Genomic DNA, 41970 nt, shown 5'->3' on the forward strand with positions numbered 1-41970 from the left:
GAGCGGCTTTAGCCGCGAACACCGGCGCAGCCGGTGCCATGCACCGCGTCGGATTCTTCGCGGCTAAAGCCGCTCCCACAGGTACAGCGTCATCCGCGCGCAAACGCCGCCAGCTTCTCCCCATCCAACCGGTATCGCACCCACTCATCCTGCGCCTCGGCCCCAAGCTTCTGATAAAAGCCGATCGCCGGCTCGTTCCAGTCCAGCACGCTCCATTCCAACCGCCCGCAATTGTTCGCCACCGCCTCGCGGGCAATGTGCTGCAGCAACTGCCGGCCAGCGCCGTCACCGCGCTGCTCGGGGGTGACGTACAGGTCTTCCAGGTAAATGCCGTTGCGCCCCAGCCAGGTCGAGTAGCTGTAGAAGTACACGGCAAAGCCGATCGCCCGGCCATCGCGCTCGCAGATCAGGCTGTGCACCGTGCTGCCTGGGTCGAACAGGCTGTGCTCGATGTCGGCAAGGCTGGCAACCACTTCATGGCGGGCGCGTTCGTACTCGGCCAGCTCGGTGATGAAGGCCAGAATCTGCTCGGCATCGTTGCGAACGGCGGGGCGAATGGTGAGGCTCATGGGACGGCTTCCTTGATCCAGGGTAACGGTACAGTAATGTGTATCTACATAATTTAATAGAACTGTACCGGTCGCAGAAGAGAGCGACTCCGTTAGTGTGACAGCACCTATAAAGAAAGTGGAATGCCCGCCATGCTTGCCTCTGCCGACCTGCTGACCGCCTTCGTGCTGTTTGCCTTCGTGTCTTCGATCACCCCCGGCCCCAATAACACCATGTTGCTGGCCTCGGGGGTGAACTTCGGCGTGCGCCGCTCTATTCCCCATGCCTTGGGTATCAGCTGCGGTTTCATGGTAATGGTGCTGGCAGTCGGCCTGGGCCTGGGCGAGGTGTTCAAGGCCTGGCCGCCGTTGTATACGGTGCTGCGCTACACCGGTGCGGCTTACCTGCTGTACCTGGCCTGGAAGATTGCCACCTCCGGGCCGGTCGGCACGGCTTCTTCCAGTGCGCGCAAGCCGCTGGGCTTCTGGGGCGCGGCGGCGTTCCAGTGGGTCAACCCCAAGGCCTGGGTGATGGCGGTGGGGGCGATTACCACCTACACACCGGCACAAGGCTACGTCACCAACGTGATCGTCATTGCGGCCTTGTTCGCCTTGGTCAACCTGCCCAGCGTAGGGGTGTGGGTGATGTTCGGCAGCGCCTTGCGCAACCTGTTGCAGAACCCGCGCTGGCTGATGCTGTTCAATGTCCTTATGGCCCTGCTGCTGGTGATTTCACTGTACCCGCTGCTGTTTGTAGAATCGGCGTTTTCCTAGCTCTGCGAGTACAGCACGCCCATGCAGTTGATTCCCTGGTCCCACGAATGCGCCGAAGGTTTCACTTTGCGTGGCTGGCGAACCCCGGCCAGTGGCAAGCCGCTGCTGCATTTTCTGCATGGCAACGGCTTCTGCTGCCTGGCCTACCAGCCGTTGCTGATGCGCTTGGGCGAGCATTTCGACCTGTGGCTTTGTGATGTGCAAGGGCACGGTGACAGTGACCATGGCGGCGAGTTTCGTGGTTGGAACCGTACGGCGGCGCTGGCTGCGGAAGCCTTTGAAACAGGGCGGGGCGAGTATGCCGACGTTCCGCGGTTTGCTGTAGGGCATAGTTTTGGTGGCGTGCTCACCGGGCTGATATTGGCCAGCAACCCGCAGTTGTTCGCGCGTGCGGTGCTGCTCGACCCGGTATTGTTCAGCCGGCGCATGCTCGGCGTAATGGGCGCGGCCGCACTGGTCGGCCTGCACCAGCGCCATGCCCTGGCGCGCAAGGCTGCCAGCCGCCGCAGCCATTGGCCTGACCGCGAGGCGGCGCTGGCTTCGCTGCAAGGCCGAGGCATTTTCAAAGGCTGGACGGATGCGGCGCTGCAGGCCTATGTCGAGCATGCCATCGGTGATTGCGGCGAGGCGGTGGTCCTCAAGTGCCGGCCCAGCCGGGAAGTGGAAATCTTCAGCTCGTTCCCCAAGCGTATGTGGGCCAGCCTGGGCGCAATCAGTACACCGACCCGGGTGCTTTATGGCGAACACACTTACCCCTTCGTGCCACACTCGGTGAACCGCCTGGTGTCGCTCAACCGCCATGTCAGCGCGCAGCAGGTCGCCGGTGGGCACTGCTTCATGCAGGAAGACCCCGAGCAGTGTGCGCAAGAGGTGATTGCCTTCCTGCTGTGAGCTGCTGAGGGGTAGTTTTCCAAGCAGTGCACGTGTGCGGGTCGTCAGTACGCTTGGTTTTTTCCCGAGCAGACGCCAATGACCAACCACACCGCCCTGGAACCTCCTTATTTACGCAAGCGTTTTGAGTATTCATGCAAGGTCATTGATTCGCTACGCCACGCCATGAAAGAGACTGTTACACCCTTGGTAGGCCAGTCACCTTTGACTGTCGTTGCTGTCGGGTCTTATGGCCGGCGTGAAGCTTCGTGCGCATCGGACATCGATTTTTTTATTGTCCATGACGGTTGCCTGCCAGATGAACGGTTGGAGGCGATTCTGAATCAGGTCAACGCTCATATCCGCCCCCTCAGCCAGCGGGGTGAGAGCGACCATGCGAAATTCGGCAGGGATGCATTCTCGCTGTACTCCGGTTTGAGTAGTCACATGGGGTGGAAGCGTGAAAGCAGTACCGCGCTGACCCGGCGAATGCTGATGCTGCTCGAGGGCTGTTCACTGCTTGGGGATGCTGCACACGATCACTGGAAAAACGACCTTCTGCGCCGATACGTGCCTGACGAGCAAGGCAATGGGCTGTCGCGATTCATGCTCAATGATCTTGTGCGCTACTACCGGACCATGATGGCAAATTTTGAAGAGAAGAAGGCCGAAGGCAAGGCCTGGGGCGTACGTAACATCAAACTGCAGTTCTCTCGAAAACTGCTTTTCATAGGAGGCATCGTCGTGATCGCCGAGGCCTTTGGCTTACCTGCGCATGCAAAAGTCAGGCGGTTTGAATGCCTGTTGGCTCAAACGCCTTTGCAACGCCTGGCAACGATTGGCCAGTCCAATGTGCATACTGAACCGCTGTTCGAATGGTATGCCGTATTCCTGAAATTGATTTCTTCAGCCGAAAGTCGTCAGCACCTGGACCAGTTACCTGCTGCTCATGCATTGGCCGATCCGGTGTATCGCGAGATCAAAGCCATTGGGAACGCTTTTTCTGAAAAGCTCGAGCAGTGGTTGAGAGCGCAGTATCCGGGGCATCCAATCCTGCATGCGTTGTGTTTTTAACTGGCAGGCATTGTTCCGTTGGTGGAACGATTAGTGCTGTTTTTCCTGTCTACAGAGTTATTGTTGTCACTGATAAGGTTACCCTAACCGAGAGAGGAGCCTTCTCATGAAAAACATTCTGGGTATCCACCGCAGCCCTCACGCCCATTGGGTGGGTGATGGTTTCCCGGTGCGCAGCCTGTTCACCTACGACAACCTGGCCAGCCGCATCAGCCCGTTCCTGTTGCTGGACTATGCTGGCCCGCATGATTTCACCCCGACCAATGCGCGGCGTGGCGTTGGCCAGCACCCGCACCGTGGTTTCGAGACGGTGACCATCGTCTACCAGGGCGAACTGGAGCACCGCGATTCCACCGGCGCGGGTGGCTTGATCGGCCCCGGTGACGTGCAGTGGATGACCGCTGCCAACGGCATTATCCATGAAGAGTTCCATGCCCCAGCCTTTGCCCGCAGCGGCGGTACGCTGGAGATGGTGCAACTGTGGGTCAACCTGCCGGCGCGAGACAAGCGCGCAGCGGCCGGCTACCAGACGTTGCTGGCCAACGACATCCCGGTGGTGGCGCTGGATGCTGATGCCGGTAGCTTGCGAGTGATTGCCGGTGACTACCGTGGCCATCAGGGGCCGGCACGTACCTTTACCGCGATGGATGTCTGGGACCTGCGGCTGAACGCTGGCGCCAGCTTGCAACTGCCGGTGGCTGCCGGGCGCAATGCGGCGCTGGTGGTGCTGCGCGGTAATGTGCGGGTCAACGGCGAGCGCGAAGCCGGGCCGGCCAGCCTGGTGCTGCTTGACCGGGCGGGTGAAGGCGTCAGCGTGGAGGCGCTGGACGGTGCCAGCGTGCTGTTGCTCAGCGGTGAGCCGATCGATGAACCGATCGTTGGCTATGGCCCGTTCGTGATGAACAGCCAGGCGGAAATTGCCGAGTCGTTCGACGATTTCCATGCCGGGCGGTTCGGGCAGATGCAGGGCTGAAAAAGCCGGGGCTGCTTTGCATCGCGATTGGGGCGCAAAGCGCCCCCAGCTTTTCTGGCATTATTTACCTATGCCCAAACTCTCAACCCTGCACGCCGTGCGCCGATCATTCTCCAACCCCAGCCACCACACCCTGTGGCTGCGCTATCGCGCCCCTTATCACTGGCCCTCGACCCTGGCCTTCCTCGCCGCCCGCTGCATCCCCGGCATCGAAACCTTTGAAAACGGCACTTACCACCGCACCCTGACCGTCGCTGGCCACCACGCAATCTTGCGCGCTAGTCCAATGCACAACCAGCTGCGCGTGCACCTCGAAGGCATTCCTTCTTCGGCGCTTCCCGGCCTGATTGCCCGGCTGAGGCGGGTCTTCGACCTCGACGCCAACCCCGCGCTGATCAGTGCCGGGTTGTCCCAGGACCCCTTGATGGCAAGCTTGCTCGAACAGCGCCCAGGCCTGCGCGTACCCCAAGGCTGGGACGCCTGCGAACAAGCCATGCGCACCGTGCTGGGCCAGCAGATCAGCGTGGCGGGGGCCATGACCCTGGCCGGTCGCCTGGTGCAGCGCCATGGCGAACCGCTGCGTTTGCCTGCTCCAGGCCTGACCCACGTGTTCCCGCAACTGACCACCCTGGCCGGCGCGCAATTCGAGAACATGGGCATGCCCAAGGCGCGCGCCGCCACCCTCGGCACCATGGCCAATGCCTTGCTTGCCGAGCCTGAGCTGCTGCGCCCTGGGCAAGAACTGGACCCATTGCTGCGCAACCTGTGCCGGGTGAAAGGCATTGGCCCCTGGAGCGCGCATTACCTGGCGCTGCGCCAGGCAGGCGCCACCGATGCCTTGCCGCTGGGCGACGTGGCCCTGATCAAGGCGTTGCGCCTGCTGGAAGGCGAACAGGCGCAACTGGCCGAACGGGCCCTGGCCTGGCGACCCTGGCGAGCTTACGCGGCGCAGCACCTGTGGGCGTCACTGGGGCCCGCCGGGACCACTCGTCGTTAAGTTGGCCATTGCATTCGAACACTTGGCCCAGGCGGGCAATCTTCCACTAAGGTGCTAGAGGATTCCCCGCATGATCATTGCCCCGGCGCATGGACGCCTGCCCGGGCATGCGCAATATCAATTGGCGCCCCGCCCGACAAAGGCGTACTTCCACACAACAGGCCATCCCACAGAGAGGGTCGTACCATGTCGTTGATTGGAGTTTCGATGCTAGAGATGCGGCAGCTGATCGAACAGGCCTGCCTGCCAGATCGCTGTGAAGTCAGCTGCCCGGACGGCGCCAACCTGACCATCCGCCTGGGTCAGGGCCAGAGTCTCGAAGAGGGCGTGACCCTCAGCGGGGTCCCGCTGCAAAGCCTCAACAGTTGCCGTGACCTGGTCAACCTGGTGGGGCAGCTGCATACATTACAAGCCCGCCACCCGGCGCCACTCAAGGCCATTGCCTGAGTGCGCCACGCCGTGCCCCGGTCAGCCCAGGCTGGCCGGGCGCGTTCTCCGCAGGCCGTAGGCCCTTTTGCTAAGGAAACACCCCATGCTTGGCCGGTTCAACCGGGTTGGCTGCCATTGATCGGCTTACCGCAGCTCCACCAAAAGGTTCAGGCCGCCGTCGCCGCACTTGCCCAGGTCACGAACCACGCCGTGGTAACTGCGCCCGTCCCACATGAACGCCACGCTATGGGCGCGGTCGACCTTGTCGGGCAATGGTGGGCAGATATGCAGGCGCAGCGCTGGGCGGCCTTGCAGGTTGAGTGGGGCCAACTGGCACTGGCACTCGACGCTTTGCGCCACCGGGCCGAACAGGGTGTCGCGTACGTAATCAAGCTGCAGCGAAGCATTGGGCGCGCGGCCGGGCATCTTCATCGCTGCACGGCTCCGTGGCTAAGGCTTTTAGGGCAGGGCGGGTTAGGCATGGCAGGCTCCTGGCAAGGGACGGTGCGACTTATCTTTTGAAGCTTGCCTGACCAAGATGTTCAACGTGTTTCATGTACGTTCATCAAGAGCGCGCCAGCAGGACGATTGCTGACCGTGCTCAAGTGCCTGCCTTGCGCAAGGTCAGGTTGATCCGTCGTTCACCCAGGCGCGGATGCACGCCGGGCTTGATGGGCTGCACGCCATGGAAGCGCAAGCGGTCTTCGCCACCCCAGACCAGCACATCGCCGTGGCTGAGCGGAATGCGCCGGGCCTTGTCGGCGCGCTGCAGGCCGCCGAACAGAAATATTGCCGGCAGGCCCAGCGATACCGACACGATCGGCTGGGTGAAGTCCTGCTCGTCGCGGTCCTGGTGCAGGCTCAGGCGGGTGCCGGGCAGGTAATGGTTGACCAGGCAGGCATCCGGGACGAAGCCGTCGAAACCGGCAATGGCGGCGGCGCGGGCGGCCAGGGCGAGCAGAACAGGGGGCAGGGCGGGCCAGGGTTGGCCGCTGAGCGGGTCGTTGGGGCTGTAGCGGTAGCCATGTTCGTCGCTGACCCAGCCCAGTGCACCGCAGTTGCTCAGGCCAACCGCCATGCGCAGGCCACCTGGCGTGTGCATGTGCCGAAACGGCGCAGCGCGCAGCACCAGGCGCAGGGCGTCGAGCAGCGGTTCGATCTCGGCCAGGGCGAAACCGGGCAACAGCACGGTATGGCTGGCCAGGCGTTGCGGCTGGGGGCCGAACAGGTCGAGGTCGGACTGGATCATGGGATAGGTTTCGGGTTGGGTGAACCCATTGTAATGCGCTTGGCAGGTCTGGCCTATTCGCGGGTGAACCCGCTCCCACAGGAGTACCACAGGTCCGAAATCCCAGTGTTCACTGTGGGAGCGGGTTTACCCGCGAAGAGGCCAGAAGAAAAAATGCACACGGCGCAGGAAAAAAAGGAACCGCGGCACCAGGGAGAGGAGCACCGCGGTTCAAGGGGGGAGACGCTTACTTCTGGGTCACAGTGGCCAGGTTCGTGCTGCCCAGCTGGGTGATGGTGGCGGTTTGGGCCATACCGCTCTGGTCGACGATCGCCCTGTTGCCCTGGCCTCCCTGGGTCACGTAGGCGACGTTCATGCTGTCAGCTTGCTTGATGTTGGCGTCGTTGCCGCTACCGTACAGCTGGTTGGTGGTGCTCTGGTTGCTGTAGCCGGACTGGTCCAGGGTGATGGAGTTGCCGGTGCCCTGGCTGTTGCCGTAGGCGTAGTTGTCGGTACCGCGCTGGTCGGCGATCAGGATGTTGTCGGTGCCGTTCTGTTCGAAGTACAGCTCGTTGTTGCTGTCGGCCTGTTTGGTCTGCATCTGGTTGCCAGTGCCTTTCTGGTTAAGCGTAGCAACGTGGTTTTCGCCGTTCTGGGTCAGGTTGACGCCGTTGCCATTACCGTTCTGGTTGATGGTGGCTTTCTGGTTGGTACCGAACTGGCCGCCCATCTTGGCGCCTTTCCAGTTGCTGGCGGTGATGGTGTTGCCGTTGCCTTTGGTGTTGATGGTGAGGTTGAGGTTTTCACCGTTCTGGTAGGTGAAATGCAGGTTGTTGTTACCCGTCTGGCTGATGGTGGTGTTCGAGTTGTTGGTCTCGAACTGGTCGGACCAGCTGGCGTTGGCCTTGCCCTGTTGCGACAGGCTGACTTTGTTGTCGCTGCCGAAACTCTGGTCGATCATGCCTTCGTTGAGCTGGCCGGACTGGGTCACGGTTGCCTGGCTGCCAATCTGGGTGTCTTGCCACACTTCCACCGAGTTGCCGGTGCCGTACTGGCCGATGCCGATGGTGCCGCCGGTGCCATCACGCTGGTCGCCATAGGCGAAGTTGTCGCGGCCGTCCTGATAGACCTGGATGTCGCCGTCGATGTGGTTCAGGTGTTCGGCAGCCGCGTAGTTGCCCTGGCCGGCCTGGTTGATGGTGCTCTTGTTGTTGAGGCCACCGAAGGTCTGCTCGATGAAGGCTTCGTTGCGCTGGCCGGATTGCAAGGTGGTGGCCTTGCTGCCGTCCTGGCCGTCCTGCCATACGGTCGATTTGTTTTCGCTGCCCTGCTGGGTTTGCTCAGCCTGGTTGTTCATGCCCAGCGACTGGCTGGCGAAGGCATCGTTGTAAGAGCCGCCGGCCTGCTGGGTGATCTGGCTGCCGTTCTCGAACAACTGCTCGGCGTAGCCGGCGTTGTACGAACCGGTCGCGGTCTGCTTGATATCGCTGGTGCTTTCGGTCTGCACCGCCAGGTGGTTGTGGCCCTTGCCGGTCTGGTTCTGTGTGGCCGAGGCGAAGGAGGCCTGGGTCTGGCTGACTTCGGCGATGTTTTCCTTACCGTCCTGGGTCTGGGACGAGGTGCTGTCTGCAGCCATGGCCTGACCTGCGAGGGCCAGGACGATAGCGGCACTTAAAGGGGCGAGCTTGTACATGGTGGTGCCTCCAGGTCTATCGGTATTGGGTGATCTGAACATGCTGGCCATTGCCGGCCTGGGTCACGGAGCTGTTGAGGCCCGTGCCGGACTGCACGATGCTGGCGCTGTTGTCGTTGCCGATCTGTTCGATGGCTGCACTGTTGCTGCTGCCGCTTTGGCGGATCGACGCGCTGTTGCCATTTCCCTGCTGGCTGATGCTGGCCATCAGGTCACTGCCTTCTTGCAGGATGTACGCCTCCTGCGCGCCACCGGCCTGGACGATACGGCCCAACAGGGCCTGGCCGTTCTGGTCGAGCGCGGCGCGGTTGCCTGCCCCTTGCTGCTCGATCACCGCAGCCTGGCCGGCGCCGACCGGGAGCAGGCGGATGATCACCGGGTCACCGAGGTCGTTGCCGGGCGCGAGGTCGGCATTGTCCATCAGGTCGTCGGCCCAACTGGCCTGGCCCACCAGGGCCAGGCTGAGCAGCAATGGGTACAGGCATTTCATGGCGTTACCCCGCCTTTACTGCACGACCACGTTGACGGTGCGGGTGGTACCCGGGCTGGTGGTGATGGTCGCCGTCGGCGCGGCGGTCGGGATCACCGTGGTGCTGTTGCTGACTGCCAGGCGCCAGCGGCCCGTCACCGGTACCGTAGCGGTGCCCAATGTCTGCACCCCGGTGGTGGTGGTTACCCTGACGGTGACGACGTTGCCGGTCGTGACCGAAGAGGTACCGCTGATGTCCCAGTTGTAACGGTTGTTGGAGCGCGCCGTGACCGTGGCTGCGGTGACCGCGAAGGTTTCGGCGGCAGGCCGTGGCGACACGTTGACGGTGACGGTGCCCGGGGTGGACAGCGCCCCCAGCGAGTCACGTGCCTGGTAGGTGAAGGTGGTGGTAAAGGCCGCGGTTACCGTGGCCGGTGGGGTGTAGGTCACGGTGGTGCCGTCGGTGCTGACGGTGCCGCGCCCGGCAGCCGGCTGGGTGACGGCGGCCACGCTCAGCGGCACGTTGCCTTCCGGGTCGGTATCGTTGGCCAGTACGTTGATGGTCAATGGCACGCCCAGGGTGGCGACGGTTTCAGGGTTGGCGGTTGGTGACTGGTTAGGCGCGACGTTGATGGTGACCGTGGCCGGTTCCGACTTCAGGCCCTTGGCATCCATCGCCCGATAGCTGAAGGTGGCCACCAGCGGTTGCGTGGCCCCGGCTGGCGGGGTGTAGGTAACCGAGGTGGTGCCATTGAGCACTACGCCGCCAAGGCCGGTGCCGGGCTGGGTCAGGTCGCTGATGGTCAGCGGCACGTTGCCGTCCGGGTCGCTGTCGTTTTGCAGCAGGTTGAGGGTGATCGGCACGCCGACGCTGGTGCTGCCGATATCGGCCTGGGCCAGCGGTGGCTGGTTGGCCGCTTCGACCGGGGCGTTGCCGACCACGATCACCGGTTCGACATCGCTGCCGCCGTGCGCCGACTTGACCGTCACGGTGGCCGGTGGCTGCGCCACGTCGTTGACGGTCAGGCTTTGCAGCGTGCCCGACTTGGACATGCGGCCATAGCCTTGAGCGAGCAGGTCCGGGATCGCCACTTCATCGCTGGAGCGGGCTTCGATCAGCAACCGTTTGTTGGCCCAGTCGTAGCGGGCAGTGCTCACCTTGACCACGTCGATGAGCTTGCTCGACAGCGCAGTCGGCTGGGTGCCGGCCGCAGTGTTGCTGGCGGTGACCACCACCACGGCAGGCGGTACGGCCTGGCTGAACTGCTGGCTGAAGAACAGGCCATTGTTGTCTGCAGTCAGGTTGAACTGGCAGGGCGAGGGCGGTGTTCCGATCAGTGCCAGGCCATTGCGCATGCACAGGCTGGCCTCTTTGGGGGCCTTGGCGAACACTTCCACCCGAGTGCCGGTACCGTTGCGCGAATACGTGGCGCGTTCCAGGGTAACCGGGGTTTGTGCGCGTTGGTCGAGTACCTTGCCCGAAACGGTAAACAGCGCGGTCTCGATGCGCCCGGGTGGGCCGTCGATGCGGATGAAGTTGGTGTTGAACGGGCTGCCGAGCACCGCTTCCGGGCGGTTGGGGTCACCGATGAAGGTTTCGGTGGCACCCGTGTCCGGGTTGACCTCGGTATAAGGCCCGCCAACCCCGCGCAACCATGGGCCGAGCGCGCCGTTCAGCGCCCCGGTGAAGTTGCCCGGCGCGCCGATGCCGATATCGCGGGTGATGTTGATTGCCCGCCGGCCCGGCGTGGTGACGTTGACTGTCTCGACACCGTAGGGGTGGGTAATCGTATACACGCCGGCACGCGGTACCGAGACGCGGATGCGGATGCGGGCGAAGCTTTGCTGGTCGCCGTCAACCGGGTTTTCGGCGGCAAAGGCGGCTTCCAGGCCGGCAACGTAGGCGTCCAGCTCATAGCCACTGTTGCCGACGGCCGGGATGGTGGCTTCAGCCAGGAACCAGAACATCTCTGGCGGCCAGTTATCGGGGAATACCAACGGCAGGGCGTCATCGTAGATGCCCGGCTCCGGCAGCAGGGTACACATGTAGGAGGGCGCGGCCGGCGTGCCCGGAACCCGGGTACTGGTAGCGCGTGACTGGCACAGCTCCAGGGACTGGTTGAGGCCGTCCTTGTACCACATCGGGTAGCCGCCGGTGGCGAAGGTGTAGGGCCCCGGGTCGACTTCAGACAGCGCGGCAAAGGCGGCGCTGGTGACGGTGAGGGAGAAACCGGCGGCCAACAGCGCACGGCGCGACCAAGTGTTCATGCTGCCTCCTTGAAGGCTGAGCCTTTGTCTGTTCATGGCACCAGCACCACGTCTTCGGTGTCGCTACCACCATTGGCGCTGGTGACCTGCACTTTGGCCGGCGGTATCGGCGACAGAGAGGTGCTCAGTGTCTTCACTGCACCATTGCCGCTGAGGTTGCCGATCAACGCACCGTTGCCGGTGTGCGCGGTGAGCACGGGCGGTGAGGTTTCGTCGCTGGTGCTGGCCACCAGGGTCAGCTCGCCGGTGGACAGGCGGTACTGGGCCTGGGTGATGGTGACCAGGTCGGTCAGCGGCAGGTTGCTGGTGGTCAGGCTGCTGGTGGGGATCGCCACGCTGTTGTCGGCGGTCAGGGTAACGATGGTGCCGGCTGCCGGGTTGAGCACCGACTGGGCGTACCAGGCGCCGGTGCCATTGGCCTCGGTGAGGTTCAGGTTGGGCGTTTGGCTGGTCAGGGTGACGCTGGCCGGTGGTGGCGGGGCCATTACGAAGATGTCTTGCTGCGCCCGCAGGTCGCCGTTTTCGTTGTGCCGCGAATAGGTACTGCGTTGAGGCATCAGCGGGGTTGGCAGGGCGACGGTCGAGAGCTTGCCCGAGATCGCGAACAGCTCGGTGCGCAGGTCGATGCCGCCGGGGCCTTCGATGCGCACGAAGTTGGTGTTGAACGGGCTGCCGGTTACCCGCTCTTCAAGGTTCGGGTCGCCGATGAAGCGTTCGTTGCCCTCGGTGTACGGCCCGTTGACACTGCGCAGGAACGGCCCGACATCACCCTTGAGCGCGCCGCTGAAGTCGCCGGCGCCGGCAATGCCGATGTCGCGGGTCATGTTGATTGCCCGGCGCCCGGCGGCAGGCACGTCGAACACTTCGACGCCGTAGGGGTGGGTGACCACGTAGGTACCGGCGGTTGGCACATCGACCCGGATGCGTACCCGGGCGAAGCTGACCTGGTCGCCTTCGACCGGTTCTTCTGCGGCGAATGCCGCTTCGATCGCCGTGCCGTAGCTTAGATCGATGCCACGGGCGGCGTCGACGATAGCGGCGTCGGCAGTGAACCAGAAGGCTTCGTCAGGGAAGTTGGTGGGGAACACGATGGGTTGTGTGTCGTCGAACACGCCGGGCGTTGGCAACAGCGTGCACATGTACGATGGCGCGCCGGGGGCGCCGGCGACCCGTGAGCTGACGGCCTTGGTCAGGCACAGGTCGAGGGTACGACCGTGACTGTCCTGGTACCAGGCGGGGAAGCCGCCGTTAGCGGGGACGTAAGCGCCTGGATCGACAGCATTCAAGGCAGCCTGCGCCGGTAGCTGGAGCATGCCGGCGAAAATGGCCACTGCCAGCGGGTGGGGTATCGGTCGGTGCATGAGTCAATTCCTCCTGCAAACGGGCCCATGGACTTGGGGCGTCTGGGAGGTAATCGGCAAGAGCTGTGCCAACAGCTGAAAATTGCGTTGCAGCCCCTGTGGCACAAGGGCTCCAGATTGTCAGCGGGGCGTTTACCCGATCGTTGTCGGTGGGCAGCGTTCCCCCAAGGTTGGGGGATTGGGGTAGGGGTTTGCAACCCAGTCAGGAGCGCTTTTTGCGGTCCGTGTGGGAGCGGCCTTGCGTCGCGTTCGGGCCGCAAAGCGGCCCCTCGATTTCAGCGTCACCGCCGCTATCGCCGGGGCTGCTTTGCAGCCCGATCGCGACGCAAGGCAGCTCCCACAGAGTCCGTGTCAACTCAAAGAGTTGCAATGCGTTCCATGCGGGCGGCCTTGTGCCGCGATGGGTTGCTCTGCGGCGCCTGCAATGCCACACGCCCATAGAAGAACAGCGCAGTAACCCAGGTGGTCAACCAGACAAAGATGCCGGCCCAGAAGGTATGGGACATGTAGTGCCAACCCTGCAGTACCCGGGTGGTGCCATACACCATTCCAATCAGCAGAATCGCTACCAGCAACTTGCGCGCATGCGCCCAGCGGTGGCGCAGGGCCACGAAGTACAGCGCCAGCAAGGTAAACCCGCTGGAGGCATGGCCGCCCGGCCAGCAGCGGCCATCGCCGGCCTTGCTCCACAAGGAGAAGTTCTCGAACCATTCCACCCGGGCGTGTGAACCCCCGTACAGCGTGGTTTCCACCGGGCAATACACGCTGGTATGGCTTTTCAGGTAGTGAATCACGGTAGTGCTCAGGGCAAACGCCACCACCACGAACAGCAGGTCGCGGCGGTGTCGAGTGGTAAAGCGCAGCAGGGGGGCGATGCGGGCCTTTTCCATAAGCCTTGTCAGGCCCAATTGCGGGCGCTTGGCCAGGCGCGGCCAGATGAACGACAGCAAGCTGCCGATCACGGCCAGTTCACCGGTCCAGTCCGGCAGGATCCGTGGCCATTTGTGGGTGACTGTCTCGAACCACTGGTTGTGCAACAGCGGGAACTGGCCCGTAGCCGGGTCAAGCAGCAGGTTGCTGATCCAGCGATCAAGTTCTGTGAGGTCGAAGGCCATGAACACGATGGCGGCCAGCAACAGCGGCAGCAGCAGGTTGTTGCGGTAGAAGGTCGCGCGGGAGGGCATGTTCAGAGTTCCTTGGCAGCTACGAGTTTGCGCCATTCACTGGCAGGCATCTGGCCCAGTAGCCTGGTTTTGCCATCGCTGCCCTGGCTGATGAACAGGGCGCTGGCGTAACTGTTCGGTGTTGCGCTGGCGGGCACATGCAGTGCCTGTTCCAGTTGTTCCATGCAGCCGCTGTGGCTCACCAGCACCAGATTCTGGCCGTTGCGTTTGTGGGCAAAGGCATTGTCGGCAAAGTGCGCGTCACACTGATTAAGCCAGTCCTGCGTGGCAATGGCCTTACCGAACATGGCTTGTGCAGTCTGCCGGGTACGTACTTCCGGGCTGGCCCATACATCAGCCTTATCCAGGCCAAGTTGTTGCAGGCCGTGGCCTACGTCGGAGGCCACCCGGCTGCCGGCAACCGTGATACCGCTCGGGTCACCCAGGCAGGCGCCGCGCGAGCGGTCGCAGCGTTCGGCGTGGCGCAGCACGACAGTCACCAGGCCTTTCGCCCAGTCGGCACGCAGACCGCTGCTATGCAGGTACTGCGGGTTACCAAGGTTGGGGACGGCAGAGCGGGTATGCGCCCAGGCCGCTGTCACCACCAGCGCCAATAGCAGGCACAGCGTTGCGATCAATGCCCTGCGTGTGGGTAAGCGCAAGGCAGGGGTAAGCCTGTGGTTCGGGGAATTCTCGATGACGCCTTGCAACATGTGCCACTCCTGTCTGCTCGTTGGTTTGGCGAGCGTCGGCACTTTAGGCGGCGGGATGTCAGCAGAGAGTGACCTGAATGTGAAAAAAGCCTTGTGGCCCGACATCATCCAGATGGCATACAAGTCAAGTATGAAACCGGTTTCAAAACATTTCTGAACACGCTAGATTATTCGGCTGTCTTCTTGATGGCCTATCAAGATCACCCCTTGAAAACCAGATGGCGCTTATCAAGGCCGCCCGCAGCCGATGAGGATTCACCATGCCTGAGCATGCCCCAGACAACCCGCGCAGGGACTTCCTGCGCAAGACCCTGACCTTGATCCCGGTCGTGACCGTAGCCAGCACCGGGCTTGGCGCAGGGGCCAGCCAACTGCTGGCAGCCCCACAGCAGGCGCCGAATGTGCCGGCCACGCCACCAGTGGGCAACTATCAGCCAACGTTCTTCAGTGCCGAAGAGTGGGCCTTCGTCCAGGCGGCGGTGTCCCGCATCATTCCGGCAGACGCGCTTGGCCCCGGGGCACTGGAGGCCGGTGCTGCCGAATTCATCGACCGGCAGATGAACACCCCCTACGCGACCGGCGCGCAGTGGTACATGCAAGGCCCGTTCAACGCCGACGCCGCGCCGGAGCTGGGCTACCAGTTGCAGCTCAGCCCACAACAGATCTACCGCCTGGGCATCGCAGCCGTGGACGGCTGGTGCAAAGCCAACGGCGGGCAAGTTTTTGCTGCACAAGATAGCGCTACCCGGGACCGTATTCTCAGCAAAGTCGAAGCTGGAGAGCTGGTTTTCGACACGGTCCCGGCCAAGGTGTTTTTCAGCCTGCTGGTGCAGAACACCCGCGAAGGGTTCTTCTGCGACCCGATCCATGGTGGTAACAAAGGCATGGTCGGCTGGACCCAGATCGGCTTCCCCGGCGCCCGCGCCGATTTCATGGACTGGGTCGAGCGCAACGAGCCTTACCCGTTCCCGGCGGTATCGATTCGCGGCGAGAGGGCCTGAGGCATGGCGACTGTGTTGAACAAAGTGGATGCCGTGATCGTCGGTTTCGGCTGGGCCGGCGCGATCATGGCCAAGGAGCTGAGCGAAGCCGGCCTGCAGGTGGTGGCGCTGGAGCGCGGGCCGATGCAGGACACCTACCCGGAAGGCAGTTACCCGGAGGTCATCGATGAGCTGACTTACAGCGTGCGCAAGAAGCTGTTCGTCGATGTATCGAAAGAGACCGTCACCATTCGCCATAGCGTGAACGACGTGGCACTGCCCAATCGCCAGCTGGGTGCCTTCCTGCCGGGCAAGGGCGTGGGCGGTGCGGGCCTGCACTGGTCGGGTGTGCATTTCCGGGTCGACCCGGTCGAGTTGCGCCTGCGCAGCCATTACGAAGAGCGCTACGGGCGCAAGTTCATCCCCGAAGGCATGACCATCCAGGACTTTGGCGTCAGCTATGAAGAGCTGGAACCGTACTTCGACTTCGCCGAAAAAGTCTTCGGCACTTCTGGCCAGGCCTGGACCGTCAACGGCCAGTTGGTGGGTGAAGGGCAGGGCGGCAACCCCTATGCGCCGGACCGCTCCAACCCGTTCCCGCTGCCCGCGCAAAAGAACGTGGTTTCGGCCAGGTTGTTCGAAAAGGCCGCCAGCAGCCTGGGCTACAAGCCCTACAACCTGCCATCGGCCAATACCTCGGGGCCGTACACCAACCCGTACGGGGCGCAGATGGGACCGTGCAACTTCTGTGGGTTCTGCAGCGGCTACGTGTGCTACATGTACTCCAAGGCCTCGCCCAACGTGAACATCCTGCCGGCGCTGCGCCAGGTGCCGAATTTCGAGCTGCGGCCCAACGCCCATGTATTGCGGGTGAACCTGGACGACAGCAAGCGCAAGGCCACTGGCGTGACCTACATCGATGCCCAGGGGCGCGAAGTGGAACAGCCGGCGGAGCTGGTGATCCTGGCGGCGTTCCAGTTCAACAACGTGCGCCTGATGCTGCTTTCCGGCATCGGCAAGCCCTATGACCCGGTCAGCAACGAAGGGGTGGTCGGGCGTAACTTCGCCTATCAGAACATGGGCACGGTCAAGGCGTTCTTCGACAAGGACACCTACACCAACAACTTCATCGGTGCCGGTGGCAACGGCATTGCCATCGACGACTTCAATGCCGACAACTTCGACCATGGCCCGCACGGCTTCATCGGCGGCTCGCCGATGTGGGTGAACCAGGCCGGCAGCCGGCCGATTGCCGGTACTGCCAACCCGCCGGGTACGCCGGCCTGGGGCAGCGCCTGGAAGAAGGCCACGGCCGACTACTACACCCATCAGGTGTCGATGGACGCCCATGGTGCCCACCAGTCCTACCGTAGCAATTACCTGGACCTCGACCCGACCTACCGCGATGCCTACGGCCAACCGCTGTTGCGCATGACCTTCGACTGGCAGGAAAACGACATCAGGATGAACCAGTTCATGGTCGCCAAGCTAAGCAAGATTGCCCAGGCGATGAACCCCAAGGCCATTGCCGTGCTGGGCAAGCAGGTCAACGACCACTTCAATACCGCCAGCTACCAGACCACCCACCTGAACGGCGGCGCGATCATGGGCACCGACCCGAAAACCAGTGCGCTTAACCGCTACCTGCAAAGCTGGGACGTGCACAACGTGTTCGTCCCGGGCGCTTCGGCGTTCCCTCAAGGGCTGGGGTACAACCCGACCGGGCTGGTGGCGGCGCTGACTTACTGGTCGGCCCGTGCCATTCGCGAGCAGTACCTGAAAAACCCCGGCCCACTGGTCCAGGCTTGAGGAGCGATGAGCATGAAGACAATGTTGATCGCAACCCTGCTGCTGGGTACCAGCGCGGCTGCACAGGCCGCTGTCAATGACGATGCACAGGTGCGCCAGGGCGAATACCTGGCCCGTGCCGGTGACTGTGTGGCTTGCCATACCGCCAAGGGCGGCAAGGCCTTTGCCGGTGGCCTGCCGATGGAAACGCCAATTGGCACCGTGTACTCCACCAACATCACCTCGGCGGCCAGCGGCATCGGCCACTACAGCTTCGAAGATTTCGACCGGGCCGTGCGCAAAGGCATTGGCAAGGACGGCAGCACCCTGTACCCAGCCATGCCATACCCGTCGTACGCGCGGGTCAGCGAGCAGGACATGCAGGCGCTGTACGCCTATTTCATGAAAGGCGTCGAGCCGGTCGAGCAGCCGAACAAGGCCACTGACATCCCTTGGCCGCTGAGCATGCGCTGGCCGTTGTCGATCTGGCGTGGCCTGTTCGCCCCAGAGGCCCAGCCCTGGCAGGCTTCAGCGGCAGCCGACCCGGTGGTGAACCGCGGTGCGTACCTGGTCGAAGGCCTGGGGCATTGTGGCGCCTGCCATACGCCGCGGGCGCTGACCATGCAGGAGAAGGCGCTCAGCCCTGCTGATGGCGAACAGTTCCTGGCGGGCAGTGCACCGCTGGAAGGCTGGATTGCCAAGAACCTGCGGGGTGACCACAAGGACGGGCTGGGCAGCTGGAGCGAAGCGCAACTGGTGCAGTTTCTCAAGACCGGGCGCAGCGATCGCAGTGCGGTGTTCGGCGGCATGAGCGATGTGGTCGAGCACAGCATGCAGCACCTGACCGATGCCGACCTGACCGCGATCGCCCGTTACCTGAAGACCCTGCCGCCGAGCAACCCCGATGACCAGCCGCATGTGTACGACAAGCAGGTGGCGGATGCGCTGTGGAAGGGCGACGACAGCAAGCCTGGTGCGGCGGTGTACATCGACAACTGCGCCGCCTGCCACCGTACCGACGGCCAGGGCTATACCCGCGTGTTCCCGGCGCTGGCCGGTAACCCGGTGGTGCAGACGGCGGATGCTACGTCGTTGATCCACGTGGTACTCACGGGCGGCACGGTCCCGGCGACGCACACCGCGCCGTCGAACTTCACCATGCCGGCGTTTGGTTGGCGCCTGAGTGACCAGGAGGTGGCAGAGGTGGTGAACTTCATCAGGAGCAGTTGGGGTAACCAGGGCGATGCCGTCACGGCGAGCGATGTGAAATCGCTGCGCTAACTCGATCAAATGTAGGAGCGGGTTCACCCGCGAATACGATGGTGCATGTACCGACGCTTTCGCGGGTAAACCCGCTCCCACAGGATCGCTGTGCTTACACCACGCGTTCAGGCTGCACTCGATCAAATGTAGGAGCGGGTTCACCCGCGAATGCGTCGGTACATGCACCATCGCATTCGCGGGTAAACCCGCTCCTACATTATTCTCTATATTTATCATATAGATATGTTTAATACTTCACGTTCATTCTCATAATCTGCAGCTGCTCTCGATCAACAGCAGCTTGACGAATTCCAAAAATATTGCTGTATTGAAACCGGTTTCATCGCTATCACAACAATCATAAGGACAGCCCATGACCGACGCGCCTGCCCATGCCCGCGAACGGGTCACCATCAGCGAAGTTGCGCGTGTCGCTGGCGTATCCAAAGCCACCGTCTCCCGCTATATCGGTGGCGACCGGCAGTTGCTGGCCGAAGCCACGGCCAAGCGCCTGGAAGAGGTGATCGAACGCCTCGGCTACCGCCCCAACCAGATGGCCCGCGGCCTGAAGCGCGGTCAGACACGACTGATCGGCATGCTGGTAGCCGATATCCTCAACCCCTATTCAGTGGCCGTGATGCATGGTGTGGAAACCGCCTGCCGCCAGCACGGTTACAGCCTGGTGGTGTGCAACACCAACCGTGACGACGAGCAGGAGCGGCACCATCTGGTGGCCCTGCAGAGCTACAACGTAGAAGGCCTGATCGTGAACACCCTCGGCCACCACCCGGGTGAACTGCTCAACCTGCAGCGTGATATCCCCATGGTGCTGGTCGACCGCCAGCTGCCCGAGCTGAATGTTGACCTGGTCGGCCTGGACAACGCTGACGCGGTCGAACAGGCCCTTGACCACCTGCAGGCCCAGGGCTACCGCGACATTCTCGCGGTCAGTGAACCGCTTGATGGCACCAGCTCGCGCCTGGAGCGGGTGCAGGCCTTCGGCGCCTCGGTCAACCGGCGCGCGGGTATGCGCCAGCAGGTGCTGGAAACCGGCGCCGGGCTGGCGGGGCAGTTGGCCGCGTTCCTGAACAGCCGTGGCCATGGTCCGCAGGCTATTTTCACCTTCAACGGCGTCGCCACCCTGGCGGTTACCCGCGCCTTGCACGAGGCCAGGTGCAACCTGTTTGCCGACGTCGGCCTGATCGCCCTCGACGATCTCGACTGGTACCCCTTGGTCGGCAATGGCATCACTGCCCTGGCGCAGCCTACCGAGCGAATCGGTGTGGCGGCTTTCGAAAGCCTGCTCGGTCGCTTGCGTGGCGACAGCGGGGCAGCCCGGCGCATCGATTTCAAGGCCAACCTGGTCATCCGCGGTTCAACCCAACCCCAATAAGCGACAGCAGGCCAGTGCCTGTTGCTGCTGAGTAAAAATGAAACCGGTTTCATAAGGATAAAAACAATGTACCCGAACCCCGTTTCCATCAGCCTCTCCAGCTACGGCGCCGATTTTGTCCGGCAGCGTGGGCAGGAGCAGTTCCTTGACCTGCTGGCCGCCGCGGGCGTAAGCCGCGTCGAATTGCGCGAAGAATTGTTCGCCAGTGCGCCAGACGCTGCTGCGCTGGGTGCGGTTATTACCGCGCTGCGCATGGAATGTTTGTACTCGACACCCCTTGAACTGTGGACTGCGCAAGGTGTGCTTGACCCGTTGCTGGCGCAGAAGCTGGAAATCGCCCGGGCGCTTGGCGCGGTTGCGCTGAAGGTGTCCCTAGGGCACTTCGATGAACGCTGTGACGTGTCGGCTTTGGCGGCGCTGCTACCGGCGCATGGGCCGCTGCTGCTGGTGGAAAACGACCAGACCGCTCAAGGCGGCAGGGTCGAGCCGCTGCTGCGGTTCTTCCAGCGTGCCGACCTGTTGGGGCTGCGCCTGGGCATGACCTTCGATATTGGCAACTGGCAGTGGCAAGGCGAGTCGGCAGCGCAAGCCGCGCGGCAACTTGGCCGCTGGGTGTGCTACGTGCACTGCAAAGCGGTTCAGCGCCGGGCCGATGGCCGCCTGGTTGCCGTGCCGCCACAAACAACGGACCTGCAGGCGTGGGCAGCGCTGATGGCCGAGTTCGCCCCCGGTGTGGTGCGCGCCGTCGAGTACCCCTTGGTCAGCGAAGACCTGCTGGCACTGACCCGTGCCCAGGTGTGCAGCCTGTCCGCGCTGGGCGCGGGCGAGGAGGTGGCCCATGCATCAGCATGACGTGCTGTGTTTCGGCGAAACCATGGCCATGTTCGTGGCCGAGCACACGGGCGACCTGGCCAGCGTCGGCCAGTTCGGCAAGCGCATCGCGGGCGCAGACAGCAACGTGGCCATCGGCCTGGCACGGCTGGGCTTCGCGGTACGCTGGCTGAGCCGGGTAGGTGACGACTCGCTGGGGCGCTTTGTGCTCGACAGCCTGCGCCGCGAAGGCCTGGACTGCTCGGCTGTCGAAGTGGATGGCAATGCCCCCACCGGTTTTCAGCTCAAGGCCCGTTGCGACGATGGCAGCGATCCCGCCGTGGAGTACTTCCGCCGTGGGTCGGCAGCCAGCCGGCTGTCGCCAAGCCAGGTCCAGCCTGGCCTTCTGCAGGCCCGTCACCTGCATGCCACGGGTATCCCGCCCGCACTGTCGGAGGGTTGCCGGGAGTTGTCCCATGCATTGCTGGACGCCATGCGTGCTGCCGGGCGCAGCATCTCGTTCGACCCCAACCTGCGCCCTTCGCTATGGCCAGACCAACGCAGCATGGTGCGCGAGATCAACGCCTTGGCGGTGAAAGCCGACTGGGTTTTGCCGGGCCTGGAAGAGGGCCGCCTGCTCACCGGCAAACACAGCCCGGCGGACATCGCCGGTTTCTACCTCGACCAGGGGGTGGAACTGGTGGTGATCAAGCTGGGCGACGCCGGCGCGTACTTTCGCAGCGCCAAAGACGAGGGCCAGCTTGCCCCTGTGCCCGTCAGCCGTGTGGTGGACACTGTCGGTGCTGGCGATGCCTTTGCCGTCGGCGTGCTCAGCGCGCTGCTGGAGGGGCGCCCGGTGGCCGAAGCGGTGGCCCGCGGCAACTGGTGCGGCAGCCGCGCCGTGCAGTCACGAGGCGACATGGAGGGGCTGCCGCTGCGCCACGAGCTGGAGGCCTTTGAGCCGCGCAGAAGCGCGTGATCGCCCAACCCGGATTACCTGTTGCAACAAAAACAACAAGCTCAGGAGTAACAAACCATGCAAAGCCAACGCCTGGCACCGCGCCGCTGGTGGTACATCATCCCGATCGTGTTCTTTACCTACAGCCTGGCCTACCTGGACCGCGCCAATTACGGCTTCGCCGCCGCTTCCGGCATGGCTGAAGACCTTCACATCACCCCTGTACTGTCGTCACTGCTGGGGGCATTGTTCTTCCTCGGTTACTTCTTCTTCCAGGTGCCCGGGGCCATCTACGCCGAAAAGCGCAGCGTGAAGAAGCTGATCTTCTTCAGCCTGATCCTCTGGGGCGGCCTTGCCACGCTCACCGGCATGGTCAGCAACGTCTACATGCTGATCGGCATCCGTTTCCTGCTCGGGGTGGTCGAGGCCGCCGTGATGCCGGCCATGCTGGTGTACCTGTGCCACTGGTTCACCCGTGCCGAGCGCTCGCGTGCCAATACCTTCCTGATGCTCGGCAACCCGGTGACCATCCTGTGGATGTCGGTGGTGTCGGGTTACCTGATCAAGCATTACGACTGGCGCTGGATGTTCATCATCGAAGGCCTGCCGGCCGTGATCTGGGCGTTCTTCTGGTGGCGCCTGGTGGATGACCGCCCGGCCCAGGTCAGCTGGTTGAGCGCGCAGGAAAAGGCCGACCTGCAGCAGGCGCTGGCCGCCGAGCAGCAGGGCATCAAGCCGGTGAAGAACTACCGCGAGGCGTTCCGCTCGCCACAGGTGATCATCCTGGCGCTGCAGTACTTCTGCTGGAGCATCGGGGTGTATGGCTTCGTGCTGTGGCTGCCGTCGATTCTCAAACAGGCAGCGAAGGTAGATATCGTCCAGGCCGGCTGGCTGGCTTCGGTGCCCTACCTGGCGGCGGTGCTGGCCATGGTGGGCGTGTCGTGGGCGTCCGACCGCCTGCAAAAGCGCAAGCGCTTCGTCTGGCCGCCGCTGCTGATTGCCGCCGTGGCGTTCTATGGCTCCTATGCCCTGGGTACCGAGCACTTCTGGCTGTCGTATGCGCTGCTGGTGGTTGCCGGTGCCTGCATGTATGCGCCCTATGGCCCGTTCTTCGCCATCGTGCCCGAGATTTTGCCGGCCAACGTTGCCGGTGGCGCCATGGCGTTGATCAACAGCATGGGCGCGCTGGGTTCGTTCGGCGGCTCGTGGCTGGTGGGCTACCTCAATGGCGCCACCGGCGGCCCTGGTGCTTCTTACCTGTTCATGTGCGGTGCGTTGCTGACTGCTGTCGCGCTTACTGCCGCCCTCAATACTTCCCAAACCTCTGGCCGCGCCAAGCGCAATGGTTCGCGCCTGGCCATGAACCATTAGGAAACCTGCAATGAAGAAGCGAATCGTGCTGTACAAGCGCCTGTCCGACGACTTGATGGCCCGCCTGCACGAGCAGGTTGAAGTGACGTGGGTGGATACCGCCCAGCCCGATGGCCTGGCCCGTTTGCGCGATGCCTTGCCGGGGGCGCACGGCTTGCTGGGGGCCAGCTTGCGGCTGGATGCCAGCCTGCTCGACCTGGCGCCACAGCTGGAAGTGGTGTCCAGCGTTTCGGTAGGGGTAGACAACTATGACATTGCCGAACTCAGCCGCCGCGGCGTGATGCTGACCAACACCCCGGACGTGTTGACCGAAACCACTGCCGATACTGGCTTTGCCTTGATCCTGGCCACGGCCAGGCGGGTGGTGGAACTGGCGAACTGGGTGCGTGACGGCCATTGGCAGGCCAACCTGGGGCCGGCGCAGTTTGGTAGCGACGTTCATGGCAAGACGCTGGGTATTGTTGGTATGGGCCGCATCGGCGAAGCCCTGGCCCGCCGCGCCGCAGCAGGCTTCGGCATGCGCGTGCTGTACCACAGCCAGCGCGCCAAGCCAGCAGTGGAGGCGCGCCATGCTGCACGGCAATGCAGCCTGGATGAGCTGTTGCAGCAGGCGGATTTCGTTTGCCTGACCGTACCGCTGAGTGCCAGCACAGAAGGGCTGATCGGCGCGCGGGAGCTGGCCTTGATGAAAGCTGATGCGATTCTGGTGAATATCTCGCGTGGGCGGGTAGTGGACGAAGCTGCGTTGATCGACGCGCTGCAGGCCAAGCGTATACGCGGTGCGGGGCTGGATGTGTTCGTGCAGGAGCCGTTGCCGGTGGACTCGCCACTGTTGCAGCTCGACAACGTGGTGGCGACCCCGCACATTGGCTCGGCAACCGAAGAGACCCGCCAGGCCATGGCGCGTTGCGCGGTGGACAACCTGCTCAGTGCGCTGGCGGGTGAGCGGCCGGTGAACCTGGTTAACGGATAACCGCGGGCTTTGCCCTTGTGGGATGGCACCGGCTTTGAACTAGCAGGGACACTGTGGGAGCGGCTTTAGCCGCGAACACCGGCGCAGCCGGTGCCATGAACCGCGTTGAATTCTTCGCGGCTAAAGCCGCCACAGGGTATGCGGACCGCTTGCGAACTCAGTTCTCTGCGCGACAGCGCAGCGCAAAGGGCTGGGCGATCTCCTGCAAGGCGCCGTGGTAGCTTGCCTAACGGCAGTTACCCGCCTTGCGATAGCCCGCAGCCTGCGCCTCACCCTCGGTGGCGAAGCTGACCTGGTTCTTCGCCGCTACCTGGTTGTACCCCGGGCAGCCGACCGACAAGTGATAGACATGGCTGTTGCGGTTGCCCAGCACCGCCCCCACCGAGCCGGCACTGGCCAGGTTCGGCGTTACCTCGGCCTTGGCTGGCTTCTCCGGCACCGCCTGTGCAACGCCACTACCCACCGGCTTGTAGTCCGCTGTCCACTTGCGCTCGCCGCTCACGAACGGGTTGGCATGCCCCATGATCGCGGCAATGCGCCGGTCACGCTCTTTCTCCCAGGCCGATACCGGGTGCTGCTTGTCCCACGCCATCAGCAGCTGTTGCTGCTGGCGCGACATGCTCAGCTGGTAACGGTCGAACATGTAGAACGTGGTACGCGCCACCAGGCCTTTCACTTCGTCACGCGGCTCTGCTGCGCGCTGGACAAAATCGACCTTGGTGCTGCACTGGCCATATTCGCCGGCATTGCCAGCGACCATGCCGTAGTTGAAGTTGCTGCGGTCACCGTTGACCTCACCCACGGCCGGGTACAGGTTGAACAGGTCGGCCTCCATGGCACGGAACACCGGGTCGCTGTCCACGCAGTGCTCGCGGCCGCCGTTCTTCCAGCATTGGCGCTGGTTGCCAAAGGTGTAGGCGGGCACGATGTGTTCCCACTCGGTGCGCTCGGCACGGTTCTGCTGCTTGCGCGTCTGGTAACCGCATGAGGCGGCATCGATGCGCCCGCCAGACTTGCCCACCCAGGTCCATTTGCACCCGCAGTACAGGTCGCCCATGGCACTGCTGGCCTGGTCCAGGTACACCTTCTGCTTGGCCACCACCTTGGCTTCAGTGAAGGTGGCTGGCGGGTTGGCCAATGCGGGGAGGGTAAAGGAAAATAGTAACGTTACGGCGTAAAGCAGTGATTTCATGAGAAAAACATATTTCAGGTTGGGGCGCGCATTGTAATGCTTTCGCCAACGCTGACCAGCTCGCTCAGCCACACCAGTGGTCGGTTCGGGTCGTTGCTGCCCATACGGCTGAAGGTGCCCGAGTCGAGCATTTTCCGCACTTGGGTGGCCAGGCGTAGCAGGTGCTCGATGAAGCCACTGCCGACGTCGCCGGTGTCTTCCAGGCAAACCTCGCTCTGCGGGTGGCGGATGGCCAGGTGATAGTGGCTGACCCCGTCGCCATTGCCGCTGCCGTCCAGTGTCACGGTGAAGTGGGGGCCGAGCAGGTTGGCCAGGCGCTGCTGGACCAGCTCCAGCAACGCGGCCGGCACCTCATCGTGGCGCAGGGTGGTGGGGAAGCATGGTGTGAACGGGGGCATGAATGTGTCCTGCTGGGCGGGGTTCGAGAGCTGGCCAGCTTAGGCAAGGTGACTGTCAACTTGGGTTAAGCGGGGGTAAAAGCGGGTAATACCCGGCGACGCGATCCCTGTAGGAGCGGCCTTGCGTCGCGATGGGCTGCGCAGCAGCCCCAAGGATTTAGCGCCAATGCAAAAATTTTGGGGCTGCTGTGCAGCCCATCGCGACGCAAGGCCGCTCCTACAGGGGATCGCGAGAGCTGCCGGGTCCGATATCAGAACGTCTGCCCCAGCGAGAACTGGAAGATCTGGGTCTCAGCGTTATCCGGTTTTTTCAGCGGCGCCGCCAGGCTGAAGCTCAGTGGCCCCATCGGGCTGTACCAGGTCACACCCACCCCCAGTGACACGGCCATCTGCGCCAGGTCGACGCTGCCGCAGCCCTGGGTGGTCGACAGGTAGCAGGTGTCGGCATACACGTTGCCGGCATCGACGAACACCGAGCTGCGCAGCTGGCTCTGGTCTTTCACGAAGGGCAGCGGGAACAGGTACTCGGCGCCACCGGTAACCAGGATATTGCCCCCCAGCACGTCGGTGTCGCGGTCGGAGTAGTAAGCCTGGCCAGCGCTGGAGTAGGTGCCGGTAGCCGGTGTACTGCGCGGGCCGAGGGTGCCGTCCTTGAAGCCGCGTACCGAGCCCTGGCCCCCCGCGTTGTAGCTTTCATAGAACGGCAAACCCTCGGTAGACCCGTAGCCGTTGCCGTAGCCCAGGCTGGTGTGCAGGCGCAGCGTGGTGTTGTTGGTGACTGGCAGGAAAGCCTGGCCGTTGTAGTCGAGCTTGTAGAACGACAGGTCGCTGCCCGGGGTGGTGGCCATCAGCGTCAGGCTCTGCGAATGGCCACGGGTGGCCAGCACGCCTTTGTTGAGGGTGGACTCCGACCAGCCGATCGACGCCTTCAGGTTATTGAAGCTTTTGCCCTCGCGGGTAATGAAGTCGTAGATCTCGTCGGCGCTGTAGGTGCCGGGCGAAATGTCGTCGTGCTGCAGGGTCAGGCCGTAGGTCAGGCGTGAGGTTTCGTTGATCGGGTAGCCAAAGCTGACCCCGGCGCCGTAGCTGTTGATCGCGTAATAGGAAACGCCATCGTCGTAATAGTCGCTGTAGTCGGTGCTGTTGTAGAACAGGTTGTAACCCAGGCTCACGCCGTCGGCGGTGAAGTAAGGGTCGACGAAACCGAAGTTGTACTTGGTCTGGTATTCCGAACGGGTCAGGCCGACGGACACCTTGTTACCGGTACCGAGGAAGTTGCTCTGGCTGATCGAACCACCCAGGATCAGGCCGGCGCTCTGGGCGAAACCGACGCTGGCGGTGATCGAGCCGGAGGCCTGCTCTTCGACGCTGTAGTTGACGTCGACCTGGTCATCGGTGCCCGGCACCGGCGGGGTCTCGACGTTGACTTCCTTGAAGAAGCCCAACCGCTCGAGGCGGGTCTTGGACTGGTCGATCAGGTAGGTCGACGCCCAGCCGCCTTCCATCTGGCGCATCTCGCGACGCAGCACTTCGTCTTCGGTCTTGGTGTTGCCGCGGTAGTTGATGCGGTTGACGTAGGCACGCTTGCCCGGGTCGACCACGAACATGATGTCGACCGTGTGGTCCTGGTCGTTCGGCTGTGGCACGCCGTTGACGTTGGCGAAGGTGTAGCCTTCGTTACCCAGGCGGCGGGTAATCAGCTCGGACGTGGTGGTCATCACCTTGCGCGAGAATACCTGGCCCGGCTGCACCAGCAGCAGCGACTTGACCTGGTCTTCCGGCACCTTGAGGTCACCGGACAGCTTCACGTCGCGAACGGTGTACTTCTCGCCTTCGTTGATGTTGACGGTGATGTAGACGTGCTTCTTGTCCGGGGTGATCGACACCTGGGTGGAGGCGATGTCCATGTTGATGTAGCCGCGGTCCAGGTAGTAGGAACGCAGGCGCTCCAGGTCACCGGAGAGTTTTTCGCGGGCGTACTTGTCGTCGTTCTTGAAGAACGACAGCCAGTTGGTGGTCTTCAGCTCGAACAGCTGGCCCAGGGTGTCATCGTCGAACACGTTGTTGCCAACGATGTTGATGTGCTGGATGGCAGCGACGGTGCCTTCGTTGATCTTGATCTTCAGCGCCACACGGTTGCGCGGCTGCGGCACCACCTCAGCGTCGACCTCGGCCGAGTAGCGGCCCTGCGCCACGTACTGGCGCTGCAGCTCGTTACGCACGCCTTCGAGGGTGGCACGCTGGAAGATCTCGCCTTCGGCCAGGCCCGATTGCTTCAGGCCCTTCATCAGGTCTTCGGTGCTGATCGCCTTGTTGCCTTCGATCTCAATGCTCGACACCGACGGGCGCTCGACCACGTTGATGATCAGCACATTGCCATCGCGGTTCAACTGGATGTCCTGGAAGAACCCGGTCTTGAACAGGGAACGGGTCGAGTCCACCAGGCGGCGGTCATCGGCCTGGTCGCCGACGTTCAGCGGCAGGGCACCGAACACGCTGCCGGCGGAAACCCGCTGCAGGCCGTTGACGCGAATGTCGGCGATCCTGAACGGTGCGGCATGGGCCAGCGTGGCTTTCAGCAGCAGGATGGAGAGCAACAGGCGCGGGTAGTTCATCGGGGGTTCCAGACAAGCGGATTTGGAGGGGAGCAAGCGCGGGCAACCCGCAAGCAGCGGGCGATGAGGATACGGGCGGGCTGTGTACGGCGCGGTTAGCCGAGGGTAAAGATGTGTAAAGTCCGACCGGGCGGCGGTGACAGTGCCTGCCTGCGGGGCGATCATTACCACCCCTGCAAACCTGATACCTGGCCCTGATGATCCCTGTGCTGCTGGTCGACGACGACCGCGAACTGACCGAAATGCTCTCTTTGTACCTGGCCCGCGAAGGCTTCCAGGCCACGGCCGTGGACACCGGCGAGGAGGGCGAGACCCAGGCGTTGTCCGGCAACTTCCAGGTGGTGGTGCTGGATGTGATGCTGCCCGGCATTTCCGGCATCGAAGTGCTACGCCGTGTGCGTGTGCGCAGCCAGGTACCGATCCTGTTGCTGACCGCCCGTGGTGACAACATCGACCGCATCGCCGGCCTGGAGCTGGGTGCCGATGACTATGTGCCCAAGCCCAGCTCCCCCGGTGAGCTGGTGGCTCGCCTGCGGGCGATACTGCGCCGCGTGCAGCCGCACCTGATGGGCGAAGCCAGTGCCCCCGAGGCGCCCGAACAGGTGCGCAGCGGTGCCTTGAAGATGTGGCCAGGCCGGCGCGAAGCGCATTGGGGCAGCGCCACGCTGGAGCTGACCGGCTCCGAGTTCAGCCTGCTCGAAGCGCTGGCCCGCCAGGCTGGCCAGCTGGTCAGCAAACAGGACCTGTCACTGAACGCCCTGGGCCGGCCGCTGACCCGTTACGACCGGCGCATCGACGTGCACGTCAGCAGCATCCGGCAAAAACTCGGCCCGCGTGCCGACGGCAGCAGCTGGATCCAGAGCGTGCGCGGCATGGGCTACATGCTGATCGTCGAATGATGCGCCGGCGCCTGTTCTGGAAGCTGTTTCTGGCCTTCTGGCTGGCCAATACCCTGACCTTCCTGGTGGGGGCGGGGGCCTTTATGCTCAATGACCTGCGCGGCGATACCCCCGGGTTGCGTTCGCTGCTGGCCACCGAGCTGCAAATGCTCGAACGCCATGGCGAGCGGGCCGGTCGGCAATTGCTCGATGTGTCGCCACAACCGCCGGATGTGCAGGTAGGCCTTTACGATGATCAAGGCCGCTTGCTGGCGGGCAAAACGGTGCACGCGGCGCGTTTCGAGCAGGCATTGGTCGACCGCGACGGCCGCCCGCTGGTACTGCGTGCCTCGGTGGCTACCCATGTCGGCATGGCGCCGCGCCCACACAACGTGGGCCCGTTCGTGACGGGCGCACTGATGAGTGCGCTGTTCGCCCTGTTGTGCAGCCTGTACCTGACCCGCCCGCTGGCCTGGCTGCGTGAGGCCATGGGCCAGGTTGCGCAAGGCCGGTTCGATGTAAGGGTGAGGCCACGGCTGGGCAAGCGCCGCGACGAAATCGTCGAGCTGGCCGAGGACTGCGACCGCATGGCAGGCCAGCTCAAGGCGCTGGTACAGGCGCAGCAGAACCTGCTGCATGATATTTCCCACGAGCTGCGCTCACCGCTGACCCGCATGCATGCCGCCATCGGCCTGATGCGCCAGCAACCCGACCGGCCCGACATGCTCGAGCGGGTCGAGCGCGAGTCACGACGCATGGACGACCTGATCGAGCAGCTGCTGACCCTGGCCCGTGCCCAGTCCCGCCAGGGCAATAGTGATTTTGCCAGCGTGGATGTGGTCGAGCTGCTGGCGCAGATCGTCGAGGATGCCCGTTTCGAGGCCAGCATGAAGCAGTGCCAGGTGTCGTTGCTGGCGCAGGGCGCGTTTCTCATGCATGGCCATGAAGAGCTGCTGTACCGTGCCTTCGAGAACATCATCCGCAATGCCGTGCGCTACACCGCGCCCGGCACGGCGGTGTTGGTCGAGGCCGCACCGGCACCGGGTGGGCAGTGGTTGCAGGTGTGCGTCAGCGACCATGGCCCGGGCGTCGACCCGGCACGCCTGCAGCGCATCTTCGAGCCGTTCGACCGGGGTACCGACAGCAACGGCGACGGCTTTGGCCTGGGCCTGGCGATCGCCCAACGGGCCATCGCCCTGCACGGTGGCAGCATCACCGCGCTGGCCGCTGCCACCGGGGGCTTGCGGGTACGCATCGAGCTGCCCCAAGCCAGCGCTATTTGAAGCCGGTGACGGCGTGCGGAACGTAAGGGGCCTGCAAGCGCGCCACCTCGTCCTCGCTCAGCTGCAACGACAGCGCGCCCAGCGCATCGTCCAGGTGAGCGGGCTTCGAGGCGCCGACGATAGGCGCTGACACGCCGGTTTTGCCCAGCACCCATGCCAGGGCCACCTGGGCCATGGGTACGCCGCGTTCGCCGGCAATCTGCTCGACCACATCAATGACCCGGCCATCTTCGGCTTCGGTGTTTTCATAGAACGACTGCCCGGACAGGTCGGTGCGGGTACGCTCGGTCTGCTGCCCGTGTGGCCGGGTCAGGCGCCCACGCGCCATCGGGCTCCAGGGCATCAGGCCGACACCTTGGTCCAGGCACAGCGGGATCATCTCGCGTTCTTCTTCGCGGTAGATCAGGTTGAGGTAGTTCTGCATCGACACGAAGCGGCTCCAGCCGTTGCTGGCTGCCACCTGCTGCGCCTTGGCAAACTGCCAGGCGTACATCGACGAGGCACCGATGTAGCGGGCCTTGCCGGCCTTGACCACGTCGTGCAGGGCTTCCATGGTCTCCTCGATGGGGGTGTGGTAGTCCCAGCGGTGGATCTGGTACAGGTCGACGTAGTCGGTGCCCAGGCGCGCAAGGCTGGCGTCGATGCTGGCCATGATGGCCTTGCGGGACAGGCCTTGTTCATTCGGCCGGCTGGTGCCTTGCCACATGTTGGCGGGGAAGAACACCTTGGTGGCAATCACCGCTTCCTCGCGGCGGGTGAATTCCTTCAGCAGCTTGCCGACGATGATTTCCGAGGTGCCGGCAGAGTAGCTGTTGGCGGTGTCGAAGAAGTTGATACCCTGCTCGACGGCGTGGCGAATGATCGGCCGGCTGGCGTCTTCGCCCAGGGTCCAGGGGTGGGTGCCAGCATCCGGATCGCCGAAGGTCATGCAGCCCAGGCACAACCTGGAAATGTCCAGCCCGGTGCTACCCAGTTTTACGTATTGCATTGTCGTCTCCTTAACGGGCGCTAGTGATGGGGGCAGCCTAACGCTGGCAGGCTTGCGCGAAAATTCCGTATTGCTGCAGGTTTAATCCGCAAAATTTCACAAGCGTAGAAGCGGTCGAACCTGTTGCTGAAGGAAGTCGGTAACCGCCTTGATCCGCGGCGTGGCGCGCACGTCCTCATGCACCGCCAGCCAGATTTCAATGCTCATGGTCTGCTCGGCGCTACCGGCTTGCTTCAGGCCATGCTCCTGGGCCATGAACGCCGGCAGGCACGCGATGCCGATACCGCCGGCACAGGCCTGGGCCTGGATGCGCAGGTCGTTGCTGTGCAGCGCGAAGGGCTGCTGGCCGGCCTGGCGGTTGAGCCATTGCTGTTGTGGCGAGCTTGCCTGGGACTCGTCGTAACCGATGTAGCGGCGGGAGGTGGCGCTGGCCAGGTAGCCTGGTGACGCGTACAGGCTGTAATCAAGGTGCCCCAGCAGGCTGACCACCAGGGTTGGCTCGGCCGGCCTGGCCAGGGCGATGCTGATGTCCGCTTCGCGGCGTGCCAGGGATGCTTTCGACTTGCTGCCAACCAGCTTCAGGCGCAGTTGCGGGTGGCGCTGGTACAGCTCGCCCAGGCGCCGGGCGACGATACTGCCCAGCAGTGCCGGTGGCGCCGCCAGCACCACTTCGCCCTCTACCGCGTGCTGGCCGGCGCTGGCGAAATGTTCCAGGGCGAACGACGACGTGGCCATTTGTTCGGCGAGCTCCGCTACGCGTCGGCCTTCATCGGTGAGGGCATAGGCGCGCGGGCGGCGGTCGACCAGTTTGAGCTTGAGCGAGGCTTCGAGTGAAGCGATGCGCCGGGCTACGGTGGCGTGGTCGACGCCCAGGGCCTTGGCGGCGGCGGACAACGAACCGGCCGAGGTGAAGGCGGAGAAATGGCGCAGGTCTTCCCAATCGAACATGGATGGCTCGGCAGTGGCGAGGGTAGAAAGGGGTAGGGTAACCCTTTCTGCTTTGCACTGTGGGATTAGCGGGGCTTTGAGATTTTGGGGCTGCTTTGCAGCCCAATCGCGACGCAAGGCCGCTCCCACAGGCCAAGCGCAATGTCCGAGCTCACATTGCACCTGTGGGAGCGGGTTTACCCGCGAAGCAGGCGACGCGGAGGATGGCACCGGCTTCGCCGGTGTTCGCGGCTGAAGCCGCTCCCACAAGGACCGCGATAGTTTCTTGGCTTCCTATGCCACCTCACCACTCGCCCGGGCTTGCTCGACAGTGATGCTCACCGGCACCTCCCGGGCAATCACCACCTCACTGGCAAACAAGCTGCGCATCAGGCTATACCCGGTCAGCAGCATGTAGAACGCAATCGGCAACCCGACCACGATGCTGGCCATCTGAATAGCCAGCAGCCCGCCGGCAATCACCAGGCTGGCCGCAATCGCCCCTTCCAGCACACACCACAGCACCCGTATCCAGTTGGGCGGGTTGATGCTGCCCAGCGAGTTGAGCATGCACAGCACTTGGGTGCCGGCATCGGCAGCCGTCACGAAATGCACCGCCAGCAACAGGCAGATGATCACGCTCAGTACCGCACCCAGGGTCGGCCCGCCCAGGCGATCGAGCAGGGTGAACATGGCCGTGGTGGTTTCCTTGCGCGTGGCCTCCAGCACCGGGCCACCCTGGAACGGGCCGGCAGCGGTCTGCTCGGCAACCGGCAACTGCTGGTAGGCCTGGCGCGCCTGTTGTTCATCCTTCAGCGCGCTGCCGCCAAACACGGCCATCCACAAGATGGTCACCAGGGTCGGCACCAGCAGCGCGCCAAACACCAGCTCACGAATGGTGCGGCCACGCGAGATGCGGGCAATGAACAGCCCCACGAACGGCCCCCAGGTCATCCACCACGGCCAGTAGAAGGCGGTCCAGCTCTTCTGCCAGGCGCTGTCGGCCTGGGCATCGGTCCAGAAACTCATGCCGATGATGTTCTGCGCGTAGTCACCGGCGGACTCGAACAGCAGGTTCATGATGTAGTTGGTCGGGCCCAGGCCCAGCACCACCAGCATCAGCCCCAGGGAAATCCACATGTTCAGCGTCGACAGGCGCTTCATGCCGCGCGACACGCCAGCCACCAGCGAAATCGAGGCGATCACCGTGACCACGGCGATGATGCTCAGCTTGAACGACAGGGTAACCGGGGTGCCGAACACCTGGTGCATACCCATGTTGATCTGCTCCACGCCCAACCCCAGCGACTGCGACACGCCAAAGGCGGTCACCGCGCCACCAATGATGTCCACGGTATGGCCGATCGGCCCGTAGATGCGGTTGCCGATCAACGGGTAGAGGATCGAGCGCAATGCCAGCGGCAACCCTTCACGGTAGGCGAAGTAGGCCAGGCCCAGGCCGATCACGGTGAAAATCGCCCACGGGTGCAGGCCCCAATGGAGCAGGGTGATGCGCATGGCCATCGATGCGGCCTGGTCGGTCAGCCCGGGGGTGAACGGGTTGCTGGCGTAGTGCAGCACCGGTTCAGCCACCGACCAGAAGATCAGCCCCACACCCATGCCGGCACTGAACAGCATGGCAATCCAGGCGGCGAAGCTGAATTCCGGTTTTTCGTCGGCTCGGCCGAGCTTGAGGGTGCCAAAGCGGCTGAAGGCGATGAACACCAGCACCCCGAGGATGCCGCTGACCAGCGCCAGGTAGAACCATTTCAGGTGGTCCAGAATGGCGTCGGAGGCCCCCTTGAACACCCCGGCGGCCTGGTCGCCGTACGAGGCGCACAGCACCACGAACGCCACGACTATGGAGAGCGACCCAACGGTCACAATGGGATTGAGGCCTTTGAACAGGCCTTCTTTTGCACGCATCGTCTATATCCTTCTTATTCTTGCAGGCGGGCGCACACGCACCCGCCTGGCGGCGTTGCAGGTTTATGGTGCGCAAACGAAAAAAGGGCGCCTGAACTTCAAGCGCCCTTGTCGGGGGTCAGAGGTCGACCACCAGGTCCGAGGTCGGGCGGCTGCAGCACAGCAGCCGCAGGCCCTTGTCGATTTCACGCTGGCGGATGCCGCCGTTGTGTTTCATGTCTACGCTGCCTTCCAGCAGCGCGGTCTTGCAGGTACCGCACACGCCCTGGCTGCAGGACGAGGGCAGCACGGCACCGGCCTGTTTGGCGGCAGCCAGCACGGTCTGGTCGGCACGCATGGTGAAGGTCTTGCCCGAGCGGGCCAGGCGCACAGTGAAGGTATCCAGGGCCTGGCCTGGGGCAGCCGGGGCGGGCTCCGGCTCGGCCTCGGCGCTGATGTCGAAGCTTTCCTGATGGTAGCGGGCCAGGTCGAAACCGGCGCCGGCCAGCAGCGCCTTGGTGGCGTCCATGTAGCCTTTGGGGCCACAGGTGAACACGGCGCGTTCCTTGAAGTCAGGGATTTCGCGCTGCAGCGTTTCCAGTGACAGGCGCCCGAGCGGGCCGCTCCAGTCGGGTTCGTCACCCAGGCTTTCGCAGAAGAACAGCGTGCGCATCTGCGGCATGCTGCGTTCCAGGCGTGCCAGTTCATCGCGGAAGATGATGTCTTTCGGCGTGCGGGCGCTGTGCACGAAAACAATGTCCAGTTCGGCATGCAGGTCGGCTGCGGCGCGGGTCATGGCCATCAACGGCGTCACGCCCGAACCCGCCGACAGGTACAGCAGCTTGCGCGACGGGCCGGCCACCGGGGTGAACACACCGGCCGGGCCCGAGGCGGCCAGGGCGTGGCCCGGCTGCAGGTGGTCGTGCAGCCAGTTGGACACGGCGCCGCCCGGCACCCGCTTGACCGTGATCGCGAAGGTGAACGGCCGGGTTGGCGTGGACGACAGGGTATAGCAGCGCGACACGCTGGCGCCGTCGATCACCGGCGACACGGTCAGGAACTGCCCGGGCTCATAGGCCAGGGCGTGGTAGTCCGGGCTGTGGAAGGTGAAGGTCTTCACGTCGTGGGTTTCGTCCACCACGCTCAGGCATTCGATGCGCCGGCTGGCGCCGCTGGCCCACTGGGCGCCATGGGCGGCCCAGTGGTCGCTGTCGGTGAAGCGCTGGTCGGCGCGCAGGCCGGCAATGTTGTGCAGTGCGGTCATGGCCTTCAAACCCCGTGCGCGGCGAGACGTGAGGTGTACCAGCGGGCGAACTGGTCCACGTACGGCTCGGTGAAGGTGGAGTAGGGGCCCGGCACGAACGCGGGGTCTTGGGTGCCGCTGTGGGTGATAGCCACCAGCGCGGCGTCCTGCTGGGTGGTGGCCACCCACACTTCGGTCAGGCGCTGCAGGTCGTAGTCCACGCCTTCCACGGCATCGCGGTGCACCAGCCATTTGGTGCGCACCAGGGTACGCTCTGGCGACAGCGGGATGATCCAGCTGATCATCGCGTGGTCGCTCATCACATGGGCCCAGGCGTTGTTGCCCCACAGGTGGGTGTCGCCCAGGTCGCGGCGGGTGAGGTTGCCCAGCAATTTGCTGCAGGCTACCTTGGTGTCGAGGGTTTGCGACTCGCCGCTGCCGGCGATGATCATGCGCTGGGTACGGAACTGGGTGGGCGAGCTGTCCTGCAGGTGCTCGACGGTCTCGTATAGCAGGCCGTTGTTGGCCCAGTCGGCCTCGATGCCGGCCTTGCGTACCTGGTAGGCATCGTAGGAGGCACGGGCATCGTCGCTCATTTCTTCCAGGCTGACGCCGAGGTCTTCGGACTGGTACGAAACGATCAGTTCCGGGTGGGTACCCGCGCAGTGGTAGCACTCGCGGTTGTTTTCCATCACCAGCTTCCAGTTGCCGTTCTCGATGTAGTCGAGTTCATGGGCAATGCGGGTGTTGGCCAGGTCGAACGGGGCAAAGCGCGGGCCCATGACTTCTTCGAGGTCGCTGATGTCTTCGGGTGGGTTGTCGCTCAGGCACACGAACACATGGCTGCCGATGACCTTGCAGTGCACCGGGATCAGGCTACGGCACTTGGGGTCGAAGCCCTTGCCCATGTGGCTGGCGTGCTTGAGGCTGCCGTCCAGGTCGTAGGTCCACTGGTGGTACGGGCACACCAGCATGCCGACGGTGGACTTGCCCGGTGCTTTCAGGCGTGCGCCGCGGTGGCGGCAGACATTGCGGTAGGCGCGGATCTGTTCGTCATCGTCACGCAAAATCAGCACCGAAGCCTTGCCGATGTCCACGGTAAACACATCACCGGGTTCGTCGACATCGGCCGTGACCGCCACCTGGATCCAGTGTTTGTTGAAAAAGATATCCATATCGGTGTCGAAAACATCCTGGCGGCTGTACAACTCGCCAGGCATGCCGAAGCCCGGTTGCCGCGCATCGACAAGTTCGCGATGGGTTTTATCAAGTGGGCTGTTCATTGTTGTCCTCAGGCACTTTTATTTTTAATTAACCAAGCCATGTGCGGCGAATTATTAAAGTGCCCCCGAACAGCGTCAATGCGCTTAATTTTCCACTTCCCATTACCTGTGGTTATGCAGCGGTACACGCCGCGCTTTGCAGCCAATGGGCAATGGCACGGGTATGGGCCAGTGCCGGTCGCCCGTGCGGCACGACGATGTAATACGACTCACGGGTACGCACGGTGAATGGCTCCAGCCGCACCAGCGCGCCGCTGCTTAGCAGGTGCTCCACCAGCCGGCCCCAGCCCAGGGCGATGCCGTACCCGGCCAAGGCGGCATTGATGGCATCGGTGTACAGGCTGCAGCGCAGGTTGTAGCGCGGCGCGGCAGGGGCCAGGCCTTGTTCGCGGAACCAGCTTGGCCAGTCGACCCAGCCTTCGGAAGTGGAGTCGGCGTCCAGCAGCCCTGCGCCAGCCAGTTCCTCCAGGGTGCCGGGCATGCTGTTGCGGGCCAGCCAGGCCGGGGCGCAGACCGGGAAAACTTCTTCTTCGAACAACAAGATAGCTTCACCGTCCTCCCACTGGCCGTTGCCATAGCGCACGTCGAGGTCGTAGTCGCGCTTGCGCAAATCGCCCGTGAACATCTGCGTGGCCAGGCGTAGCTGCACCTGTGGCAGGGCGTCGGCCAAGGCGTTGAGCCGGGGCATGATGCGCAGCTGGGAGAAGGGCGCGGTGGAGCCCAGCACGATTTCCTGCTGGTGGCTGATATGGGTGATCTGGTCGAACGCACTGGCCACCCGTTGCAGCGATTCGGAAATGCTGGCGAAGAGAATCTCGCCGCCCTCGGTGAGGTGGATGCTGCGGTGCGAACGGTGGAACAACAGTGCCCCGAGGTTTTCTTCAAGGGCCTTGATCTGCTTGCTGACTGCCGCCTGGGTCACGCCCAGTTCAATGGCCGCGTGGGTGAAACTGTTGAGCCGTGCCACGGCTTCGAATTGCAGCAAGGCGGTCATCGACGGAATGATTCTTCGATAACCTTTTTGTTGGGCAGCGCCTGTTTGGATTGTCATTATATTCCAGACACGGTTGTGGGCAGGGCGCGTAATACGGCCTGCCTGGGTATTGTTATTGTGAGGGTGCGCAACGGGTTGGTTATTTTATGATGCACAGTTGCTGTTTAGTGGGATATTACAAATATGACAATTAATAGAAAACCTTGAAGAGCACGCAACCTGTGTAGGAGCGGCTTCAGCCGCGAACACCGGCGCAGCCGGTGCCATGCACCGCACTGGATTCTTCGCGGCTAAAGCCGCTCCTACAGGGAATCGCGGCAAGGCTTCAAGGTGCGAGGGTCGGCACAAACATCCCGGTCTTCACATTGCTCATCGACACCAGCGTCTTGAAGTGCTTGACGTTGTTGTTCTCGAAGAACAGTTCACGGGTCAGTTGGGTGTACTGCTCCATGTGCCGCACCAGCATGATCAGCACGAAATCGCACCCACCGGCCACGTAGTAGCACTGCTGCACCTGCGGGCAGGCGAGGAAGGTGCGTTTCATGTCGTCGAGCAGGTCCAGCCGCTCGTTCTCCACTTCCACCTCGGTGATCACGGTCAGCGTGTAGCCCAGTTGTTCGGCGTTCACCTGCGACACGGTGCCGCGTATCACACCGTCGGCGGCCATTTTCTTCAAGCGCCGGTTCACTGCGGCCGAGGACAGGTTGACCTGTGTTCCCAGGTCCAGCTGAGACGTGCCGGCGTCGCGTTGCACCGCATCGAGCAGGGCCAGGTCGAAATGATCCAGGGGCATGAACAGGCCTCCGTAGCGCAATAGCGCCAAATGGCGCAAATCCGTAATGAAATTGCATGCGGGCCTGCAAAATCAAGTTTTTCGTTCGCGGCAAGCGAATAAAATTCTCCCATGAACAAAACAGCGGTGCAGGGCCATGGCGTTGCACCCAGGGAGAAACGGTTGATGAACGCAAGCACCCCACTGCAACTGAACGGCGCTTTGCTGCTGCAGCAGATCCGTGAACTGGGCCAGGTAGGCGCCGATGCCACCCATGGCGGGCGCACCCGTATTGCGCTGACCGATGCCGAAAAGGCCGGGCGCGACCTGTTGGTCGGCTGGATGCGGGCACTCGATCTTGACGTGCAGGTCGACCGTATCGGCAATATCTTCGGCACCTTGCGCTGCGCCACAGACAGCGGCGACCAGCGCCCGCTGATGATGGGGTCGCACATCGATACTGTGACCAACGCCGGTGCCCTGGATGGCTGCTACGGTGTACTGGCCGGGCTGGCAGTTGTGCGTGCCTACCGGGATGCCGGGCGCTTGCCCGAGCGCTCGATCACGGTTGGCGCGTTTACCAACGAAGAGGGCGTGCGCTACCAGCCCGACATGATGGGCTCGCTGGTGTATGCCGGCGGCCTGCCACTGCAACAGGCGCTGGATACCCTGGGCACCGACGGCACCCGGCTGGGTGATGAGCTGGCGCGTATCGGTTATGCCGGCAAGCTGGAACCCGGGGCCATCGTGCCGCACGAATACCTGGAGTTGCACATCGAGCAAGGCCCGATCCTGGAAGCCGAGGGCACCCTGATCGGTGTGGTCGAGAACCTGCAGGGCATTTCCTGGCAGCAGGTGGAAGTAAAGGGGCACGCCAACCACGCCGGCACCACCCCGACCCACTTGCGCCATGACGCCGGCTTTGTCGCCAGCGCCATTGTCGCCGAACTGCGCGCCATGGCCGTGGATTCCGGCACCACCCTGGCAACGGTCGGCTGCATGCAGTTCGAGCCGAACGTGATCAACGTGATCCCGCGCAAGGCCACGTTCACCGTTGACCTGCGCGACCCGGATGAAACCTGCCTGGCGTATGCGGAAGAGCGCCTGAAGCACTACCTGGCGCAGTTGGCCGAACGCGAAGGCGTAAGCATTACCCGCGAGCAGCTGGTGCGCTTTGAACCTGTGAGTTTCGATGCCGGCCTGGCCGATGCCATCGAAGCCTCCGCGCAGCGCCTGGGCTTCAGCCACCGGCGCATGACATCTGGCGCCGGCCACGATGCGCAAATGATCGCCCGCATCGCCCCGGCGGCGATGATCTTTGTACCGAGCCAGGGCGGCATCAGCCACAACCCGCGTGAGCACACCGACGACCAGCAACTGATCCAGGGCGCCCAGGTGCTGCTGGATGTAGTGAGCCGCCGCCTGACCCACGCCTGATTCCCACTGTAATGCCCCGCCCGCTGCAGCCTGGCTGCGGCGGCATGGGCTTCCTGTTGCCTGTAGAAAAGGAGTGCCGCATGTTTGTTTCCAACCCCAAGGCTGGTCGCCAGCCATACCCGCACGCATTGCTAGAGGTGATGAGCATCGCCAAGGCCGAACAAAGCCGCCAGTGGCTGGCCGGCTGGAAACGCCTGAACACCGGTGCCACGCCGCTGTATGCCTTGCCCGACCTGGCTGCCGAGCTGGGGGTTGCCCAGTTGTCGGTCAAGGACGAATCGGTGCGTTCGGAACTGGGCAGTTTCAAGGCCCTGGGGGCGCCCATTGCCTTGGTTCGCCTGATACTGCGTACCTTTCCCGAGCAGCAATTTGACCCGCATGGGCTGCTGGAGGGTCGCTATGCCGACCTGCTGGGCCACTTCACCGTGGTCAGCGCCACTGACGGTAACCACGGCAAGGGCCTGGCCGCAGCGGCAGAAAGCATCGGCTGCCGTTGCGTAATCGTGCTGCACGCCAACGTCAGCATCGAACGGGAGCAGGCAATTGCCGCTTACGGCGCGCAGATCGTGCGCATTGCCGGCAACTACGACGAATCGGTCGAGCATGCTGCCGAGCTGGCTGCAAGTAATGGTTGGACCGTGGTGTCCGACACGTCCTACGAAGGTTATGAGGTGATCCCGCGTGACGTGATGCAGGGCTACGGCACCATCGCCGCGGAAATCGTCGAAGCCACGGCCGGGCAGGCACCCTTCACTCACGTGTTCCTGCAGGGCGGGGTGGGTGGCCTGGCAGCCGGCATCGTCAGCTACCTGTGGGAGCACTACGGTGAACAGCGCCCGGTGTTCATCATGGTCGAACCCGAACAGGCCGACTGCCTGTACCAGAGTGCCGTGCTCGGCCGGCCAGCCAGGGCGACCGGGTCGGTGGATTCGGTCATGGCCGGGTTGGCCTGTGGCGAGACGTCGCCGTTGGCCTGGCGCTTCCTTGAGCCCAGCGTCGATTACTTCATGACTGTCCGTGACGACCAGGCTATTGCGGCCATGCGTCGTCTGGCAGCCGGCAGCGCTGGCGATATCCCGCTGGTGGCGGGTGAGTCCGGCGTCGCGGGCCTGGCCGGGCTGGTGCAACTGGTCCAGGGGGCTGGCGCAGCCGCCGACCTGGGCCTGGACAGCAATGCCCGCGTGCTCTTCATCAGCACCGAAGGTGCCACCGCCCCGGGCGTCTACGCCGAACTGCTGGGCGAAGCGGCCGCTTCGGTACTGGCCCGCCAGCGCGCCTGGGCCCGCGCCTGATCCACCCCGAAAGCCGGGTAAATTCTGATCAACGCCCGTCACAGGAACTGCAACCATGAGCAATGACATTACCTTCGAGCAACAGCGTCGGTGACGGCCCCGGGGTGATCGGCCTGCGTGCCGACATGGATGCCCTGAACATCAGCGAGCAGGCGCAGGGGCGGGCGCATGCTTCGTGCAACCACGGCAAGATGCACGCCTGTGGCCACGACAGGCACATGGCAATGGTGCTGGGGGCTGCCGACCTGTTGTGCCGCGAGCGCAACTTCAACGGTACCGTGCGCTTTGTATTCCAGCCGGCTGAGGAACACGGGCGCGGGGCCAAGGCGATGATGGCCGACGGGCTATTCGAACGCTTCCCGGTCGATGCCCTGTATGGCGCACACAATATGCCGGGCATGCCGGCCGGCCATATCGCCACCCGGGCCGGCGGGGTCATGGCCAGCGAGGACAACTTCGTCATTAGTATCCAGGGCAAGGGCACCCATGCCGCACGGCCGCACATGGGCATCGACCCACTGGTGATCGGTGTCGAGATTACTTTGCCGAGGTGGTGCGGGTCAGCCTGTCGGGTTGATCATCCTTTTGTTGCCTTGACACGCCACCCTGTAGGAGCGGGGGGGGTGGGGGGGGGGGGGGGGGGGGGGGGGGGGGGGGGGGGGGGGGG

At 63.6% G+C, this 41970-nt stretch carries 38 protein-coding genes; 19 read left to right on the plus strand and 19 right to left on the minus strand.

Going from position 1 to position 41970, the window contains the following annotated elements:
- Window positions 1-89: 89 nt before the first annotated feature.
- Window positions 90-569 carry a GNAT family N-acetyltransferase gene (locus tag IAE39_RS15890; protein ID WP_201204018.1) on the minus strand — a complete coding sequence of 160 codons (480 nt, stop codon included), beginning with the start codon at window positions 567-569 and terminating at the stop codon, window positions 90-92.
- 123 nt (window positions 570-692) lie between these two features.
- Here IAE39_RS15890 and IAE39_RS15895 point away from each other — a divergent pair, with 123 nt between their 5' ends.
- From IAE39_RS15895 to IAE39_RS15920, 6 genes are all read left to right on the plus strand, one after another.
- The gene (locus IAE39_RS15895) at window positions 693-1322 is read left to right on the plus strand and encodes a LysE family translocator (RefSeq protein WP_201204020.1); all 630 of its coding nucleotides are present in this window, start codon (window positions 693-695) and stop codon (window positions 1320-1322) included.
- Between the two features lie 21 nt (window positions 1323-1343).
- Window positions 1344-2213, plus strand: a complete 870-nt coding sequence (locus tag IAE39_RS15900; RefSeq protein ID WP_201204022.1) for an alpha/beta fold hydrolase — start codon at window positions 1344-1346, stop codon at window positions 2211-2213.
- Between the two features lie 78 nt (window positions 2214-2291).
- Window positions 2292-3266: a hypothetical protein gene (locus IAE39_RS15905; protein ID WP_201204024.1), complete on the plus strand. Its 975-nt coding sequence runs from the start codon at window positions 2292-2294 to the stop codon at window positions 3264-3266.
- Between the two features lie 106 nt (window positions 3267-3372).
- On the plus strand, window positions 3373-4239 hold the full coding sequence (locus tag IAE39_RS15910; protein WP_201204026.1) for a pirin family protein: 867 nt from the start codon (window positions 3373-3375) through the stop codon (window positions 4237-4239).
- Window positions 4240-4309: 70 nt separating this feature from the next.
- Entirely contained in the window at window positions 4310-5236 is a 927-nt protein-coding gene (locus IAE39_RS15915) for a DNA-3-methyladenine glycosylase family protein (RefSeq protein WP_201204028.1), read from the plus strand.
- Window positions 5237-5422: 186 nt separating this feature from the next.
- Window positions 5423-5683: a DUF1652 domain-containing protein gene (locus IAE39_RS15920; protein ID WP_201204030.1), complete on the plus strand. Its 261-nt coding sequence runs from the start codon at window positions 5423-5425 to the stop codon at window positions 5681-5683.
- 126 nt (window positions 5684-5809) lie between these two features.
- Here IAE39_RS15920 and IAE39_RS15925 read toward each other — a convergent pair whose 3' ends face one another.
- From IAE39_RS15925 to IAE39_RS15960, 8 genes are all read right to left on the minus strand, one after another.
- Window positions 5810-6097: a hypothetical protein gene (locus IAE39_RS15925; RefSeq protein ID WP_201204032.1), complete on the minus strand. Its 288-nt coding sequence runs from the start codon at window positions 6095-6097 to the stop codon at window positions 5810-5812.
- Window positions 6098-6266: 169 nt separating this feature from the next.
- Window positions 6267-6914 carry a DNA oxidative demethylase AlkB gene (alkB, locus tag IAE39_RS15930; protein WP_201204034.1) on the minus strand — a complete coding sequence of 216 codons (648 nt, stop codon included), beginning with the start codon at window positions 6912-6914 and terminating at the stop codon, window positions 6267-6269.
- A gap of 226 nt (window positions 6915-7140) precedes the next feature.
- The gene (locus IAE39_RS15935; RefSeq protein WP_201204037.1) at window positions 7141-8586 is read right to left on the minus strand and encodes a curlin; all 1446 of its coding nucleotides are present in this window, start codon (window positions 8584-8586) and stop codon (window positions 7141-7143) included.
- A gap of 16 nt (window positions 8587-8602) precedes the next feature.
- The gene (locus IAE39_RS15940) at window positions 8603-9076 is read right to left on the minus strand and encodes a curlin (RefSeq protein WP_201204039.1); all 474 of its coding nucleotides are present in this window, start codon (window positions 9074-9076) and stop codon (window positions 8603-8605) included.
- Between the two features lie 15 nt (window positions 9077-9091).
- Window positions 9092-11323 (minus strand): Ig-like domain-containing protein, encoded by a 2232-nt coding sequence (locus IAE39_RS15945; protein WP_201204040.1) that lies wholly within the window; start codon window positions 11321-11323, stop codon window positions 9092-9094.
- Between the two features lie 32 nt (window positions 11324-11355).
- Window positions 11356-12684: a hypothetical protein gene (locus IAE39_RS15950; RefSeq protein ID WP_201204041.1), complete on the minus strand. Its 1329-nt coding sequence runs from the start codon at window positions 12682-12684 to the stop codon at window positions 11356-11358.
- Between the two features lie 356 nt (window positions 12685-13040).
- On the minus strand, window positions 13041-13868 hold the full coding sequence (locus tag IAE39_RS15955; RefSeq protein ID WP_201204042.1) for a phosphatase PAP2 family protein: 828 nt from the start codon (window positions 13866-13868) through the stop codon (window positions 13041-13043).
- Window positions 13869-13870: 2 nt separating this feature from the next.
- The gene (locus IAE39_RS15960) at window positions 13871-14560 is read right to left on the minus strand and encodes a histidine phosphatase family protein (RefSeq protein ID WP_201204043.1); all 690 of its coding nucleotides are present in this window, start codon (window positions 14558-14560) and stop codon (window positions 13871-13873) included.
- Window positions 14561-14820: 260 nt separating this feature from the next.
- Between IAE39_RS15960 and IAE39_RS15965 the strand changes: the two genes are divergently transcribed.
- From IAE39_RS15965 to IAE39_RS16000, 8 genes are all read left to right on the plus strand, one after another.
- Entirely contained in the window at window positions 14821-15561 is a 741-nt protein-coding gene (locus IAE39_RS15965; protein ID WP_201204044.1) for a gluconate 2-dehydrogenase subunit 3 family protein, read from the plus strand.
- 3 nt (window positions 15562-15564) lie between these two features.
- On the plus strand, window positions 15565-17349 hold the full coding sequence (locus IAE39_RS15970) for a GMC family oxidoreductase (protein ID WP_201204045.1): 1785 nt from the start codon (window positions 15565-15567) through the stop codon (window positions 17347-17349).
- Window positions 17350-17361: 12 nt separating this feature from the next.
- Window positions 17362-18609: a cytochrome c gene (locus IAE39_RS15975; RefSeq protein ID WP_201204046.1), complete on the plus strand. Its 1248-nt coding sequence runs from the start codon at window positions 17362-17364 to the stop codon at window positions 18607-18609.
- A gap of 355 nt (window positions 18610-18964) precedes the next feature.
- Window positions 18965-19984, plus strand: coding sequence for a transcriptional regulator PtxS (gene ptxS / locus IAE39_RS15980; protein ID WP_201204054.1), 1020 nt, complete (start codon window positions 18965-18967; stop codon window positions 19982-19984).
- A gap of 66 nt (window positions 19985-20050) precedes the next feature.
- Window positions 20051-20836 carry a sugar phosphate isomerase/epimerase family protein gene (locus IAE39_RS15985; protein ID WP_201204056.1) on the plus strand — a complete coding sequence of 262 codons (786 nt, stop codon included), beginning with the start codon at window positions 20051-20053 and terminating at the stop codon, window positions 20834-20836.
- Window positions 20823-21773, plus strand: coding sequence for a sugar kinase (locus tag IAE39_RS15990; RefSeq protein ID WP_201204058.1), 951 nt, complete (start codon window positions 20823-20825; stop codon window positions 21771-21773). The genes IAE39_RS15985 and IAE39_RS15990 overlap by 14 nt, the downstream gene beginning before the upstream one ends.
- Before the next feature lie 57 nt (window positions 21774-21830).
- The gene (locus IAE39_RS15995) at window positions 21831-23123 is read left to right on the plus strand and encodes an MFS transporter (RefSeq protein WP_201204060.1); all 1293 of its coding nucleotides are present in this window, start codon (window positions 21831-21833) and stop codon (window positions 23121-23123) included.
- Between the two features lie 10 nt (window positions 23124-23133).
- On the plus strand, window positions 23134-24096 hold the full coding sequence (locus tag IAE39_RS16000) for a 2-hydroxyacid dehydrogenase (RefSeq protein ID WP_201204062.1): 963 nt from the start codon (window positions 23134-23136) through the stop codon (window positions 24094-24096).
- A gap of 226 nt (window positions 24097-24322) precedes the next feature.
- Here IAE39_RS16000 and IAE39_RS16005 read toward each other — a convergent pair whose 3' ends face one another.
- The 3 genes from IAE39_RS16005 to bamA form a co-directional block, all read right to left on the minus strand.
- A complete protein-coding gene (locus IAE39_RS16005; protein ID WP_201204064.1) occupies window positions 24323-25288 on the minus strand; it encodes an endonuclease in 966 nt (321 codons plus the stop codon).
- A 14-nt stretch (window positions 25289-25302) separates the two neighbouring features.
- Window positions 25303-25686, minus strand: coding sequence for a hypothetical protein (locus IAE39_RS16010; protein ID WP_201204065.1), 384 nt, complete (start codon window positions 25684-25686; stop codon window positions 25303-25305).
- A 251-nt stretch (window positions 25687-25937) separates the two neighbouring features.
- Entirely contained in the window at window positions 25938-28301 is a 2364-nt protein-coding gene (gene bamA, locus IAE39_RS16015; RefSeq protein ID WP_201204067.1) for an outer membrane protein assembly factor BamA, read from the minus strand.
- Between the two features lie 197 nt (window positions 28302-28498).
- Here bamA and IAE39_RS16020 point away from each other — a divergent pair, with 197 nt between their 5' ends.
- Both IAE39_RS16020 and IAE39_RS16025 read left to right on the plus strand, forming a co-directional pair.
- Window positions 28499-29200 carry a response regulator transcription factor gene (locus IAE39_RS16020; RefSeq protein ID WP_201204069.1) on the plus strand — a complete coding sequence of 234 codons (702 nt, stop codon included), beginning with the start codon at window positions 28499-28501 and terminating at the stop codon, window positions 29198-29200.
- A complete protein-coding gene (locus tag IAE39_RS16025) occupies window positions 29197-30462 on the plus strand; it encodes a HAMP domain-containing sensor histidine kinase (protein WP_201204077.1) in 1266 nt (421 codons plus the stop codon). Before IAE39_RS16020 ends, IAE39_RS16025 begins: the two co-directional genes overlap by 4 nt.
- On the opposite strand, the gene IAE39_RS16030 is transcribed toward IAE39_RS16025, so the two are convergent.
- From IAE39_RS16030 to IAE39_RS16060, 7 genes are all read right to left on the minus strand, one after another.
- Window positions 30455-31450 carry an aldo/keto reductase gene (locus IAE39_RS16030; RefSeq protein WP_201204079.1) on the minus strand — a complete coding sequence of 332 codons (996 nt, stop codon included), beginning with the start codon at window positions 31448-31450 and terminating at the stop codon, window positions 30455-30457. The genes IAE39_RS16025 and IAE39_RS16030 overlap by 8 nt on opposite strands.
- Before the next feature lie 96 nt (window positions 31451-31546).
- Window positions 31547-32398, minus strand: a complete 852-nt coding sequence (locus IAE39_RS16035; RefSeq protein WP_201204081.1) for a LysR family transcriptional regulator — start codon at window positions 32396-32398, stop codon at window positions 31547-31549.
- A gap of 273 nt (window positions 32399-32671) precedes the next feature.
- Window positions 32672-34303 carry a BCCT family transporter gene (locus tag IAE39_RS16040; RefSeq protein WP_201204082.1) on the minus strand — a complete coding sequence of 544 codons (1632 nt, stop codon included), beginning with the start codon at window positions 34301-34303 and terminating at the stop codon, window positions 32672-32674.
- Between the two features lie 118 nt (window positions 34304-34421).
- Window positions 34422-35546: a hybrid-cluster NAD(P)-dependent oxidoreductase gene (locus IAE39_RS16045; RefSeq protein ID WP_201204084.1), complete on the minus strand. Its 1125-nt coding sequence runs from the start codon at window positions 35544-35546 to the stop codon at window positions 34422-34424.
- Between the two features lie 5 nt (window positions 35547-35551).
- A complete protein-coding gene (locus tag IAE39_RS16050; protein ID WP_201204086.1) occupies window positions 35552-36808 on the minus strand; it encodes an aromatic ring-hydroxylating oxygenase subunit alpha in 1257 nt (418 codons plus the stop codon).
- Between the two features lie 112 nt (window positions 36809-36920).
- The gene (locus IAE39_RS16055) at window positions 36921-37859 is read right to left on the minus strand and encodes a LysR substrate-binding domain-containing protein (RefSeq protein WP_201204088.1); all 939 of its coding nucleotides are present in this window, start codon (window positions 37857-37859) and stop codon (window positions 36921-36923) included.
- A 268-nt stretch (window positions 37860-38127) separates the two neighbouring features.
- Entirely contained in the window at window positions 38128-38595 is a 468-nt protein-coding gene (locus IAE39_RS16060) for an Lrp/AsnC family transcriptional regulator (RefSeq protein WP_201204090.1), read from the minus strand.
- Window positions 38596-38760: 165 nt separating this feature from the next.
- On the opposite strand from IAE39_RS16060, the gene IAE39_RS16065 reads away from it, so the two are divergent.
- The 3 genes from IAE39_RS16065 to IAE39_RS16075 all read left to right on the plus strand — a co-directional run.
- Window positions 38761-40011, plus strand: a complete 1251-nt coding sequence (locus IAE39_RS16065; RefSeq protein WP_201204092.1) for a Zn-dependent hydrolase — start codon at window positions 38761-38763, stop codon at window positions 40009-40011.
- Window positions 40012-40091: 80 nt separating this feature from the next.
- Window positions 40092-41303 carry a diaminopropionate ammonia-lyase gene (locus IAE39_RS16070; protein WP_201204093.1) on the plus strand — a complete coding sequence of 404 codons (1212 nt, stop codon included), beginning with the start codon at window positions 40092-40094 and terminating at the stop codon, window positions 41301-41303.
- Between the two features lie 62 nt (window positions 41304-41365).
- On the plus strand, window positions 41366-41970 hold a 605-nt coding region (locus tag IAE39_RS16075), incomplete at its 3' end, for an amidohydrolase (RefSeq protein WP_201204095.1).

Source organism: Pseudomonas sp. S37, from assembly GCF_016658545.1.
Taxonomy (GTDB): Bacteria; Pseudomonadota; Gammaproteobacteria; order Pseudomonadales; family Pseudomonadaceae; genus Aquipseudomonas.

What these genes read in the sequence shown, in the direction of transcription:
- IAE39_RS15925 (WP_201204032.1), bottom strand. Translation starts at nt 6,097, where the DNA reads ATGAAGATGCCCGGCCGCGCGCCCAATGCTTCGCTGCAGCTTGATTAC.
- IAE39_RS16000 (WP_201204062.1), top strand. Translation starts at nt 23,134, where the DNA reads ATGAAGAAGCGAATCGTGCTGTACAAGCGCCTGTCCGACGACTTGATG.
- IAE39_RS15940 (WP_201204039.1), bottom strand. Translation starts at nt 9,076, where the DNA reads ATGAAATGCCTGTACCCATTGCTGCTCAGCCTGGCCCTGGTGGGCCAG.
- IAE39_RS16005 (WP_201204064.1), bottom strand. Translation starts at nt 25,288, where the DNA reads ATGAAATCACTGCTTTACGCCGTAACGTTACTATTTTCCTTTACCCTC.
- IAE39_RS15970 (WP_201204045.1), top strand. Translation starts at nt 15,565, where the DNA reads ATGGCGACTGTGTTGAACAAAGTGGATGCCGTGATCGTCGGTTTCGGC.
- IAE39_RS15910 (WP_201204026.1), top strand. Translation starts at nt 3,373, where the DNA reads ATGAAAAACATTCTGGGTATCCACCGCAGCCCTCACGCCCATTGGGTG.
- IAE39_RS15965 (WP_201204044.1), top strand. Translation starts at nt 14,821, where the DNA reads ATGCCTGAGCATGCCCCAGACAACCCGCGCAGGGACTTCCTGCGCAAG.
- IAE39_RS15960 (WP_201204043.1), bottom strand. Translation starts at nt 14,560, where the DNA reads ATGTTGCAAGGCGTCATCGAGAATTCCCCGAACCACAGGCTTACCCCT.
- IAE39_RS16070 (WP_201204093.1), top strand. Translation starts at nt 40,092, where the DNA reads ATGTTTGTTTCCAACCCCAAGGCTGGTCGCCAGCCATACCCGCACGCA.
- ptxS (WP_201204054.1), top strand. Translation starts at nt 18,965, where the DNA reads ATGACCGACGCGCCTGCCCATGCCCGCGAACGGGTCACCATCAGCGAA.
- IAE39_RS15890 (WP_201204018.1), bottom strand. Translation starts at nt 569, where the DNA reads ATGAGCCTCACCATTCGCCCCGCCGTTCGCAACGATGCCGAGCAGATT.
- IAE39_RS15995 (WP_201204060.1), top strand. Translation starts at nt 21,831, where the DNA reads ATGCAAAGCCAACGCCTGGCACCGCGCCGCTGGTGGTACATCATCCCG.
- IAE39_RS15915 (WP_201204028.1), top strand. Translation starts at nt 4,310, where the DNA reads ATGCCCAAACTCTCAACCCTGCACGCCGTGCGCCGATCATTCTCCAAC.
- IAE39_RS15895 (WP_201204020.1), top strand. Translation starts at nt 693, where the DNA reads ATGCCCGCCATGCTTGCCTCTGCCGACCTGCTGACCGCCTTCGTGCTG.
- IAE39_RS15905 (WP_201204024.1), top strand. Translation starts at nt 2,292, where the DNA reads ATGACCAACCACACCGCCCTGGAACCTCCTTATTTACGCAAGCGTTTT.
- IAE39_RS16030 (WP_201204079.1), bottom strand. Translation starts at nt 31,450, where the DNA reads ATGCAATACGTAAAACTGGGTAGCACCGGGCTGGACATTTCCAGGTTG.
- IAE39_RS16055 (WP_201204088.1), bottom strand. Translation starts at nt 37,859, where the DNA reads ATGACAATCCAAACAGGCGCTGCCCAACAAAAAGGTTATCGAAGAATC.
- IAE39_RS16050 (WP_201204086.1), bottom strand. Translation starts at nt 36,808, where the DNA reads ATGAACAGCCCACTTGATAAAACCCATCGCGAACTTGTCGATGCGCGG.
- IAE39_RS16020 (WP_201204069.1), top strand. Translation starts at nt 28,499, where the DNA reads ATGATCCCTGTGCTGCTGGTCGACGACGACCGCGAACTGACCGAAATG.
- IAE39_RS15985 (WP_201204056.1), top strand. Translation starts at nt 20,051, where the DNA reads ATGTACCCGAACCCCGTTTCCATCAGCCTCTCCAGCTACGGCGCCGAT.
- IAE39_RS15955 (WP_201204042.1), bottom strand. Translation starts at nt 13,868, where the DNA reads ATGCCCTCCCGCGCGACCTTCTACCGCAACAACCTGCTGCTGCCGCTG.
- IAE39_RS15990 (WP_201204058.1), top strand. Translation starts at nt 20,823, where the DNA reads ATGCATCAGCATGACGTGCTGTGTTTCGGCGAAACCATGGCCATGTTC.
- IAE39_RS15945 (WP_201204040.1), bottom strand. Translation starts at nt 11,323, where the DNA reads ATGAACACTTGGTCGCGCCGTGCGCTGTTGGCCGCCGGTTTCTCCCTC.
- IAE39_RS16045 (WP_201204084.1), bottom strand. Translation starts at nt 35,546, where the DNA reads ATGACCGCACTGCACAACATTGCCGGCCTGCGCGCCGACCAGCGCTTC.
- IAE39_RS15900 (WP_201204022.1), top strand. Translation starts at nt 1,344, where the DNA reads ATGCAGTTGATTCCCTGGTCCCACGAATGCGCCGAAGGTTTCACTTTG.
- IAE39_RS15935 (WP_201204037.1), bottom strand. Translation starts at nt 8,586, where the DNA reads ATGTACAAGCTCGCCCCTTTAAGTGCCGCTATCGTCCTGGCCCTCGCA.
- IAE39_RS15950 (WP_201204041.1), bottom strand. Translation starts at nt 12,684, where the DNA reads ATGCACCGACCGATACCCCACCCGCTGGCAGTGGCCATTTTCGCCGGC.
- IAE39_RS16060 (WP_201204090.1), bottom strand. Translation starts at nt 38,595, where the DNA reads ATGCCCCTGGATCATTTCGACCTGGCCCTGCTCGATGCGGTGCAACGC.
- IAE39_RS16040 (WP_201204082.1), bottom strand. Translation starts at nt 34,303, where the DNA reads ATGCGTGCAAAAGAAGGCCTGTTCAAAGGCCTCAATCCCATTGTGACC.
- bamA (WP_201204067.1), bottom strand. Translation starts at nt 28,301, where the DNA reads ATGAACTACCCGCGCCTGTTGCTCTCCATCCTGCTGCTGAAAGCCACG.
- IAE39_RS16065 (WP_201204092.1), top strand. Translation starts at nt 38,761, where the DNA reads ATGAACGCAAGCACCCCACTGCAACTGAACGGCGCTTTGCTGCTGCAG.
- IAE39_RS15920 (WP_201204030.1), top strand. Translation starts at nt 5,423, where the DNA reads ATGTCGTTGATTGGAGTTTCGATGCTAGAGATGCGGCAGCTGATCGAA.
- IAE39_RS16035 (WP_201204081.1), bottom strand. Translation starts at nt 32,398, where the DNA reads ATGTTCGATTGGGAAGACCTGCGCCATTTCTCCGCCTTCACCTCGGCC.
- IAE39_RS15975 (WP_201204046.1), top strand. Translation starts at nt 17,362, where the DNA reads ATGAAGACAATGTTGATCGCAACCCTGCTGCTGGGTACCAGCGCGGCT.
- alkB (WP_201204034.1), bottom strand. Translation starts at nt 6,914, where the DNA reads ATGATCCAGTCCGACCTCGACCTGTTCGGCCCCCAGCCGCAACGCCTG.
- IAE39_RS16025 (WP_201204077.1), top strand. Translation starts at nt 29,197, where the DNA reads ATGATGCGCCGGCGCCTGTTCTGGAAGCTGTTTCTGGCCTTCTGGCTG.
- IAE39_RS16010 (WP_201204065.1), bottom strand. Translation starts at nt 25,686, where the DNA reads ATGCCCCCGTTCACACCATGCTTCCCCACCACCCTGCGCCACGATGAG.